This window comes from Streptomyces sp. NPDC043685 (assembly GCF_056436585.1).
This window is the reverse complement of record NZ_JBWKCH010000002.1, coordinates 170,008-225,460: the sequence shown is the minus strand read 5'-3', so window position 1 is coordinate 225,460 and position 55,453 is coordinate 170,008. Positions and strand designations below refer to the sequence as shown.

52 protein-coding genes and 3 tRNA genes (1 of these 55 cut by a window edge) are annotated in these 55,453 nt (G+C 71.8%); 28 read left to right on the top strand and 27 right to left on the bottom strand.

All coding sequences use genetic code 11. From position 1 onward, the window contains the following. On the top strand, window positions 1–632 hold the 3' portion of the coding sequence (locus tag AC0665_RS05770) for a carbohydrate ABC transporter permease (protein WP_478704488.1). It extends 277 nt beyond the left edge of the window; 632 of the gene's 909 nt are visible here — the last part of the coding sequence; its start codon lies off the left edge, out of view; the stop codon is at window positions 630–632. 99 nt (window positions 633–731) lie between these two features. Then, the gene (locus AC0665_RS05765; RefSeq protein ID WP_468409458.1) at window positions 732–2,168 is read left to right on the top strand and encodes a GH1 family beta-glucosidase; all 1,437 of its coding nucleotides are present in this window, start codon (window positions 732–734) and stop codon (window positions 2,166–2,168) included. 61 nt (window positions 2,169–2,229) lie between these two features. Here the strand turns inward: AC0665_RS05765 and AC0665_RS05760 are convergent, their stop codons facing one another. The 5 genes from AC0665_RS05760 to AC0665_RS05740 form a co-directional block, all read right to left on the bottom strand. Further along, window positions 2,230–3,171: a carbohydrate ABC transporter permease gene (locus AC0665_RS05760; RefSeq protein ID WP_478602043.1), complete on the bottom strand. Its 942-nt coding sequence runs from the start codon at window positions 3,169–3,171 to the stop codon at window positions 2,230–2,232. Next, complete coding sequence (locus AC0665_RS05755; RefSeq protein WP_468409462.1) at window positions 3,168–4,151, bottom strand: carbohydrate ABC transporter permease; 984 nt, start codon at window positions 4,149–4,151, stop codon at window positions 3,168–3,170. The genes AC0665_RS05760 and AC0665_RS05755 overlap by 4 nt, the downstream gene beginning before the upstream one ends. A gap of 33 nt (window positions 4,152–4,184) precedes the next feature. Next, window positions 4,185–5,498, bottom strand: a complete 1,314-nt coding sequence (locus tag AC0665_RS05750) for an ABC transporter substrate-binding protein (protein WP_468409464.1) — start codon at window positions 5,496–5,498, stop codon at window positions 4,185–4,187. Window positions 5,499–5,681: 183 nt separating this feature from the next. Further along, window positions 5,682–7,079, bottom strand: a complete 1,398-nt coding sequence (locus tag AC0665_RS05745; RefSeq protein WP_468409466.1) for a sensor histidine kinase — start codon at window positions 7,077–7,079, stop codon at window positions 5,682–5,684. Further along, the gene (locus tag AC0665_RS05740) at window positions 7,076–7,780 is read right to left on the bottom strand and encodes a response regulator transcription factor (RefSeq protein WP_478602037.1); all 705 of its coding nucleotides are present in this window, start codon (window positions 7,778–7,780) and stop codon (window positions 7,076–7,078) included. The genes AC0665_RS05745 and AC0665_RS05740 overlap by 4 nt, the downstream gene beginning before the upstream one ends. Before the next feature lie 131 nt (window positions 7,781–7,911). Between AC0665_RS05740 and AC0665_RS05735 the strand changes: the two genes are divergently transcribed. After that, window positions 7,912–8,442, top strand: coding sequence for a hypothetical protein (locus AC0665_RS05735; RefSeq protein WP_478602035.1), 531 nt, complete (start codon window positions 7,912–7,914; stop codon window positions 8,440–8,442). A gap of 52 nt (window positions 8,443–8,494) precedes the next feature. Here AC0665_RS05735 and AC0665_RS05730 read toward each other — a convergent pair whose 3' ends face one another. Next, complete coding sequence (locus AC0665_RS05730) at window positions 8,495–9,364, bottom strand: spermidine synthase (protein WP_468409472.1); 870 nt, start codon at window positions 9,362–9,364, stop codon at window positions 8,495–8,497. Between the two features lie 401 nt (window positions 9,365–9,765). Beyond that, window positions 9,766–10,170 carry a hypothetical protein gene (locus tag AC0665_RS05725; protein WP_468633407.1) on the bottom strand — a complete coding sequence of 135 codons (405 nt, stop codon included), beginning with the start codon at window positions 10,168–10,170 and terminating at the stop codon, window positions 9,766–9,768. Between the two features lie 299 nt (window positions 10,171–10,469). On the opposite strand from AC0665_RS05725, the gene AC0665_RS05720 reads away from it, so the two are divergent. Beyond that, window positions 10,470–11,921 (top strand): hypothetical protein, encoded by a 1,452-nt coding sequence (locus tag AC0665_RS05720; protein ID WP_478602033.1) that lies wholly within the window; start codon window positions 10,470–10,472, stop codon window positions 11,919–11,921. A 19-nt stretch (window positions 11,922–11,940) separates the two neighbouring features. Here the strand turns inward: AC0665_RS05720 and AC0665_RS05715 are convergent, their stop codons facing one another. Beyond that, on the bottom strand, window positions 11,941–12,534 hold the full coding sequence (locus tag AC0665_RS05715) for a histidine phosphatase family protein (protein ID WP_363122080.1): 594 nt from the start codon (window positions 12,532–12,534) through the stop codon (window positions 11,941–11,943). 186 nt (window positions 12,535–12,720) lie between these two features. On the opposite strand from AC0665_RS05715, the gene AC0665_RS05710 reads away from it, so the two are divergent. The 7 genes from AC0665_RS05710 (at window position 12,721) to AC0665_RS05680 (ending at window position 18,979) form a co-directional block, all read left to right on the top strand. After that, window positions 12,721–13,674, top strand: a complete 954-nt coding sequence (locus AC0665_RS05710; RefSeq protein WP_468633403.1) for a phosphatase PAP2 family protein — start codon at window positions 12,721–12,723, stop codon at window positions 13,672–13,674. Continuing rightward, complete coding sequence (locus tag AC0665_RS05705) at window positions 13,625–14,746, top strand: hypothetical protein (protein ID WP_478602030.1); 1,122 nt, start codon at window positions 13,625–13,627, stop codon at window positions 14,744–14,746. Before AC0665_RS05710 ends, AC0665_RS05705 begins: the two co-directional genes overlap by 50 nt. After that, window positions 14,737–16,329 (top strand): hypothetical protein, encoded by a 1,593-nt coding sequence (locus AC0665_RS05700; protein ID WP_478602028.1) that lies wholly within the window; start codon window positions 14,737–14,739, stop codon window positions 16,327–16,329. Before AC0665_RS05705 ends, AC0665_RS05700 begins: the two co-directional genes overlap by 10 nt. Then, entirely contained in the window at window positions 16,326–17,660 is a 1,335-nt protein-coding gene (locus AC0665_RS05695; protein ID WP_478602027.1) for an AAA domain-containing protein, read from the top strand. Before AC0665_RS05700 ends, AC0665_RS05695 begins: the two co-directional genes overlap by 4 nt. A 156-nt stretch (window positions 17,661–17,816) precedes the next feature. Beyond that, entirely contained in the window at window positions 17,817–18,185 is a 369-nt protein-coding gene (locus AC0665_RS05690) for a hypothetical protein (protein ID WP_363122075.1), read from the top strand. 133 nt (window positions 18,186–18,318) lie between these two features. Next, entirely contained in the window at window positions 18,319–18,915 is a 597-nt protein-coding gene (locus tag AC0665_RS05685) for a bifunctional DNA primase/polymerase (protein ID WP_478602025.1), read from the top strand. Then, window positions 18,906–18,979: transfer RNA gene (locus AC0665_RS05680), tRNA-Lys, on the top strand. Before AC0665_RS05685 ends, AC0665_RS05680 begins: the two co-directional genes overlap by 10 nt. A 61-nt stretch (window positions 18,980–19,040) precedes the next feature. Here AC0665_RS05680 and AC0665_RS05675 read toward each other — a convergent pair. Then, on the bottom strand, window positions 19,041–20,306 hold the full coding sequence (locus tag AC0665_RS05675) for a M6 family metalloprotease domain-containing protein (protein WP_478602023.1): 1,266 nt from the start codon (window positions 20,304–20,306) through the stop codon (window positions 19,041–19,043). Window positions 20,307–20,613: 307 nt separating this feature from the next. On the opposite strand from AC0665_RS05675, the gene AC0665_RS05670 reads away from it, so the two are divergent. Continuing rightward, window positions 20,614–22,479 carry a putative bifunctional diguanylate cyclase/phosphodiesterase gene (locus tag AC0665_RS05670; protein WP_478508038.1) on the top strand — a complete coding sequence of 622 codons (1,866 nt, stop codon included), beginning with the start codon at window positions 20,614–20,616 and terminating at the stop codon, window positions 22,477–22,479. Here the strand turns inward: AC0665_RS05670 and AC0665_RS05665 are convergent. The 4 genes from AC0665_RS05665 to AC0665_RS05650 form a co-directional block, all read right to left on the bottom strand. Beyond that, a complete protein-coding gene (locus AC0665_RS05665) occupies window positions 22,449–23,546 on the bottom strand; it encodes an LLM class flavin-dependent oxidoreductase (protein WP_478704487.1) in 1,098 nt (365 codons plus the stop codon). The genes AC0665_RS05670 and AC0665_RS05665 overlap by 31 nt on opposite strands. Window positions 23,547–23,638: 92 nt before the next feature. Continuing rightward, window positions 23,639–23,908: a hypothetical protein gene (locus AC0665_RS05660; protein ID WP_478704486.1), complete on the bottom strand. Its 270-nt coding sequence runs from the start codon at window positions 23,906–23,908 to the stop codon at window positions 23,639–23,641. A gap of 375 nt (window positions 23,909–24,283) precedes the next feature. After that, window positions 24,284–25,015, bottom strand: a complete 732-nt coding sequence (locus AC0665_RS05655; RefSeq protein ID WP_366052024.1) for an aspartate racemase/maleate isomerase family protein — start codon at window positions 25,013–25,015, stop codon at window positions 24,284–24,286. Beyond that, window positions 25,012–25,827, bottom strand: coding sequence for a maleate cis-trans isomerase family protein (locus tag AC0665_RS05650; RefSeq protein ID WP_468409501.1), 816 nt, complete (start codon window positions 25,825–25,827; stop codon window positions 25,012–25,014). Before AC0665_RS05650 ends, AC0665_RS05655 begins: the two co-directional genes overlap by 4 nt. A gap of 166 nt (window positions 25,828–25,993) precedes the next feature. On the opposite strand from AC0665_RS05650, the gene AC0665_RS05645 reads away from it, so the two are divergent. Together AC0665_RS05645 and AC0665_RS05640 are read left to right on the top strand one after the other, a co-directional pair. Beyond that, complete coding sequence (locus AC0665_RS05645) at window positions 25,994–26,941, top strand: D-2-hydroxyacid dehydrogenase (RefSeq protein WP_478704485.1); 948 nt, start codon at window positions 25,994–25,996, stop codon at window positions 26,939–26,941. 17 nt (window positions 26,942–26,958) lie between these two features. Further along, window positions 26,959–28,371: an amidase gene (locus AC0665_RS05640; protein ID WP_478704484.1), complete on the top strand. Its 1,413-nt coding sequence runs from the start codon at window positions 26,959–26,961 to the stop codon at window positions 28,369–28,371. On the opposite strand, the gene AC0665_RS05635 is transcribed toward AC0665_RS05640, so the two are convergent. Continuing rightward, entirely contained in the window at window positions 28,352–28,846 is a 495-nt protein-coding gene (locus AC0665_RS05635; RefSeq protein ID WP_363122063.1) for a DUF3830 family protein, read from the bottom strand. The genes AC0665_RS05640 and AC0665_RS05635 overlap by 20 nt on opposite strands. 107 nt (window positions 28,847–28,953) lie before the next feature. On the opposite strand from AC0665_RS05635, the gene ehuB reads away from it, so the two are divergent. The 6 genes from ehuB (at window position 28,954) to AC0665_RS05605 (ending at window position 33,168) form a co-directional block, all read left to right on the top strand. Beyond that, window positions 28,954–29,895, top strand: coding sequence for an ectoine/hydroxyectoine ABC transporter substrate-binding protein EhuB (ehuB, locus tag AC0665_RS05630; protein ID WP_478704483.1), 942 nt, complete (start codon window positions 28,954–28,956; stop codon window positions 29,893–29,895). Further along, window positions 29,892–30,608 (top strand): ectoine/hydroxyectoine ABC transporter permease subunit EhuC, encoded by a 717-nt coding sequence (gene ehuC / locus AC0665_RS05625; RefSeq protein ID WP_478508046.1) that lies wholly within the window; start codon window positions 29,892–29,894, stop codon window positions 30,606–30,608. The genes ehuB and ehuC overlap by 4 nt, the downstream gene beginning before the upstream one ends. Beyond that, window positions 30,605–31,255, top strand: a complete 651-nt coding sequence (ehuD, locus tag AC0665_RS05620; protein ID WP_468633380.1) for an ectoine/hydroxyectoine ABC transporter permease subunit EhuD — start codon at window positions 30,605–30,607, stop codon at window positions 31,253–31,255. The genes ehuC and ehuD overlap by 4 nt, the downstream gene beginning before the upstream one ends. Next, window positions 31,245–32,042 (top strand): ectoine/hydroxyectoine ABC transporter ATP-binding protein EhuA, encoded by a 798-nt coding sequence (gene ehuA, locus AC0665_RS05615; RefSeq protein ID WP_468409513.1) that lies wholly within the window; start codon window positions 31,245–31,247, stop codon window positions 32,040–32,042. Before ehuD ends, ehuA begins: the two co-directional genes overlap by 11 nt. A 197-nt stretch (window positions 32,043–32,239) precedes the next feature. Beyond that, window positions 32,240–32,998: an IclR family transcriptional regulator gene (locus AC0665_RS05610; protein WP_478602011.1), complete on the top strand. Its 759-nt coding sequence runs from the start codon at window positions 32,240–32,242 to the stop codon at window positions 32,996–32,998. 96 nt (window positions 32,999–33,094) lie between these two features. Then, window positions 33,095–33,168: transfer RNA gene (locus tag AC0665_RS05605), tRNA-Lys, on the top strand. 61 nt (window positions 33,169–33,229) lie between these two features. Here AC0665_RS05605 and AC0665_RS05600 read toward each other — a convergent pair. The 4 genes from AC0665_RS05600 to AC0665_RS05585 form a co-directional block, all read right to left on the bottom strand. Continuing rightward, window positions 33,230–33,694, bottom strand: coding sequence for a hypothetical protein (locus AC0665_RS05600; protein WP_478704482.1), 465 nt, complete (start codon window positions 33,692–33,694; stop codon window positions 33,230–33,232). Between the two features lie 99 nt (window positions 33,695–33,793). Beyond that, a complete protein-coding gene (locus tag AC0665_RS05595) occupies window positions 33,794–34,399 on the bottom strand; it encodes a lytic polysaccharide monooxygenase auxiliary activity family 9 protein (RefSeq protein ID WP_468409518.1) in 606 nt (201 codons plus the stop codon). A 101-nt stretch (window positions 34,400–34,500) separates the two neighbouring features. Then, window positions 34,501–35,622 carry an SPFH domain-containing protein gene (locus AC0665_RS05590; RefSeq protein ID WP_478704481.1) on the bottom strand — a complete coding sequence of 374 codons (1,122 nt, stop codon included), beginning with the start codon at window positions 35,620–35,622 and terminating at the stop codon, window positions 34,501–34,503. 114 nt (window positions 35,623–35,736) lie between these two features. Beyond that, window positions 35,737–37,050 (bottom strand): peptidoglycan-binding protein, encoded by a 1,314-nt coding sequence (locus AC0665_RS05585; RefSeq protein WP_478704480.1) that lies wholly within the window; start codon window positions 37,048–37,050, stop codon window positions 35,737–35,739. Window positions 37,051–37,250: 200 nt separating this feature from the next. On the opposite strand from AC0665_RS05585, the gene AC0665_RS05580 reads away from it, so the two are divergent. The 4 genes from AC0665_RS05580 to glxA all read left to right on the top strand — a co-directional run bounded on the left by AC0665_RS05580 (window position 37,251) and on the right by glxA (window position 42,414). Continuing rightward, window positions 37,251–37,324, top strand: a tRNA-Lys gene (locus AC0665_RS05580). Window positions 37,325–37,440: 116 nt separating this feature from the next. Further along, complete coding sequence (locus tag AC0665_RS05575; protein WP_468409524.1) at window positions 37,441–38,160, top strand: FadR/GntR family transcriptional regulator; 720 nt, start codon at window positions 37,441–37,443, stop codon at window positions 38,158–38,160. Between the two features lie 316 nt (window positions 38,161–38,476). Continuing rightward, the gene (locus AC0665_RS05570) at window positions 38,477–40,477 is read left to right on the top strand and encodes a glycosyltransferase family 2 protein (protein ID WP_468409526.1); all 2,001 of its coding nucleotides are present in this window, start codon (window positions 38,477–38,479) and stop codon (window positions 40,475–40,477) included. Continuing rightward, on the top strand, window positions 40,474–42,414 hold the full coding sequence (gene glxA / locus AC0665_RS05565; RefSeq protein ID WP_468633367.1) for a radical copper oxidase GlxA: 1,941 nt from the start codon (window positions 40,474–40,476) through the stop codon (window positions 42,412–42,414). Before AC0665_RS05570 ends, glxA begins: the two co-directional genes overlap by 4 nt. Before the next feature lie 61 nt (window positions 42,415–42,475). Here glxA and AC0665_RS05560 read toward each other — a convergent pair whose 3' ends face one another. From AC0665_RS05560 to AC0665_RS05535, 6 genes are all read right to left on the bottom strand, one after another. Then, on the bottom strand, window positions 42,476–43,507 hold the full coding sequence (locus tag AC0665_RS05560; protein WP_478704479.1) for a glycoside hydrolase family 6 protein: 1,032 nt from the start codon (window positions 43,505–43,507) through the stop codon (window positions 42,476–42,478). Between the two features lie 337 nt (window positions 43,508–43,844). Continuing rightward, window positions 43,845–44,474, bottom strand: a complete 630-nt coding sequence (locus tag AC0665_RS05555) for a class F sortase (protein ID WP_363122084.1) — start codon at window positions 44,472–44,474, stop codon at window positions 43,845–43,847. A 95-nt stretch (window positions 44,475–44,569) separates the two neighbouring features. After that, entirely contained in the window at window positions 44,570–45,379 is an 810-nt protein-coding gene (locus AC0665_RS05550) for a hypothetical protein (RefSeq protein ID WP_478602001.1), read from the bottom strand. 123 nt (window positions 45,380–45,502) lie between these two features. After that, on the bottom strand, window positions 45,503–46,282 hold the full coding sequence (locus AC0665_RS05545; RefSeq protein WP_468409533.1) for an HAD-IIA family hydrolase: 780 nt from the start codon (window positions 46,280–46,282) through the stop codon (window positions 45,503–45,505). A gap of 107 nt (window positions 46,283–46,389) precedes the next feature. Further along, a complete protein-coding gene (locus AC0665_RS05540) occupies window positions 46,390–47,190 on the bottom strand; it encodes an LPXTG cell wall anchor domain-containing protein (RefSeq protein ID WP_478704478.1) in 801 nt (266 codons plus the stop codon). A 166-nt stretch (window positions 47,191–47,356) separates the two neighbouring features. Beyond that, entirely contained in the window at window positions 47,357–48,469 is a 1,113-nt protein-coding gene (locus AC0665_RS05535; RefSeq protein ID WP_478704709.1) for an ROK family transcriptional regulator, read from the bottom strand. Between the two features lie 104 nt (window positions 48,470–48,573). On the opposite strand from AC0665_RS05535, the gene AC0665_RS05530 reads away from it, so the two are divergent. The 4 genes from AC0665_RS05530 to AC0665_RS05515 all read left to right on the top strand — a co-directional run bounded on the left by AC0665_RS05530 (window position 48,574) and on the right by AC0665_RS05515 (window position 52,790). Beyond that, the gene (locus AC0665_RS05530; protein ID WP_478704477.1) at window positions 48,574–49,665 is read left to right on the top strand and encodes a Gfo/Idh/MocA family protein; all 1,092 of its coding nucleotides are present in this window, start codon (window positions 48,574–48,576) and stop codon (window positions 49,663–49,665) included. Next, entirely contained in the window at window positions 49,662–50,183 is a 522-nt protein-coding gene (locus tag AC0665_RS05525) for a heme-degrading domain-containing protein (protein WP_468409539.1), read from the top strand. The genes AC0665_RS05530 and AC0665_RS05525 overlap by 4 nt, the downstream gene beginning before the upstream one ends. Before the next feature lie 89 nt (window positions 50,184–50,272). Further along, the gene (locus AC0665_RS05520; RefSeq protein ID WP_478601994.1) at window positions 50,273–51,139 is read left to right on the top strand and encodes an LLM class F420-dependent oxidoreductase; all 867 of its coding nucleotides are present in this window, start codon (window positions 50,273–50,275) and stop codon (window positions 51,137–51,139) included. A gap of 304 nt (window positions 51,140–51,443) precedes the next feature. Then, window positions 51,444–52,790: an FG-GAP and VCBS repeat-containing protein gene (locus AC0665_RS05515; protein WP_478601992.1), complete on the top strand. Its 1,347-nt coding sequence runs from the start codon at window positions 51,444–51,446 to the stop codon at window positions 52,788–52,790. 351 nt (window positions 52,791–53,141) lie between these two features. Here the strand turns inward: AC0665_RS05515 and AC0665_RS05510 are convergent, their stop codons facing one another. The 3 genes from AC0665_RS05510 to AC0665_RS05500 form a co-directional block, all read right to left on the bottom strand. After that, on the bottom strand, window positions 53,142–53,999 hold the full coding sequence (locus AC0665_RS05510; RefSeq protein WP_363122042.1) for a fumarylacetoacetate hydrolase family protein: 858 nt from the start codon (window positions 53,997–53,999) through the stop codon (window positions 53,142–53,144). Between the two features lie 143 nt (window positions 54,000–54,142). Further along, complete coding sequence (locus tag AC0665_RS05505) at window positions 54,143–54,853, bottom strand: YidC/Oxa1 family membrane protein insertase (RefSeq protein ID WP_478704476.1); 711 nt, start codon at window positions 54,851–54,853, stop codon at window positions 54,143–54,145. An 86-nt stretch (window positions 54,854–54,939) separates the two neighbouring features. Next, window positions 54,940–55,251 (bottom strand): DUF6412 domain-containing protein, encoded by a 312-nt coding sequence (locus AC0665_RS05500; RefSeq protein WP_468409547.1) that lies wholly within the window; start codon window positions 55,249–55,251, stop codon window positions 54,940–54,942. Between the last annotated feature and the right edge of the window lie 202 nt (window positions 55,252–55,453).

The following is a 55,453-nucleotide window of genomic DNA, read 5'->3' as shown; positions in this document are numbered from 1 at the left end:
TGGGCGAGGCGTTCCTCAACACCACGCTGGTGGCCGGCATCTCGTCGTTCACCATCGTGTTCCTGTCGACGATCGCCGGCTTCGCCTTCGCCAAGCTGCGCTTCAAGGGCCGCGGCGCGGCGATGCTGATCGTGATCGGCACGATGATGGTGCCGCCGCAGCTCAGCATCATCCCGCTGTACATGATGGTCGCCAAGCTCGACTGGACGGATCAGCTCCAGGCGGTGATCTTCCCGTCGCTGGTGAGCGCGTTCGGTGTGTTCTTCATGCGCCAGTACCTGATCCAGGCGCTGCCGGACGAGATCATCGAGGCGGCCCGCGTGGACGGCGCGAGCAGCTGGCGCGTGGTGTGGCACGTGGTGTTCCCGACCGCGCGGCCCGCGATGGCCGTCCTGGGCATGCTGATGTTCGTGCAGACCTGGAACGACTTCCTGTGGCCCTTCCTGGTCCTGACCCAGACCGGCAATCCGACCGTGCAGGTGGCCGTGGCGGGCCTGGGACGCGGCTATACGCCCGACCAGTCCCTGATCATGGCCGGCGCGCTGCTGGGTACGCTGCCGCTGCTGATCGTCTTCGCGATCTTCGGCAAGCAGATCGTCGGCGGCATCATGCAGGGCGCCGTGAAGGGCTGAGTCCTGCTTCCCGGGGGTCGAGCCATTGCCGCCTCGGCCCCTTTTCCTCCTCCCCCCATCCGCTCGTCGGTCCACAAGACCCCCTTTGGGAGCGCTTCCATGCCTGACTCCGAGAACCCGGCCACTCCCGTGACCTTCCCGCCCGCCTTCCTGTGGGGCGCGGCGACGTCCGCGTACCAGATCGAGGGCGCGGTGCGGGAGGACGGCCGTACGCCGTCGATCTGGGACACCTTCAGCCATACGCCGGGCAAGACCGCCGGTGGTGAGACCGGTGACATCGCTGTCGACCACTACCACCGCTACCGCGAGGACGTGGCGCTGATGGCGGAGCTGGGCCTGGGGGCCTACCGCTTCTCCGTCTCCTGGTCGCGGGTGCAGCCGACCGGCCGGGGCCCGGCCGTGCAGAAGGGTCTGGACTTCTACCGCCGGCTGGTGGACGAGCTGCTGTCCAAGGGCATCAAGCCGGCCGTCACGCTCTACCACTGGGACCTGCCGCAGGAGCTGGAGGACGCGGGCGGCTGGCCGGAGCGTGACACGGCGTACCGGTTCGCGGAGTACGCGCAGATCGTCGGCGAGGCGCTGGGCGACCGGGTGGAGCAGTGGATCACGCTCAACGAGCCGTGGTGCAGCGCCTTCCTGGGCTATGCCTCCGGGGTGCACGCCCCGGGCCGTACCGACCCGGCGGCCTCGCTGCGGGCCGCGCACCATCTGAACCTGGCGCACGGGCTGGGCGCGTCCGCGCTGCGGTCGGTGATGCCGGCCCGCAACTCGGTCGCGATCAGCCTCAACTCCTCGGTGGTGCGGCCGCTTTCGCAGGACCCGGCGGACCTGGCGGCGGCCCGCAGGATCGACGACCTGGCCAACGGCGTGTTCCACGGCCCGATGCTGCACGGCGCCTACCCGGAGTCGCTGTACGTGGCGACGGCGAGCCTGACGGACTGGGACCACGTGCTGGACGGCGACCTGGAGCTGATCAACCAGCCGCTGGACGCGCTGGGCCTCAACTACTACACGCCCGCGCTGGTCTCGGCCGCGGACGCGTCGGCGAAGGCGCCGCGCGCCGACGGGCACGGGGCGAGCGACCACTCGCCTTGGCCGGCCGCCGACGACGTCGCCTTCCACCAGACACCCGGCGACCGTACGGAGATGGGCTGGACGATCGACCCGACCGGTCTGCACGAGCTGATCATGCGCTACACCCGGGAGGCGCCGGGCCTGCCGCTGTACATCACGGAGAACGGCGCGGCCTACGACGACAAGGTCGACTCCGACGGCCGGGTGCACGACCCGGAGCGGGTCGCCTACCTGCACGGGCATCTGTCGGCGGTCCGCCGGGCGATCGCCGACGGCGCGGACGTCCGCGGCTACTACCTGTGGTCCCTGCTGGACAACTTCGAGTGGTCGTACGGCTACGGCAAGCGCTTCGGCGCGGTCTACGTGGACTACGCGACGCTGGAGCGCACGCCGAAGACGAGCGCCCAGTGGTACGGCCGGGCGGCGCGGACCGGCTCGCTGCCCGAGGTGGAGGCCTTCTGACCGACGGGGAAGGGGGCGCGGCACGCAGGGGAGTGCCGCGCCCCTCTCCGTCCGGGACGGCTCAGCCCTTGTTGGCGCCGAGGGTGAGGCCGCTGACGAACTGGCGCTGGAGCGCGAAGTAGACGATCAGGGTGGGGATCGCGGTGAGGAGGGCTCCGGCGGCGACGAGGTTGGGGTCGGTGAAGTACTGGCCGGAAAGGTTGTTCAGCGCCGAGGTGATGGGCATGTTCTCGCCGGTGGAGATGAGCACGATGGCCCAGAAGAAGTCGTTGTAGATCCAGATCGAGAGCAGGGTGGCCAGGGCGGCCATGGCCGGCTTGCACAGGGGAAGCACGATCTGCCAGTACAGCCGCCACACGGAGGCGCCGTCGACGAGGGCGGCCTCGGTCAGCTCATGGGGCAGGGAGCGCATGTAGTTGCTGAGCACGAAGGCGCAGAAGCCGGACTGGAAGGCGACGTGGATGAGGACCAGGCCGAGGGCGGAGTCGTAGAGCTTGCCGCTCATGGTGATGCCGGGCAGGTCGATCAGCAGGTAGAGCCGGTACAGCGGGGTGATGATGACCTGCTGGGGCAGCAGGTTGCCGGCGGTGAAGACCAGTAGCAGGAACAGGTTGAGGCGGAAGTCGAAGCGGCTGACGTAGAAGGCGACCATCGACGACAGCAGCAGCGTCAGCAGCACGGCCGGGACCGCGATCAGCAGCGTGTTGCCGAAGTAGTGCAGCATGTCCGACTGCTGGAAGGCGCCTGTGAAGTTGTCGAAAGTGAGCTTGTCGGGCCAGGAGACGTAGCCCTTGGTGCTGGTCTCCGCGTACGGCCGCATCGCCGCGAGCAGGGCCCACAGCAGCGGGGCGAGCCAGGCCAGCGCGGTGACGACGAGGAAGGTGTGCAGCAGGATCCGGGCGGGGCGGATCGGGGTGCGCTGCGTGCGCGGGGCGCCAGAGTTCAAAGGGGCGGCGCGAGGCGCCACGTTCAGGGTGGTGGTGGGCGACGGGTGGGAGCTCATGCGCGCCGCTCCTTCCGGAAGGTGGCGATCAGGTAGGGGATGATCACCGCGAGGGAGATCACCAGCAGGACCACGGCGATCGCGGAGCCGTAGCCGATGCGGCTGGACTCGCCGATGATGTTGTTGGTGACCAGGATCGACAGCAGCTCGGTGCCCTGGGCGCCCTTGTTGAACACGAAGACCAGGTCGAAGGCGCGCAGTGCCTCGATGATGGTGACGACCAGGACGACGGTGTTGGTGGGGCGCAGGGTCGGGAAGATGACGTTCTTGAACGTCTGCCACTCACTCGCGCCGTCCAGGGCGGACGCCTCGCGCAGGGCCGGGTCGACGCTCTTGAGGCCGGCGAGGTAGAGGATCATCATGTAGCCGGCGTGCCGCCAGGACGCGGCGACGAGGATCGCCCAGAGGTTGAGGTCGGGGTCGCCGATCCAGTCGATGTAGTGGCCGGGCTTGTTGGCGCCGATGACGCTGTTGATCAGGCCGGTGTCGGGGTTGTAGATGAGCTGCCAGACGAAGCCGATGACCGCCAGCGACATGACGACCGGCAGGAAGAACGCGGTCTGGTAGACGCGGCTGAAGCGGATCTTCTTGTCCAGTTGCACGGCCAGGAACAGGCCGAAGGGGGTGGGCAGCAGGATGAGCACCACGAACCAGACGACGTTGTGCTCGACGGCGGGCCAGAACTGCGGGTTGCTGGTGAACAGTTCCCGGAAGTTCTGCAGGCCGACCCACCTGATGGAGTCGAAGCCGATGCCGTCCCAGGTGGTGAAGGCCAGCGCGATCGAGGCCAGCGCGGTCAGCCACACCAGGGCCACGTGCAGGATCGTCGGCACCCCGGCCATCAGGCCGAGCGTGATCCGGTCGCGGCGGGTCAGCAGCCGCCGGTGTCCGTGCGGCGTCTTGGCGGTTCGGGACGTGGGGGCGGGCCCCGGAGCCGGCGGGGTGGCCGACTCCGGAGCCTTCGCGGGGGTGGCAGTCATGTCAGATCCGAGTCGTCGAGTCTCCGTTTCCGGTCAGGAGGAGGCGAAGATCGTCTTCTTCTGTCGTTCGATCGACGAGAGGATGCTGTCGATGTTCTTCGGGTTGCGCACGAAGTTCTGCAGCGCGGGCTGCATCACCGTGGAGGTGAAGTCCGGGCGGGAGTCGCGGTCCATGAACTGCGTCAGGCTCTTCGCGCCCGAGATCATCTCGTAGGACTTCTTCTGCAGCGCCGTGTACGAGGAGGTGTCGGCCTTGGTGGAGGCGGCCACCACGCTGGAGTCGGCCTTGAGGTAGATCTGCTCGGCCTCGGGCGTGCCCAGGTACTCCAGGAGCTTGACGGCGCCGTCGCGGTTCTTCGGGGCCTTGGAGAGCATGAAGCCGTCGGTCGGGGCCTCGACGGTGTCCTGCCCGAACTGCGGGTCGATCTCCGGGAAGGCGAAGAAGTCCAGGTCGTCGAGGTCGGCCTTGTTGGTGAACTGCTGCCCGACGAAGGTGCCCAGGAGGTACATGCCGGCCTTCTTGGCCACCAGCGTCTGCGCCGCGTCCTGCCAGGTGCGGCCGACCGCGCCGTCCTGGTGGTAGGGCAGGATCTCCGTCCAGTGGTCGAAGACCTTGCGCACCTTGGGGTCGGTCCAGGAGGCCTTGCCGGCCATCAGCTCGACGTGGAAGTCGTAGCCGTTGGTGCGGAAGTTGATCTGGTCGAAGGTGCCCATCGCGGGCCAGGCGTCCTTGTCGCCGAAGGCGATCGGGACCAGCCCGTCCTTCTTCATCCGCTTGCACAGGGCGACGAAGTCGTCCCAGGTGGTGGGGACCTTGTAGCCGTGCTGGGCGAAGACGCTCTTGCGGTAGAACATCGCCCACGGGTACGTGTACAGCGGCACGAAGTAGTACTTGCCGTCCTCGCCCTTGCTGAGCTTCTTCATGGCCTCGGGGAAGTTGCCACCGATCTTCTGCCACACGTCGTCGATCGGCGTGGCCAGCTTCTTCGAGGCGAAGAACTGCATGCGGTAGCCGGCGAACCAGGTGAACACGTCGTCCGGGGTGCCCTGGAGGTAGGAGTTGATCTGCTCCTGGAACGTGTTGTGGTCCTTGGTGTTCACGTCGACCTTGATGCCGGACTTCTTCGTGAAGGCGGCGTAGATCTCGGCGAACGCCTTCTTCGGCACGGCGTCGGAGGAGTTCGAGCCGAGACTGACCGTCTTCGGGTCGGCGGACGAGCCGCTGCCGCCGCAGGCGCTCAGCAGGGGTATCCCCGCGCCGAGCAGGGCCGCGCCGCCCACACCGCGCAGCAGGGTGCGGCGGCTGGGAGCGGTGAGGGAGAAACCGGAGGGAGAGAGGTCGTGCATGGACGGCTCCTGAAGGCAGGGTTCGGCCACGAGGGTGTGGCGTGATTCCCGTCTTAATCGACCAGAAATCAACTTGACCGAACACGGTGGCGCAATGACAGCCCCATGTCCGGTCATGCGTCAAGAGCCGTCCCCTTCATTTGTCGAAACGTGACCGACACGTGAAGGCACTCACGAGAGCGGTCAGTGGGTCCGGGAGCGGTTGTATACGGCAGCCAGTCCGCGGGGGCGGCGGCGCCGTAGCTGGCGGTGCCCTCCGCGCGCGGGGACGCGGCCGTCCAGCTGGAGCCGGATGCGCACCTCGGTGCCGCCGAGCACCGAGGAGCCGATCCGCACGTCCCCGCCGGTGGACTCCGCGAGCCGGCGCACGATGTCCAGGCCGAGCCCGGTCGAGCCGTCGCTGCCGGAACCGCGGCCCCGCGCCATCGCCGCCTCGGGGTCGGCGATGCCGGGGCCCGCGTCGGAGACGAGGACGATCACCGCGTCCTCGCCGTTGTGCACGTCGACCGCGAAGGCGGTGCCCTCGCGGGTGTGCCGGAAGACGTTGCCGAGCAGCGCGTCGAGCGCGGCGGCCAGGTCGCCGCGGGCCACGGGTATGCGCACCGGCCGGTCTGCCCCGGCCACCCGCCAGGTGCGGCCCTCGTCCTCCGCGAGCGCGGACCAGAACGCCATCCGCTCCCGGACCACCTCGGCCGCGTCACACCCCGCGCCCGGACCGGCCGCGGCCGTCTGGGGCTTGGCCTCGCGCGCCGTGCGGATGATGGTGTCGACCTCGCGCTCCAGCTGCTCCACCGCGCTCCGGGTCTGGTCGGCGGCCGGTCCCCGCCCCAGCGAGGCGGTGTTCAGCCGCAGCACGGTCAGGGGTGTCCGCAGCCGGTGGGAGAGGTCGGCCGCCAGCTCCCGCTCGTTCGCCAGGAGCTGGACGACCTGGTCGGCCATCGAGTTGAACGCGACCGCCGCGAGCCGCAGTTCGGGCGGTCCCTCCTCCGGCACCCGGGCGCCCAGGCGGCCCTCCCCCAGGTCGTGCGCCCCTTCGGCCAGGCGTTGCGCGGGCCGGACCATGCGGACGCCCAGCCGGTCGGCGACCGCCACCGAGCCGAGGATCAGCGCGACCCCGACCGCGCCGAGCACCGCCCAGGCCGTGCCGACGCCGTTGGTGACGTCGGACTCCGGCACGTACACCTCGACGACCGCGATCCTGCCGGTGCTGAGCGCGACCGGCTGGAGCAGGGCCGAGCCGCCGGGGACGGCGGCGGTGGAGGCGCGGCCCAGCTTCCGCACGGCCTCGACGTCCTGATCGGCGGCGCGTGCCCGCCCCAGCCGCAGGGCGTCCCGGCCGTCGCCCGCGGGGAGGTGCACGGCCATCCCGGCGTCGGAGCCGGCGGATGCGACGACGCGCTCCAGCTGGTCGCGGTCGGTGGTGATGGACAGAGCGGGGGCGACGGCCGCGGCCTCCCGCTCGGCGCCCGAGAAGGCACGGTCGCGGGCCATCTCGCGGATGACGAGCCCGAGCGGCACGGCGAAGGCGACCACGACCATGGTGGTCACCGCCAGCGCCACCTTGACCAGGGCCCACCTCATCGCGGCGCCCCCGCCCCCGGTGGTTCGAGCTTCACACCGACGCCCCGCAGGGTGTGCAGATAGCGCGGGTTGGCCGCCGTCTCGCCCAGTTTCCTGCGCAGCCAGGACAGATGGACGTCGATGGTCTGGTCGTCGCCGTAGGACTGCTGCCACACCTCGGCGAGCAGCTCCTTGCGCGGGACGACGACGCCGGGGCGGCGGGCCAGGAAGGCGAGCAGGTCGAACTCACGGCGGGTGAGGTCCAGGCGCGTGCCGTCCAGCTCCGCCCGGCGGCGCAGCGGGTCGACCGTCAGGCCGCCGACCTGGAGGGCGGGGGCCGGTTCCCCCTCCGCGCCGCCGGAGCGGGCGCGGCGCAGCACGGCCGCCATACGGGCCGACAGGTGCTCGACCGAGAACGGCTTGGTGAGGTAGTCGTCCGCTCCGGCGTTCAGCAGCCGGACGATCTCCGTCTCGTCGTCCCGGGCCGTGGCGACGATCACCGGGACGTCGGTGATCCCGCGCAGCATCTTCAGGGCCTCGGACCCGTCGAGATCGGGCAGTCCGAGATCCAGGATCACCACGTCGAAGCGGACATGGGCGACCTCGCGCAGCGCCTCCAGCGCCGTCCCGACGCTGCGCACGGTGTGGGCGGCGTCGGTCAGGTGCCGGATCAGCGCCGAGCGCACGAACGGGTCGTCCTCGACCACGAGCACACTTGCCATGCGCCGCACCGTACGCCATCTCGAACAGCCGGGTGCTGGCCTGTGGACAACTCCCCGGCCGGCGGCAACCGGGCCTCGGAGGAACCCGATTGTGGACAACGCCCGGGACGCGTGAGGCAGTATGGCCGGCGATGCGCAGAGGACTCGTCCACACACTGGCCTGGCTGCTCGCCACGGGCGCGGCGGTCACGCTGTCGTGGTGGGGTGTCCACACGGTGATGGCGGGCACGGCCTACGACCCGCCGCGCGCCCTGCCCGTCAAGGCCGTCGGCACGTCGTCCCCGCGGAAGCCGAAGGCGCCCGCCCCACCGCCGGAACGGACACGTCCGCCGAAGCCGCGCGAGGCGGGCACGCCTGCGGCGTCCGCGTCCGCGAGACCGGGCCCCTCCTCCACGCCCTCCCCGACGCCCTCTCCCCGCACCGCCCCGGCCGCCGTCCCCGGCCGGGTCAAGGGCTATGACACCGAAGGCGGCCGGGCCGTTTTCGACCTGGGGAAGACCTCCGCCTCCCTCGTCTCGGCGACGCCCGGGGCGGGCTGGTCGATGCAGGTGTGGAAGACGGAGTCGTGGATCCGCGTGGAGTTCGCCTCGGGCGCGGACCGGGTGTCGGTGTTCTGCACCTGGCACGACGGACCGCCCCGCGTGCAGATCGGGACCTACTGAGTGCCGTACGCGCTCAGCGGTGCCCGTCGGCGCCTGTCCGTGCCGTCGGCGGTCATCCGAACACCGACGGCGGCGGGGCGGGTGACGCCACCGCCGCGAGGTCCGTGACGGGTGCGGCCCCGCCGGTGAAGTCCCTGAGCGCCCTGCCGTGTTCGACGCGGGCGGGATGCGGGTCGGAGGCGGCGAGGCGGGTCAGCTCGGCGACGGGCAGCGGGTGGTCGCAGGCGACCAGCACGGCGTTGCCGAAGCGTTTGCCGCGCAGCACCGCCGGGTCCGCGACCAGTGCGAGCTGCTCGAAGCGGGCCGCGGCGGTGGCGACCTGGCCGCGCAGGTGGGCGAGCGGCGGCCCGTCGGCGAGGTTGGCGGCGTAGACACCGCCGGGCTTGAGGGCCCTGCGCACGTCGTCGAGGAACTCGGTCGAGGTCAGGTGCGCCGGTGTCCGGGCCCCGCTGAACACATCGGTGATGACGAGGTCGGCCCAGCCGTCCGGCACCTTGGCGAGGCCCTCGCGGGCGTCGGCGGACCGCACCCGGATGCGCGCCTGGGGATCCAGCGGCAGTTCCCGGCGGACCAGCTGGACGAGGGGGCCGTCCCGTTCGACGACCTGCTGGGTGGAGCGGGGCCTGGTGGCGGCGATGTAACGGGCCAGGGTGAGGGCCCCGCCGCCGAGGTGCACCGCGTGGACGGGCCGGCCGGGCGGGGCGGCGAGGTCGATGACGTGCCCGAGGCGGCGCTGGTACTCGAAGGACAGGTGGGACGGGTCGTCCAGGTCGACGTGCGACTGCGGGGCCCCGTCGATCACCAGGCTCCAGGCCCGGGCCCGCTCGCGGTCGGGTATCAGCTCGGCGAGCCCGCCGTCGACGCTCTCGACGACGGCCTCCGCACCGGCCTGCCGGCGCCGGCCGCCCCTGGACTTTCCCATGGGGCCATTATCGGGGTGGGCGGCTGAGCGGAAGGCACCCGCCGACGGCTGTGGACGCGCGGGTGGCCTCGGACGTGCCATCGCCCTCGGACGTGCCGGTGGCCTCGGACGCGTCAGCGACCCTGAACGCGCCATCGCCTCGGACGCGTCAGCGACCCTGGACGCGTTAGCGACCTCACCCGCGCCCGGCCCGGGAGACTCCGCCGACCCGGGACACTCCACCCGCCCCGAACAGTCCACCGGCCCGGGACACTCCACCCGCCCCGAACACTCCGCCGGCCCGGGACACTTCACCACCCCGAACCCTCCGCCAGCCCGGGACACTTCACCGCCCCAGACACTCCCCCGACCCCGGACACTCCCCCGGCCCGGCATCGCGGGCGTCGCCCGCGGAGGCGCCCTCAGCGGCAGCTGTCCGCCGCTTGGATCATCCGGGCGGCCTCCCCCAGGGCCTCGCGCAGCACCGCGGGGTCGGTCGCGAGGTCCGCCTCGCCGGGCGGCAGCAGCCAGTCCGAACCCTCCACGGGAGGCTCGGGCGCCCGCGCCGGTCCACGCCCCTCGGTCCGCGTGCACGTGCTCCCCGGCATGTCCCACGCGGCGGCCGTCCCCGGAGGCACCAGGAAGCCGAGGGTGTCACCGCCGTCGTGCAGCACGGGCCCCACCGCGTCGGCCGGTCCGCGCCGCAGGATGTCGACCGCCTCCAGCCCCTGCCGGGCGGGCACCGTCACCACATCGCAGCCGCCGGCCGGTGCGCCCGGCGGTCTGCACAACTGGTCACGAAAATCGTTGATCCGGCTGGTCTCCATCCCGGCCTCCACCACGAAAACCCCTGCTTGGACGAGCGGTCGGGAGTCGGGGGCCTCCCGGTCCGCACAGTTCAACGCGGCAGATCGTCAACGGCTACGGCCGATGTCAGCCGCAAAGGATGGCACTTCATGGCAGATCACGGATGAGATATCCGGTTTGTAGCAAAACCCAGCGTGGTGGCTTCATCACAGCAGGTACGTTCTTGCCCGCCGGACACGGGGCGCACGCCGTGGACGAACTCGCGTCGAGTCCCCTCGAATCCGGCATGGTTCGACGGTTCGCACGAGAGGACCCGGCCATGGCGTCGTCACCGCTGACCTCGTCCCGACCCGACCGGCCGGCACGGCCGAACCTCGTCTTTCGGGGACTGCGCGGACAGCGCTCACCGGCCGAGTTCGCCGCGGCGGTCCGCCGGGCCGGACTCGAGATCGGCGAACAGGTCAGCTGTGACGCGCGCTACATCGGCCGGGTCGAGGCGGGCGAGATCCGCTGCCCCAACTACGCATACGAACGGGTGTTCCTGCACATGTTCCCAGGCCGCACGCTCACCGATCTCGGGTTCGCGCCCCGCTCATCGGTACGCGGACGCCGGGCGCGCGACACCGAGAACGCGCCCCTGCCGCGCACCGCGAACCCGGCGAACACCACGAGTGAGACCAGCGGAGCGTGTGAGCCGTATGAAACGCAGTACCCGTACGACCCGCACCACCCGCACGACACCTACGAGGAGAGCGACGTGCTACGTCGCGCGTTCATGACCGGCGGAGGGGCCACCGTGGCCGCCGCCTCACTGGGGCCTGTCGGCCTCGCCCTCGACGCCGCGGCGGCTCAGCGCCCCGTGCGCCGCGCCGGGACGAGCGACGCGGGTGCCCTGGAAGAAGCCGTCCGCCGGATCCGGCTGCTGGACGACCGGCACGGGGCCGACGGCCTCTACCGTCGCGCCGCCGCCCCGCTGCGCGCCGCCTACGCCCTGCTGGACGCCGGCACGACCCGGCAGACGACGGCGGACCGGCTCTACTCGGGCGCCGGGGAACTGGCCATCTCCGTGGGCTGGCTGGCCCACGACTCGGGGCGCTTCGACGACGCCCGCTCCCACTACGCCGAGGCGCTGGCGACCGCCCGGATGACCGGCGACCCCGGCCTGGAGGCGCACGCCTTCTGCAACACGGCGTTCCTCGCGCGGGACGCGGGCCGCCCGCGCGAGGCGGTCCGGGCCGCCCAGGCCGCGCAGCGCGTCGCCCGGCCCGTGGGGTCGGCCCGGCTGATGTCGCTGCTGGCGCTGCGCGAGGCGGGCGGCTGGGCGGGGCTCGCCGACCGGGTGAGCTGCGAGCGGGCCCTGGCCCGGGCGCAGGCCTTCTTCGAACGGGGCCCCGCGGACGCCGACCCCGAGTGGATGAGCTTCTACGGCGAGGCCGAACTGGAGGGTCTGGAGGCGCAGTGCTGGTCCACGCTCGGCGACTGGCCCCGGGCGGCCCGGCACGCCCGGCGGGCGGCCGAGCTCCAGGACCCGCACTTCACCCGGAACATCGCCCTGTACACGGCGGAACTGGCCGACGACCTCGCGCGCGGCGGCCGGCCGGACGAGGCGGCGGTGGCGGGGATGCGGGTGCTGGACCTGCTGGAGGAGGTCCAGTCGTCGCGCGTCCAGACCATGCTGGCGGCCACGGCCCGGGTCCTGCTGCCGCACCGCAGGGCGTCCGGGGTCTCGGCGTTCCTGGAGCGGCACGCCTCGTCCCCGCGGATGGCCTAGATCCCGGCGCGGGCCCGCTTCAGGCGAGGTGCCCTATGTCGTTCCAGCTCTCGATCGCCGGCTCCCCGTAGGCCCAGCCGAGGACGGACAGCGACGTCGGGTTCAGCCGTATGCGGGCCGCGAAGTCGATCGGGAGGCCCAGCCACCGCGCGCCGATGGAGCGCAGGATGTGCCCGTGCGCGAAGACCAGGACGTCACGGTCCTCGGAGCGGGCCCAGGAGACCACCTCGTCGGCCCGGGCCGTCACCTCGGCGAGGGACTCACCGGCCGGGACGCCGTCGCGCCAGATCAGCCAGCCGGGCCGGACGGCCTGGATGTCCGCGGGGGTCATGCCCTCGTAGCTCCCGTAGTCCCACTCCAGCAGCGCGTCCCAGGTCCGGGCTCGGTCGCCGAAGCCGGCCAGCTCGCAGGTCTCCCGCGCGCGGGACAGCGGACTGGTGCGCACCTCGACGCCCTCAAGACCCTCGTACGGCGGCCGGTGCAGGCGCTCGCCGAGCAGCTTGGCGCCGCGCCGGCCCTCCTCCAGGAGCGGCACGTCGGTCCTGCCCGTGTGCTTGCCGGACAGGGACCACTCGGTCTGTCCGTGGCGGGCCAGCAGGATGCGCGCGGCCATGAGGCACCTTTCCGGAAGAGAAACGCAAGGGGAACTCCTCCATCATCGCGCACGCCCGGTACGGGCAACCCGGGGGGCGATCTCTGCGTCTTTGAGGGCCGGAGGCGCCCCCCGGTGCGGGCGCACACACCGTAAAGTGGCACGGCCGACCGGGCTACGCGTGAGACGAAGGGGGAGGGCGATCGGATGCCGCACACCGAGACACCGGGCACCGAGGCGGCTCCCGCACCGAGGTTGCGCTGGTGGACGGAGCTGCCGCTCCTCCTGCTGGTCTACGCGTGCTACACGGCGGGCCGGCTCCTCGCCCGGGGTGACGTCTCGACGGCCGTCGACCACGGTCTGGCGATCCTGCGGATCGAGAAGGCGGTGTACCTCAACGCCGAGCACCCGCTGAACCGCCTGTTCACGCGCGAGCCGTGGATAGGCATACCCGCCGACTTCTGGTACGCGTCGCTGCACTACGTGGTCACGCCGGCCGTGCTGGTCTGGCTCTTCCGCTCGCACGCGGTGCGCTACCGCGCCGCACGCACCTGGCTGATGACGTCGACCCTCATCGGCCTGATCGGCTTCACACTGCTGCCGACCTGCCCGCCCCGGCTGCTCGACGCGAGCCACGGCTTCGTCGACACCATGGCCCAGTACAGCTCCTACGGCTGGTGGGGCGGCGCGGCGAGCGCGCCGCGCGGCATGGGCGGCATGACCAACCAGTACGCGGCGATGCCGAGTCTGCACGTGGGCTGGGCCCTGTGGTGCGGGATCATGCTGTGGCGCTTCGGCGGTACGCGCCTGATGAAGGCGGCCGGCGTCGCCTATCCGCTGATCACCACGATCGTGGTCATGGGCACCGCGAACCACTACTTCCTGGACGCGGCCGCGGGCGCGCTCGTCATGGGCGCCGGTCTGCTCCTGGCGCCGGCCGTGATGCGCACCGCCGACCGCGTGAAGGCCTCGTTCGCCCCGGCCGCCGCAGCGGTCCCGGCGGACTCTTCCGCCGCTGGTTCCCCGATTGTCAGTGCCGGATGCCAGACTTCCGCGGGTGAGCGAATTCCACGGCAGCGCGAGTCGCGGCTCGCAGCGGGAGCCGAGCCGAGTGCCTCCCCCAAGGACGCGGGGGACGGCGCTCCGGCACCGGCTCGCTGAACTGCGCGGCCCCGACGTCCCCGCGAAGGCACTGGACGCGCGCGCTCTGGCGGCGCTGGCCGCCAACCCGGGCTGTGCGCGGCGCGCGATCCTGGACGGGGCGGGGGTGAACAAGGCGGCGCTGGCGAGCGCGCTCGGCTCGCCGTCGGCCTTCGGGCAGTCGCAGTTCGCGCTCACGCGGGGCAACGCCTTCGAGGCGAAGGTCAAGGCCGACGGCGGCGCGGAGCTGCTGCGGCTGGTGCACGAGAAGCTGGACCACTCCGCCGAACCCCCTGCCCGGGCGCGCGTGCCCGACCTGACGGCGACCGGCCCCCAGGGGCGCACGGCGCGTACGGCGCTGGAACTGCGGGAGGCCGCCGCGCACCCGGGCGCGTGGACACTGCTGGACCACCCGATGCTCGCGCTGGACGTCGCGGGCTCCCCGGCGTACCTGGAGCCGGACGCGGTCGTGGTGCACCCGGACGGCAGTTGGACGGTCGTGGAGATCAAGTCGTTTCCGCTGCTGGACGGTTCGGCGGACCCGGCGAAGGTCGGGGCCGCGGCGCGGCAGGCGGCGGTGTACGTGCTGGCGCTGGAGGAGGTCGCCGCGCGTCTGGACCCGGCCCCGCGCGTGCGGCACCGGATCCTGCTGGTCTGTCCCCGGGACTTCTCCAACCAGCCCGCCGCGTCCGCCGTCGACATCCGTAAACAGCGGGCGGTGACGGCGCGCCAGCTGGCCCGGCTGACCCGTGTCGAGGACATCGCCGACGCTCTGCCCGAGGGCACGTGCTTCTCGCCCGAGCTGCCCGCCGAACAGCTGTCGGCGGCCGTGGAGTCGGTCCCGGCGACCTACGCGCCCGAGTGCCTGTCCGCGTGCGAGCTGGCCTTCCACTGCCGGTCCCGGTCCCGCCAGGAGGGCGCGGTGACCACGCTGGGGCGGCCGGTCCGGGCGGAGCTGGGCGCTCTGACGACCGTGGAGGACGTCCTCGCGGCCGCGCGCGGCGAGGCGGGCGATCCCGACGACCCGGCCGTGGCGGCCCTGCGGCGGGCGGCGGCCCTGCGCGCCGAGGCGCTGGAGGCGGCGTGTCGCTGATCTCCACCCTGGCCCGCCTCGAAGCTGTCAGCACCGGCCGCGCGCAGCCCGCCGCCACCGTCCGGCACCGGCATCTCGGCGAGCGTCCGCTGGTGTTCGTGCCGCTGACCACCGCGGGTGAGGCCGGGGCCCCGCTCGGCGCGCTGGTCGGCACCGACCGGGACGCGCCGCGTCTGCTGGCCGTCCCGCAGCCGCGCGACCGTGACCTCAGGTTCGCGTTCCTGGCCGAGCTGGCCGACATCGTGCTGCCGTACGTCGACTCCTTCGCCGAGACCGTGGAGGCCGCCGAGCGCACCGAGACCGACCCGGAGACCGGCAAGCGCGTCAAGGTCGAGGTCGACCTGTGCGCGGACGCGCCGCAGCTGATCGTGCCGAGCCGGGCGGGCATCGAGCTGGTGCGGCTCCTCGGGCGTTCCATGCGGTTCAGGCGCACGGCCGAGCAGGATCCGGAGGCCCCCTTCCCGGCGCCGCCGCGGGTGCCGCTGCTCGGGCGGTGGCTGACGCACTTCGGGGAGCGGGCCCGGGTGCCCGGTTCCTCGCTGCTGCTGGCGATGACCGAGGTGCTGGGCCGGCACTGGGCGACCGGGCAGTCCTCCCTCGAGGACCAGCACCTGGGGGCGCTGCTCGCCTGGATCGACCCGCCGGAGGGCGTCACCGGCGCCGAGGCCGCGCTGCGGGCCGAGCTGGAGCGGGACGCGCAGGGCCAGCTGACATGCCCGCCGGCCGGTCCGGCCACCGACCCGGCGTTCGACAACAAGCTGCTCGCCCCGGCCATCGAGCGCTACGACCGTGCCCGTACCGCCCTCGCCGCCGCCGAGGACGGTCTGGAGGCCGACGACCGGCTCGGGGCGCTAACCGCCGCCGAGCGGGAGATCCGCCATCTGGTGCTCAGCCGCACCCGGCCCACCTGGGACGCGGTCTGGCGGGGCCTGGACCTGCTGCGGGAGCTGCCCGAAGGGACGCGGGTCGAGGAGCGGTGGACCCGCGACCGCTGGTCGTTCACCGGCCACCGCGACCGGGTCCTGGCCGGCGAGCCCCCGCAGCCGCGCCGCGACGACGCGGTCACCGCGGCGAACAAGCTCGCCACACGCGAGCGCGAACAGGCCCGGCTGGAGGCCCAGGAGGCCCTGGACGACCCGCTGGTGATGGCGGGCCGCCGGCTGGCCGGGGAGGCGTTCGCGGGTGAGGTCACCGACGTCGTGATGGCGTACAGCGAGGGCAAGCGGCCCAGCCCGCGCCCCCTGGTCACGGTGCGCACGGACGACCGGCCGCATCTCGGCGAGCGGACGAAGGTGTACCGGTCGCTGGGCGGCAAGCCGCAGTCGGCGGAGTTCGTCACGGCCGAGGAGGACGGCGCGTACGTCGTGCTGCGGATCCTCGACAAGATGGGCCGCGGCAAGGAGCCCGAGCCCGGGTCGGTGCCGGAGAAGGGCGACCGGCTCTGCTTCACCCTGTTCGAGCACGAGCAGCGGGGCGGGGCGAAGCTGCCCGACCCGGAGGAGACACCGTGGACGCACGGCGGGCCGCCCGGTGAGGCGACCCTGGAGCCCGCCGACCCGGTGACCGAGGAGGACGTGCTGTGACCACGGTGTTCGATCCTTCGGCCGCGGCGGCGCAGGCGACCGACGCGATCCTCCACGACACGCTGCGCGGCACCGCGCGCGGTGTCGTCGTGGACTCCCCGCCGGGCGCGGGCAAGTCCACGCTGGTGGTCCGCGCGGCCCTGGAACTGGCCGAGGCGGGCCACCCGCTGATGGTGGTCGCGCAGACCAACGCCCAGGTCGACGACCTGGTGCTGCGGCTCGCCGAGAAGAACCCGGAACTGCCCGTGGGCCGGTTGCACAGCAGCGACTCCGACCCGTACGACAAGGCGCTCGACGGGCTGGAGAACGTACGCAAGTCGGCCAAGGCGGCCGACCTCGCCGGGCTGGCCGTGGTGATCTCGACGGCGGCGAAGTGGGCGCACGTCAAGGTCGACGAGCCGTGGCGGCACGCCATCGTCGACGAGGCGTACCAGATGCGGTCCGACGCGCTGCTCGCGGTGGCCGGGCTGTTCGAGCGGGCGCTGTTCGTGGGCGACCCGGGGCAGCTCGACCCGTTCGCGATCGTCGGCAGCGAGCAGTGGGCGGGCCTGGCGTACGACCCGTCGGCCTCGGCGGTGACGACCCTGCTCGCGCACAACCCCGATCTGCCCCAGCACCGGCTGCCGGTCTCCTGGCGGCTCCCGGCCTCCGCGGCGCCCCTGGTCTCGGACGCGTTCTACCCGTACACGCCGTTCCGCAGCGGCACCGGTCACGGTGACCGGACCCTGGCCTTCGGCGTGCCGTCGGACGGCTCGGGTCCCGACCGGGTGATCGACGAGGCGGCCGAGTCGGGCTGGGGCCTGCTCGAGCTGCCCGCCCGGCACACTCCGCGCACGGACCCGGAGGCGGTCCGGGCCGTGACACAGGTCGTCCGCCGCCTGCTGGACCGCGGCGGCGCGGCGATCTCGGAGCGCTCGCCCGAGCCCTCGCCCCTCACCGCGGACCGGATCGCCGTCGGCACGGCCCACCGGGACCAGGCGGCGGCGGTGCGGGCGGCCCTGGCCGTCCTCGGCGTCACCGACGTGATCGTGGACACCGCCAACCGGCTGCAAGGTCGTGAGTACGACGTCACAGTCGTCCTCCATCCCCTGTCCGGCCGCCCCGACGCCACGGCCTTCCACCTGGAGACCGGCCGCCTCTGCGTCCTGGCCTCCCGCCATCGGCACGCCTGCATCGTGGTCTGCCGAGCGGGGGTGGGCGACCTGCTGGACGACTATCCCTCGACGGAGCCGGTCCAGCTGGGCACGGTGGTGAAGTTCCCGGACGGCTGGGAGGCCAACCACGCGGTGCTGGCGCACCTGGCGGAGCACCGGGTGGCGTGGCGGGGGTGATCCGGCCGGAACACGACGCATCCCGGGCGGCGTGACGGACGCCGGTGGTGCGGCGGCCGTATCCGCTACGGCGATGCCCACTTGCGCGCCCGCGAGACAATGGACGGTGGCCCGCTCCACCGGGAGGGTCAGCGCGATGTACGAGGAGGAGACACCATGGCGGAGCCCACGCCGCGTCGGAACGAACCGCGGCTACGCCCCGCGCCCCTGCTCTTCGAGCCCGCGGAGGCGGCCTCCGACCCCGAGCACTTCTTCGATCTGGAGTCGATCGACGACCCCCGGGCGCTGCTGTCCCGGGCGACGGAGCTGACGCTGGCGTTCCGGGCCGCGGCGGACCGGGCGGTGGAGTTCCAGGCGATGGCGGCGGCGCAGCTGGCCGATCCGCGCAGGTTCGACCGGCTGACGACCGCGGACATCGCCGAGCGGGCCGAGTGGACCGAGGACTACGCCAAGAAGATGGTCGAGTTCGGTCGGGGGCTGATGCGGGGCGACGCCGAGGGCCGCAGGCCCGGCGACACCGCCTGACCGCGCGGACACGGGCTCTCCCCGCTCCCATGGCATATGCCAGGCGGGCAAGATACCCCTCCCCACCCCGCCCTGTCCCGATTTCCCGCAACCCATGGGAACCGGGCGCTCACGGCGGGTAGACCTGGTTGCCATGAGCAGCGCATGGAACGCCTCCGATGTCACCCCGGACGGGGCCGCCTGGCTCGCCTCGGCAGGAACGTATCCGCGAAGCACGCTCGCCCTCTGGGAGGAGCGCCCGGACGCACCGGTCGTGCTGCCGTGCGGGTCGGTCTTCGACGTGGTGAGCGCGCCGGCGATGTTCGGCCGGCGGATGCTGGACCGGCTGTGGGACGACGGCCCCGGCTCGGGCCCGGTCGCCCAGTTCCGGGGGCGGATGCTGCTGTTCGCCGCCCCGGGGACGGCTCAGCGGCTCCCCGCGCTGCTGGAGTGGGAGGAGTGGGGCGCGCGGGACGGCCGGGACACCCGCCGTACGGACGCCGTACCGCCGCTGCTGTGCCACGGCACCGGTGACGCGGTGACCGTTCCGGCGCCGTCCGGCCCGGCCGAGGCCGAGCCCCGGTGCACCTCCCGCTGGCTCGTCGCTCCCGACACCCGTCAGCCCTGGCTTCCCGGCCCCGAGGTACTGCTCTGGGCGGCCGTCCGGGCGGCCCGCTCGGCGGTGCGGATTTCGATTTTTCCTCCCGCCGACCAGGGTGCTAAGGTCTACGACGTCAGCAGGCGCCGCTAGCTCAGTTGGTTAGAGCAGCTGACTCTTAATCAGCGGGTCCGGGGTTCGAGTCCCTGGCGGCGCACAGACGGTGAAAGGCCTCTCGCGAAAGCGAGGGGCCTTTCGCGTGCCGCCGAAGAGGTCCGTCAGTAGCCCACCGCGATCTTCACCGTCCAGGCCCCCGAAGCCGTCCGCCCCTCCACCTTCACCCGCACCCCCTCCCCCGGCACCGTGAAGCTCTCCCCGATGCCGATCGGCGCGTCCGCGAGGGGCGGGTAGACGGAGTCCTCCCAGCAGGCCTCGGTGCGCGGATGGGCGTCGATCACCTCGATGGGGCCGCTCCCGGACCGCGCCCCGCCCCGCACCCGGTACACGAGCACCCCCTGCCGGCACGCGCCCTCGTCGTTGCCCACCGGTCCCCGCGCCTCGAGGGCGAGCACACTCTCGGGCCCCGTCCGCACCACGGCGAGCTTGGTGCCCCACCCGAGTCCGAAGGGCTGCGAGCCCGCGGTCCCGGTCGCCGGTCCTCCGGGCCCCGCCGCCAGCGGTTCCAGGGTGAGCCGGGCGGGCCCCGCGTCCTGCACGCACCGCACCTGCCGGGGATCGAGCCAGCCCAGCTTCCACTTGTGCCAGGCGAAGAGGTCGGGGGCGAGTCCGAACTGGCTGCCCATCAGGTCCCAGTCGCCGACGTGCGTGTCCCAGTCGCCCTTGCCGTCCACGGGCCGGTGGTACAGATCGGGCAGGTCGAACACGTGCCCGGTCTCGTGGGCGAGGACCAGCCGGTCCGGCGGGTGCTGCTCGAACACGGTGACGATCCGGCGCAGGTCGGTGCCGTCGGCCCGCAGCGGGCTCGTCAGGTTCACCACCTTGGTGGCGTCGGAGTCCACGCCGGGCGCGTCCGGGTCGGCGACGAAGTACACGACGTCGTAGCGCGAGAAGTCCACCTGCGGGTCGGTCACGGAGAGGGCGTCCTGCAGGTACGCGGCCCGGTGCTCGGGGCTCCAGTCACGCCGTATGTCGTACGCGGTGGACGGCTTCGGCATCCGGATCCAGTGCGGCAGCGCGTGCGGGCGCAGAGTGAAGCGACCGTAGGACGCGCGTTCGAAGAAGTGGGTGGTGGAAGGGAAGTGGTCGGCGGTCAGCTCCTGCGGGGTGGTCAGCGGGTGGGCGTCCGGGAAGGACAGGAAGACCATGACCGCGTCCAGGGCCCGGACCGGGCGCGGATACGCGGCGTTCCAGGTGTCCAGACCCTCCGAGTGGTGGGCGTCGGTCCGCGTCAGCGCGCAGGGCGCGGCCGAGTCGGACCCCGCCGATGAGGGGCCGATACCCAGGGAGGTGGCGGCGAGCGCGGACATGGTGGTGAACACGGCCGCGGTGCTGCGCAGTCGGGCGCGCGGAAACGGACGCGGCACAGGTACCTCCGGGTGCGGTTCGCGGGACACCGCACCCAGCCTGTGGTGATTTGTCGTACCGCGCCCTGTTTGCCTGCACCGGTCGGGTGAAGGGGCCGAAAAAACCCGGAAGCCGACACCCCCGAAGCACTCACAGAACGTCACAACTGGTCGGGGGCCTGAAGAAGCCGTCCAGGCGCGTGCAGAAACGATCTGGCAGAAGGGCCGGTTGGCCGGGAAGGCCGGACACCGGCTGGAAGGCCCCGGGGCCAGCCTCTATGATCGGCACACTTTCCTGACCTTTCCTGCACGGACAGAGATCGAATACATGCGGGAGCGAGCGGTGAGCGGAACCTTCGAAGGGCCGGCGCCCGCGGCAGACCCGGACCGGCCGGTCGTCACAGAGAGTGAGATCCATACGTCTCCCCGTACCGAGCCCCCCTCCCGGCAGCCCTACCGGTCCGTCTTCGCGGCCGCCCCGCTCGCCATGGCCGTCGTGGACCGCGAGGGCTCGGTCGTCAGCGCCAACGCCGCGCTCGCCGCGCTGCTCGGCGGCAGCCCGGAGGAGCTCGCCGGGTCCGTCGCCGCCGACCTGGTCGATCTGACCTCCGACGCCCGCACCTGGCACGCCTACCGGGAGGTGCTGCGCGGCCGGCAGTCACGGCTGCGCTGCACGCGCCGGCTCAAGCACCCCGACGGGCACTCCTTGTGGGTGCAGGTGACGGTCGCTCCGCTGCCCGCCGAGGACGGCGCCGTGCTGCTGTCCGTCGCCGACATCAGCGCCCGCCGGGAACTCCAGGCCCGGCTGCGGCACTTGCAGATGCACGACCCGGTGACGCGGCTGCCCAACCGCACGCTGTTCTTCGAGCGGCTGTCGGCGGCGCTGGAGGCGGAGTCGTACGAGCAGAGCGGCACCGGCCGGATCGGGCTGTGCTACCTGGACCTGGACGGCTTCAAGGCCATCAACGACACCCTCGGCCACCGGGTCGGGGACCGGCTGCTGGCCGCCGTCGCCGAGCGTCTGACGCGTTGCGCGGACGAGGCCGGTCACGCCCGGACCAGCATCCCGCTGGTGGCCCGGCTCGGTGGTGACGAGTTCGCGCTGCTGGTGGAGGACTCCACCGGCACCGAACAGCTGGCCGAGCTGGCCGAGTCGGCGCTGCGCGCGGTCCAGGACCCGTTCGACATCTCCGGCCAGCGGCTGTCGGTCTCGGCGTCCATCGGGGTCGTGGAGCGGCACGCGGCGGGCACCACCCCCACCGCGCTGATGCAGGCGGCGGACACCACGCTCTACTGGGCGAAGGCCGACGGCAAGGCCCGCTGGACCCTGTTCGACCCGGAGCGCAACGCCCACCGGATGACCCGCCAGGCCCTCGCCTCCACGCTCCGCCCGGCCATCGACCGGGGCGAGTTCCAGCTGGAGTACCAGCCGCTGGTGGGCATGGAGGACGACCGGCTGCACGGGGTCGAGGCGCTCATCCGCTGGAATCATCCTCAGTTCGGCGTACTGACGCCGAATCGGTTCATCGGACTTGCCGAGGAGGACGGTTCCATCGTCCCGCTGGGCCGCTGGGTGCTGCGCACGGCCTGCGAGCAGGCCCGCCGGTGGCAGCTGGACCACCCCGACGAGCCGCCGATCTTCGTCAGCGTGAACGTGGCGGTGCGGCAGGTCTGGGACTCGGACCTGGTGGCCGACGTCGCCGAGACCCTGGCCGAGACGGGCCTCGCGCCGCATCTGCTCCAGCTGGAGCTGACCGAGTCGGCGGTGATGGGCTCGGCGGGCCGGCCGTTGCAGACGCTGAAGGCCCTGAGCGACATGGGGGTCCGCATCGCCATCGACGACTTCGGCACCGGCTACTCGAACCTCGCCTATCTGAGCCGGCTGCCGGTGTCGGTGCTGAAGCTGGACGGGTCGTTCGTGCGCGGCTTCCAGTACGACGACCGGGAGGCCGCCGCCCGGGCGAACCCGGCCGACGAGGTCGTCGTGGAGGCGATGATCCAGCTCGCGCACCGGCTCGGACTGACCGTCACGGCCGAGTGCGTGGAGACCTCGGCCCAGGCGACCCGGCTGCGCAGCATCGGCTGCGACACCGGACAGGGCTGGCTCTACTCCCGTCCGGTGCCGCCGGACCGCATCTCCGAGCTGCTGGGCACGCCGGACGTTCAGGCGGAGGCGGGCGTCGCCAACCCGTAGGCGTCGGCGATGAGTTCGTAGGAGCGGACGCGGACGTCCCCGCCGTGCGCGTTGGCCGTGATCATCAGCTCGTCGGCGCCGGTGCGCTTGGCGAGGTCGTCCAGGCCCACGCGGACCTCGTCCGGGGTGCCGTGGATGACGTTGGCGTTCCAGGAGTCGACGAACTCGCGCTCCATGGGGCTGAAGGTGTAGGTCTCGGCCTCCTCCGGGCTGGGCACCAGACCGGGGCGGCCGGTGCGCAGCCGGACCATGCTGAGGGCTGCGGCCAGCACCTGGCGGCGGGCCTCGCGCTCCTCGTCGGCGGCGAGTGCGGAGACGCCGATCAGAGCGTACGGCGCGTCGAGCACCGCGGACGGCTGGAAGGACTCGCGGTACAGGTCGAGCGCCGGGATCGTGTTCCGCGCCGAGAAGTGGTGCGCGAAGGCGAAGGGCAGGCCCAGGGCGCCGGCCAGACGGGCGCTGAATCCGGACGAGCCGAGCAGCCAGACCGGCGGGCGGTGCGGGGACTGGACGCCGCCGGGGGACGTGGCCTGCACCGGGCCGGGGACGGCGTGGACACGGCGGTACGGGTGGCCGTCGGGGAAGTCGTCGTCGAGGAAGCGGATCAGTTCGGCGAGCTGCTGCGGGAAGTCGTCGGCGCCCTCGTCCAGCCGGTCCGTGCGGCGCAGGGCGGCGGCGGTGGCGCCGTCCGTGCCCGGGGCGCGGCCGAGACCGAGGTCGATCCGGCCCGGGGCCATGGCCTCCAGCGTCCCGAACTGCTCGGCGATCACGAGCGGGGCGTGGTTGGGCAGCATCACACCGCCCGAGCCGAGCCGGATCCGCTCGGTGTGCGCTGCGAGGTGGGCCAGGATCACGGCCGGGGACGAGGAGGCCACGCCGGGCATGGAGTGGTGCTCGGCGACCCAGTACCGGTGGAAGCCGCGCCCCTCCGCGAGGCGGGCCAGCTCGACGCTGGTGCGCAGGGCGTCGGAGGCGGTGCGCCCGGCCCCGACGGTGACCAGGTCCAGTACGGAGAGGGGGACGGGGGCGCTGCCCTGCGCTGCGCCGCGTATCTCGTCTGCCGCCACGGTGGGGTGCCTCCTGCTGTGGGCCGTGTGCTGTCGTTCCGGCTGTAACAGGGGACTGTCTCCGGTTATTCCGGGTCAGGGCGCCGGGAGCTTCAGGCGGCCCGCTCCCAGTCGCTGTGCACATTCTCGTGCGGGGGCGGGCGGTCGGCCTTCTCCCGGGCCCGCAGGACGCTCCACGCGAGGGCGCTCGCGCCGGTGAGCCACCAGGGCAGAAGCCACGCGACGCCCCACCAGGAGACCTGGGGATCGAGGAGGGCGTCCACGGCGGCGGAGGCCATGGCCGCGGCCAGGCTCCAGCACAGCAGACGCCCGGCCAGCTGGACAGCGCTTGCAGAGGATCTGAACGGGCCCTTTTCGGCCATCGGGGAGTCCTTCACGGCACGACTGGCTGCGGATGTGGCCAGTGTGCCCGGGATGGACGACAGAAGGGGAACGCGCTTTCGGTCAACCCAAGAGCTGTTCGAGGTGGCGGAGTTGAGCATTCCTCAGCTATCAACTGAGGGTTGGTGCGGTTATGCCCCGTACTGCCCCCAAGAAGGGGTGGGACCGATTCCGGCCCGTACGCAGGGAGCGTTCGAGGGCACGGCCCTCTTTTCTCGACCGCTGCGGCTGCATGAGCGGGAGCGGGGCCGGACTGCGCACCCGTCTGCGCGGCGCGGCCTACAAGGGTGGGGAGGGGGGCCCGACTGGGTGCCGTCCGCAGCAGGCGCGGGCGGCACCGGTCGGGCCCGTCGGCCTCAGGCCTGGACGAGTGGCTCCCTCGTGAAGAGGGCTCCCAGTTCCGGTGCGTTCACCCGGCGGTCCGCCAGACGCAGGGCCTCCCAGACCGTGACCTGGTTGGCGGTGAGGACCGGCTTGCCGAGCTCCTTCTCCAGGGCCGGGATGTGCGCCGCCGTATGCAGGGCCGTGTCGGGCAGGAGGAGGGCCTCGGCGTCGGGGTGGTCGGAGTTCCGGGCCAGGGCGAGGAGCTCGCTCTCGCCCCACGTGCCGACCTCGGCGGCCGTGATGATGCCCGAGCTGTTCACCGACACGACCTCCACGCCGGCCACGTCCAGGAAAGCGGTGAAGAGGCGCGCCACGTCCTCCGGATACGTGGCCCCGACGGCGACCCGCCGCACCCCCAGCTCCCGCACCGCGTGCGCGAACGCGAAGGACGTGGACGAGGCGGGCATGCCGGCCGTCTGCGCCAGCGTGCGGACCTGCTCCTGGGCACCCTCCCAGCCGTAGACGAAGCTGCCGCTGGTGCAGGCCCACACCACCGCGTCCGCACCGGCGTGCCGCAGTTCCTCGACGCCCGCCGCCAGCCGGCCCGCGGAACCCATCTCGAGCAGCGCGTCCACGCGGTGCGCGTCCTCACCGATGTCGGTGTGCACCAGGTCCACCCGGATGTCGCTGCCCAGCAACTGCTCGATGCGCGGATAGTCGTCCTCGGCGGAGTGGCCCGGGTAGAGAAATCCCAGTGCTGTCATGTCCAGCCTTCCTGCTGCTGCTCTTCTTCCGGCAGTACGGGACCGGGGTCCGCCCCCGGCGCTGCGGGACCGGAACGCGCCGCCGGATTGATCAGCGCCTGGTACGGCCCCACCGCACGGGTACCCAGTCGGCGCAGTGCCGCCCACATCGTCACTTGGTTGGCCGAGATCACGGGGATGCGCAGCTCGGCCTCCAGTTGGGGGATCACGTCGTACGTGGGCAGGTTGGTGCAGCTGATGAACAGCGCGTCGGCGTCGTCGCGTACGGCCTGCCGGGCCATGTCCACGACTTCCCGGTAGGGGACCTTCCAGATGTGCCGGGTCAGTCCCATGAAGGCGCAGCCGGCCACCGCGACGCCGGCCTGGGCGACGTAGGCCTCCAGCGACCGGGTGACCGAGACGGTGTACGGCGTCACGAGTGCCACCCGCCGTACGTCCAGCTCGACCAGGGCCTCCAGCAGCGCGCCGGAGGTGGTGACCGACGGTACGGCTCCGGCCCTGCTCATCGCCTCGCACATCGCCCGCTCGCCCATCGTGCCGCCGACGAAACTGCCCGACGTGCAGGCGTAGGCGACCACCTCGGGGGCGATCGCGGTCAGGGTGCGGACCGCCTCGCTCAGCGTCTCGTGCTCGCTGACCAGGCGGGCCAGGTCCAGACTCACCTCGACCGGCACGTACGGGGTGCGGGTCACGTGGAGCGAGACCTCGTCCGGCACCCAGCGCCACAGCTCGCGGTCGAGGGCGAAGTCGAAGGGGGCGACGACGCCGACCCCACGCTGCGGGGCGGGCCCGCCGAGAAATGAGACGTCCATGGCAGGCACCGGCCTCACGCTGGGCAACGAGTGTGCAACGGATCGTGGGAACGCCCGTGTTGACGACGGTAGGTTCGGGTGCGAGCGTGGTCAATCCGCCCGGATCGCTCCTCGGCCGAGACCGGGCCGACCCGTCGTCACCGACCGGCCGGAGGAACGGCTGCTCATGCCCATCCCCACCCTCCTCGTCCTGGACGCCGAACCCCTCCCCCGCCTCGGGCGCCTCACCGGTCACGCCCGTGTCGAGCACACCGACGCGGCCGGGCTCGCCGAGCGCCTGCCGCGTGCGGATGTCCTCCTGGTGTGGGACTTCACCTCGCACGCCGTGCGGGACGCCTGGCCGGGAGACGGCCCCCGGCCGCGCTGGGTGCATACGGCGAGCGCCGGTGTGGACCATCTGATGTGTCCGGAACTCGCCGCTTCCGACACGGTGGTGACGAACGCGCGCGGCGTCTTCGACCAGCCGATCGCGGAGTACGTCGCCGCGCTCGTCCTGGCGATGGCCAAGGACCTGCCGCGGACGCTGGAGCTCCAGCGGGAGCGGACCTGGCGCCACCGCGAGGCTCACAAGATCGCCGGGACCCGGGCCGTCGCGGTCGGTTCGGGGCCGATCGGCCGGGCGATCGCGCGCACCCTGGGAGCGCTGGGCATCAAGACCGCGCTCGTGGGCCGCACCGCACGCCCAGGCGTGCACGGCCCGCAGGACACGGACCGGTTGCTGGCCCGCGCCGACTGGGTGATCGCGGCGGCACCGCTCACGGACGAGACGCGCGGGATGTTCGACGCCCGCCGCTTCGGCCTGATGCAGCCCTCCGCCCGGTTCATCAACATCGGCCGCGGTCGGCTGGTCGTCGAGGACGCGCTCGCCGAGGCCCTGGCCAAACGCTGGATCGCGGGGGCAGCCCTGGACGTCTTCGAGACCGAACCCCTCCCGGCCGAGCACCCGTTGTGGCGGGCCCCGGGCCTGATCGTGTCCCCGCACATGAGCGGCGACACCGTCGGCTGGCGTGACGAACTCGGCGCGCAGTTCGTGGAGTTGTACGAACGGTGGGCTGCCGGGAAGCCGCTGGAGAACGTGGTCGACAAGCAGCGTGGGTATGTACCCGGACACTGACGTTCCCGGGAGGGTGGATGACCGAGCTCACCGAGCTGACCGCCGTACGGCTCCTCGAGGGGTACCGCAAGGGCGAGTGGGGTCCCGTGGAGGCGACCAGAGCGGCGCTGGAGCGGGCCGAGGCGATCCAGCCGGAGGTGAACGCCTTCGTCCGGCTGACCGCCGAGGACGCGCTGGAGCGGGCCCGGGAGTCTCAGGAGCGATGGCGGCGCGGTGAGCCGCGGGGGCTGCTCGACGGGGTGCCGGTCACCGTCAAGGACATCCTGCTGCTGCGCGGGGCGCCGACCCTGCGGGGCTCGAAGGCCGTGGACCCGGCGGCCGGGCGGTGGGACGAGGACGCCCCCTCCGTGGCCCGGCTGCGGGAGCACGGGGCGGTGTTCCTCGGCAAGACGACGACCCCCGAGTTCGGCTGGAAGGGCGTGACGGACTCGCCGCTCAGCGGGATCACCCGCAACCCGTGCGACCCCTCGCGCACCGCGGGCGGTTCGAGCGGCGGCAGCGCGGCGGCCGTGGCGCTCGGCGCGGGACCGCTGTCGCTGGGCACGGACGGCGGCGGCAGCGTCCGCATCCCGGCGTCGTTCTGCGGGATCTTCGCGCTGAAGCCGACGTACGGGCGCGTGCCGCTCTACCCGGCCAGCGCGTTCGGCACGCTGGCGCACGTCGGGCCGATGACCCGGGACGCGGCGGACGCGGCGCTGCTGATGGACGTCATCGGCCACCCGGACGCACGCGACTGGTCGGCGCTGGCCGCCCCGGCCGGTCCGTACACGGACGCCCTGGCGGGCGGGGTGCGCGGACTGCGGGTGGCGTACTCCCCGTCCCTGGGCGGGCAGGTGGCGGTGCGGCCGGCCGTCGCACGGGCGGTGCGGCGGGCGGTGGAGCGGCTGGCGGAGCTCGGCGCGTACGTCACGGAGACCGACCCGGACCTCACCGACCCGGTGGAGGCCTTCCACACCCTGTGGTTCAGCGGGGCGGCCCGGGTGACCCAGCATCTCGGCCCGCACCAGCGGGAGTCGCTCGACCCGGGCCTGCGGGAGATCTGCGCGCGGGGCGCCCGGTACTCGGCGCTGGACTATCTGGCCGCGGTGGACGTGCGGATGGACCTGGGCCGCCGGATGGGTCGCTTCCACGAGACCTACGACCTGCTCGTCACGCCGACCGTGCCGATCACCGCGTTCGAGGCGGGCGCCGAGGTGCCGAAGGGGTCCGGCCTCCGGCGGTGGACGGGCTGGACCCCGTTCACCTACCCGTTCAACATGACGCAGCAGCCCGCCGCGAGCGTGCCGGTCGGCGCGGACGGGGACGGCCTGCCGGTCGGACTCCAGCTCGTGGCCGCCCGGCACCGGGACGATCTGGTGCTGCGGGCGGCCCACGCGCTGTACGAGGCGGGGGCGGCCTGCGCCGGCCCGTCTACGCCCTCCGGAAGCTGAGCGTCTCCCCCGCAGCTCCCGACCTCCACAGGTCGTTGCACGCCTCGGCCATGGTCTCCAGGCCGTCGACGACCTGACCCCAGACGATGCCGGGGACCCAGCCGACGTCGCCGTTCAGCAGCAGGTTGTTGCGCTCGTAGAACAGGGCCAGGTCGACGAGCGTGGTCCCGGCGCGGACCTCGCGGTCGTAGCCGTAGGCCTTGGTCCCCAACTCCGCCCCGGCGAAGGTGAAATAGCACAGATCGCCGGGGATGGGGGTGATGGTCGGGTTCTCCAGGGGTGGCTCGGCTCGGGCGAAGGGCGGGAAAAGGGCGTAGATCTCGTTGCGTGCGTACTTCGCGTGGTAGACGTCGCCGGCCAGCGGAAGGGAATCCCAGACGGCCGCGCAGGTGATCGGCGCGCGGTCGTCCAGCAGCCTGGCCGTGCAGGTGACGTCGCGCTTGACCAGCGAGACTTCGATGTAGCGATCAGCCATGCCCTCCATGGGAGTGCCCACCGCCGCCGCGGTCAAGGGCGCGCGGGACGAGTGCGGGGCTTGAAAAGGTCGGCATAACCCGGATGCGGTCGGGTAGCCGCGCGCCCATGGCTCCACCACTGAGAAGCCCGTACAGAAGCACACTGCGAAGTCCCGAACCCATATCCGGGCCCGCCTTCGGGCCCACACGCCGGTCGCTGCTCGCGGGGGTGGCGGCGCTCGGCGCGCTGGGTGCCGCCGGTTGCAGCAGGGTCGCCACCGCCTCGGACGTCGAGGGCGGTGATCTGCTGGACCGGCTCCGGGCGGCGGGCGTCGTCCGTCTCGGCATCGCAGGCGAGATCCCGTTCGGCTTCATCGACAGGAACGGCGAACTGACCGGTGAGGCACCGGAACTGGCCAAGGTGATCTTCAAGCGGCTCGGCGTCGACCGGGTGCAGCCGGTGCCCACCGAGTTCGGCTCGCTCATCCCGGGCCTGAACAGCCAGCAGTTCGACGTCGTGGCCGCCGGGATGTACGTCAACCCCGAGCGCTGCGAGCAGGTCGTCTTCGCCGACCCCGACTACCAGATGCTCGACTCGTTCATCGTGCGCAAGGGCAACCCGAAGGGGCTGCACAACTACCAGGACGTCGTCGAGAAGAAGGCCACGTTCGCCACCGGGACCGGGTACGCCGAGATCCAGTACGCCGTCGAGGCGGGGTACGAGGAGAGCGAGATCCTGATCGTCCCGGACCAGGTCGCGGGCCTGAACGCGGTCGAGGCGGGACGCGTGGACGTGTTCGCCGGCACGGCGCTGACGACCCGTGAGGTGGTGAAGAAGTCCTCCAAGGCGGAGGCGACCAGGCCGTTCGCGCCGCTCGTGGACGGCAAGCCGCACGTCGACGGAGGTGCCTTCGCGTTCCGGCCGACGGAGACCAACCTGCGGGACGCCTTCAACGTGGAGCTGCGCAAGCTCAAGAAGAGCGGTGAACTCTTCCGCATCCTGCGGCCCTTCGGTTTCACGAAGGCCGAGATGACGGATCTGACCGCGAAGGAGCTCTGCGGCGGATGACCTCCGGGCTCTGGGAACTCGTGCTCAAGGGCGTCTGGGTCACGATCCAGCTGCTCGTGTGCAGCGCCCTGCTGGGCGCCGTGGTGTCCTTCGTCGTCGGCGTGGCGCGCACCCACCGGCTGTGGATCGTCCGCTTCCTCGCGGGCGTCTACACCGAGGTGTTCCGCGGCACGTCGGCGCTGGTGATGATCTTCTGGGTGTACTTCGTGCTGCCCATCGCCTTCGGCTGGCAGCTGGTGCCGCTGTGGGCGGGCACCCTCGCGCTCGGCCTGACCTACGGGGCGTACGGCTCCGAGATCGTGCGCGGCGCGCTGAACGCGGTCGACCCCGCGCAGAAGGAGGGCGGGATCGCGCTCAGCTTCACGCCCTGGCAGCGGCTGCGGCTGATCCTGCTGCCGCAGGCGGTGCCGGAGATGATCCCGCCCTTCTCCAACCTGCTGGTCGAACTGCTCAAGGGCACCGCCCTGGTGTCGATCATGGGCATGGGCGACCTGGCGTTCAGCGGCAACCTGGTGCGCCTGGCGCTCCAGGAGAGCGCGGAGATCTACACGATCGTGCTGCTGATCTACTTCGTGATCGCCTTCGTCCTGACCCGCGGGATGCGCGGCCTGGAGCGCAGGCTCAAGTCCGGCACGGGCAAGCCGGTCGGGAGCACGCCCGACCAGGAGCTGGACCGCCCGCAGACCACCGGTGTGGGAGGTGCTGTCGCATGAAGTGGGACTGGAGCGCTGTCGGCGGCTTCCTGCCGCACCTGTGGGACGGTCTGCTGGTCACCCTGCAGATCCTGGCCCTCGGTTCGCTGATCTCGTTCGCGCTGGGCCTGGTGTGGGCCCTGCTGATGCGGACGCCCTCGCGCTGGGTGACCTGGCCCGTCGGCGTGGTCACTGAGTTCGTCCGCAACACCCCGCTGCTGGTGCAGCTGTTCTTCCTCTTCTACGTGCTGCCCGAGTGGGGTCTGACCTTCTCGGCGCTGACCACCGGTGTCTTCGCGATCGGGCTGCACTACTCGACGTACACGATGCAGGTCTACCGGGCCGGCATCGAGGCCGTGCCGGTCGGCCAGTGGGAGGCGGCGACGGCGCTGAACCTGCCGCTGCGCCGGACGTGGACCGCGGTGATCCTGCCGCAGGCGGTGCGCCGGGTCGTGCCCGCGCTCGGCAACTACGTCATCTCCATGCTCAAGGACACGCCGATGGTCATGGCGATCACCGTGCTGGAGATGCTCGGCCAGGCGCGCCTGTACTCGCAGGAGCACTTCCAGTTCACCGAGCCGCTGACGGTGATCGGCGTGGCCTTCATCGTCATTTCCTACCTGGCCTCCCTTGCCCTGCGAGCCCTGGAGCGACGCCTTGCCCACTGACACCCTCCCCACCCCCGGGACCGGCCCTGAGAAAGACCCCGCCCGGAGCGGCGGCGAGCTGATCCGGCTGGAGCGGGTCACCAAGCGGTTCGGCGACAACACCGTCCTGGACCACCTGGACTTCTCGGTCGACGCCGGCAGGCACGTCACCCTGATCGGGCCGTCCGGCTCCGGCAAGACCACGATCCTGCGGCTGCTGATGACCCTGCTCAAGCCCGACGAGGGCACCATCACGGTCGACGGGCAGCAGCTGTTCCCGGCCTCCGACAAGCAGGTCCGCGAGGTCCGCAAGAAGATCGGGATGGTCTTCCAGCAGTTCAACCTGTTCCCGAACATGACGGTGCTGCGCAACATCACCGAGGCGCCGGTCACCGTCCTCGGCCTGTCGAAGGACGAGGCGGTGGAGCGCGCCAAGGGCCTGCTCGACATGGTGGGCCTGGCCGACAAGTGCGACGCCCACCCGGCCCAGCTCTCCGGCGGCCAGCAGCAGCGGGTGGCGATCGCCCGGGCCCTGGCGATGCGCCCGCAGGTGCTGCTCCTGGACGAGGTGACCTCCGCGCTCGACCCGGAGCTGGTCGCCGGTGTGCTCGACGTCCTCAGGGACATCGCCCGCTCCACGGACATCACCATGCTCTGCGTGACCCACGAGATGAACTTCGCCCGGGACATCTCCGACCAGGTACTGATGTTCGACTCGGGCCGGATCATCGAGTCGGGCCCGCCGGAGAAGATCTTCGGCGACCCGGAGCTGGACCGGACACGGGAGTTCCTCAGCGCAGTGCTGTGACTACCCTCCGCGACCAAGCGGAACCCTGAACCCTCCGGCTGGGGCATGCTTCTGGAATATGCCAGAGTGTCATTGCCCCAGCCCGGGGCCCCGCGAATCTTGTCAACCCCCGCTCCGCGCAAGCCCATTGCCGGTTAACCTGGAACAGGTTCACTGACCGGATTACGGCCCTACAGCAAGCGCAGGGGGAGACCACCGTGGCGCTGAAGCACGAGCCGACCACCCCGTACCACTCGACCCAGGAGGCCCTGCGCGTCCTGGAGACGGTGGCGCGCGGTTCCAGCGGTGTCACCGACACCGAGATCGCCCGGCACACCGGCATCGCCCCGGAGCGGTTGACCGCGCTCCTGCGGATGCTGCGCCGCGAGGGCTATGTCGAGCAGATCGCCGACGGCGCGTACGTCACGGGCGAGACCCTGATCCGCCTGGGCTCCGCCCACCACCGCGAGCAGGCCCTGCGCGAGCGGCTCCAGCGCGCGCTCGACCGGCTGCGCGACGCGGTCGGCGCCGCCGTCTACATGAGCCGTTACGTCGACGGCGAGATCAGCATCACCCAGTACGCCGACAGCCCGGCCACGCCCAAGGTCAACGAATGGGTCGACTTCCGCTCCTCGGCCCACGCCACCGCCATCGGCAAGAGCCTGCTCACTCAGCTCGACCACGCCGGACGCCGCGACCACCTCGCCCGGCACAAGATGGCCCGTCTCACCTCGCGCACCATCACCAGCGACCGGCTCCTGCTCTCCCGCCTGGCGGCCCAGCCGCCCACGGTGCCCGTCCTGGACCTCCAGGAGTACGCGATCGGCACGGTCTGCGCGGCCGTCCCGATCACGGCCGGTTCCTCCGTCGGCTGCCTGGCCCTGTCCCTGCCGGTCGAGCACGCCCACCGCCTGCGCCAGGCCGCCGACGCTCTCAACCGCCAGGCGGCACCGGTCCTGCTCTCCATGGCGATCTGACCCTCGCCCGGGTGGTCCGGAGCACCCCTCGGCATTGGGTATTATTTTCTCCGTCGCCCGCCGCGGAACACGGTTCCAGCGGCAGGCGGGAGTCATGCGCCGCTAGCTCAGTTGGTTAGAGCAGCTGACTCTTAATCAGCGGGTCCGGGGTTCGAGTCCCTGGCGGCGCACAGATGAGGGGCCTCTCGTGGGAGCGAGGGGCCCCTCGGCGTTGGTCGGGATTCCCGCTGTTCAGAATCCGGCGGCATCCGACGCGATCGACGACATCTCGGTGTACACCACCATGAAGCCGACGCAGAACACGGCGATCACGCCGAGGAACGCCAGGATGCCGAACGTGGCCGCCGCGTGCTTGGTCCGGCTCGGCGCGTGGGCCGTGGCCCGGACCTGGGGGCCGTCGGTGTAGTAGACGGTGACGAGGTCGCCCTCGATGATCGTCCCCCGCCCGTTCTCCTCCTCGAACCGGATCACACGGCCGTCGCGCGCGGAGAACTCGTAGACATGGTGCAGCGTGGTGCTGACAGAGGTGTCGCCCCCGCCATGGGTGGTCGTGTAGGTCCGCAGGCAGCGCGCCTGAGCCGTCAGACCGCTGTCCCAGGCGCTGCGGATCTGGAGCCAGCGACGCAGCACGCAGAACGCCATGACGAGCACGCCGGCCATGATCAGGCCGGGTATGCCGTAGAACAACACGTCCATCGCGGATCCCCCGAGGTCGATGCGCAGGACCCGAGCGGCCGGCGTGAGGGGAACCTACCCACGCCGGCCGCCCCGGTGACTCAAGGGAACCTCAAGGTTTCAGAAGGTCACGTCCGAGCAGGCGTAGAACGCGTTGGCCGTGTCGGCGATCGTCCACACGGCCACGATGACGTGATGGCCGCTCAGCCCCGACGGCAGCCTGCCGCTGTGGGAGAGCGTGGACGGCGGGCGCTGCCCGTTGTACGGCACCGTGAAGAACGGTGTCAGGTTGAGGTCGGACCGGGCCAGGTTGTGGTCCTGATTCCAGCCCGGCTTGGTGATGTAGTACTTGAAGTCGGTCGTGGCGTGCATGGCCGTGAACTGCCAGCGGAACGTGTAGCTCTGACCGCCCGACACACGGGTGGTCGGCCAGGCGGCGCCGGACGGGGTCCGCGGTGCGCTGAGCTGGCTGAAGTGGCCGAGGCCGGCGTTGCATATCTGCCCGTCGGCCGGGCCGGAGCCGGGGAAGCCCTTCGGGCCCTCGACGCTCTGCGGCTCCCACTGGATCGAGCCGCAGCCCGTCACGGTGCCGTTCTGGCAGAGCTTCTGCCGGCTGATGGGGAGGTCGGTGTAGCCGTGGCCGCTGGCGCCGCCGGAGGAGAGCACGAGGGCTCCGGTCGTGGCCAGTCCCACCGCGGCCGCGGACAACTTGGTCCTTGTACGCATGCTGCCGCTCCTGGAGAACGTGGGGGAAGTTCGGTGAGCCGTGCGTGTAGGTCTAGACCAAGTTCGAGATTATGGGCGCTAGTTGAACATGTCCATACCAATCACGGGGTCGTTTCTCCGCGCCCGGCGCAGAACGCCACCGTCAGGTCCTTCACCAGCGCCTTCCGCTCGTAGTCGTCGAGTTCGACCAGGCCCCGCACGGTCAGCCGGGTCACGGTGTCCTCCACCGAGTCCACGACCGACGTCAGCACGGTCGCCCGGTGCTGGGCGTCCAGCGCGGCGATCCGGCGGCGGTGCATCGCGGCGGCCACCTCCGGGGCGTACTCCACGCGCACCGGCTGTACGGAGAACACCTCCAGACCCACCGGTGCCGCGTCCGCCGCCACCAGCCGGGTCAGCGCCTCGCCCGCCGCGTCCCCGGCCACCTTCGCCCCGCCCGGCATCTCCACCGGCACCCGCGCCAGAGCCGCCTCGACGCACTCGCGCAGATACGTCTCGTGGTCGTCCACGGCCAGCGTGGCCCGGGCGGTGTCCCGCACCCGCCACACCACCAGGACGACCACCCGCAGCGCGACCCCGCTCCCGTCGGCCGCCGGCACCGGCTCGCTGCGCCAGTGCCGCAGCCGTACGTCCACCCGGCGGCGCAGCAGCAGCGGGTTGACCCACAGCAGGCCCGAGCGCCGCACGGTCCCCCGGTAGCGGCCGAAGAGGCCCAGCACCCAGGCGCCCCCGGTGCGGCCCCGGGCCAGCCCGCCGAGTCCGAACAGCCCGAGCGCCCCGGCCCCGGCGTAGGCCGCCCACTGCGCGGGACCGAGTCCGGCCCCGGCGTACGCGGGCAACCGCAGCGCCTCCAGGGCGAGCGGCGGCAGCACACCGGCCCACCAGGAGGTGGCCACGCCCCCGGCCGCACCGCAGGCCCCGGCCAGTACGCCCGCGGCGCCGGGCAGCACCCGCGCGGGCCGCTCCACCAGTTCCGGGTCGACCTGCGGCACCGGGCGCTTCGGGGCGGGAGCCGGGCGCCGCAGGCGCGGCTGCTCCCCCGTGCCCTGCCTGCGGGCGACGACCGCCGGTTTCAGCGGGACCGGCGCCGGATGGGGGTCGTCACGGAACAGCAGGTGGACGGGGATCTCGGTGGTGGACTCGTTCTGGATGAGCCGGGCCGGCCGGGCCGGGCCGTCGGCCGGCCCGTCGGGCTCGGACGTGTGGGACGTGGTCGTACTCATGCGTGCCTCCAGCCTCCGCGCCAGATGCGTCACAACGGTGGTTCCCGGGGCGGCCCCAGGAGGGCGACCGGGATGCGGGGCCCGCCCGAAGGGGGCCGAGGGGGCCCGGGGGCCCTACGAGAAGAGGCGCCGCCAGGTCTCCGGGCCCGGGTAGCCGTCCGCCGCACCGCCCCGCCAGCCCTGGGTGCGCTGGAAGGCCTCGACGGCGCGCCGGTCCGCCTCGCCCCAGCGCGGTCCCGGCCCGACCCGGTAGAACCTGCCGAACCCCTTGCGGACGAGCTGCCGGCCCAGCTGGGTGACGTAGGTGTTGTGCGCGCCGGGGCGGAACATCGCCCGCCCCGGATAGCCGGGCACGCCGTGCGAGGCGGGCGGTGGGCCGACCGCCCCGCCCTTCACGTCCTCGCCCTTGCCGGTGACCAGCAGTTCCCAGGTGTGCGGGCCGGGCAGCCCGTCGGCCTCCGCACCGGTCCAGCCCTGCGCGAGCTGGAACGCCCGGGTCGCCCGCCGGTCGGCGTCGGTCCAGCGCGGACTCGGGCCCGAGGCGTAGGAGCCGCCGGCCCCGCGCGCGACGAGGAGGCGGCCGAGCTGTGTGACGTACTTGTTGTTCGCGCCGGGGCCGAAATACGCCGCTCCCGGGTACGGCGTGGCGGCCGGGGCGCCCGGCCGGCCGCCGTCCTTCCCGGGGACCGGCTCCTCGGGGGTGACGCCCTTGTAGCGGTAGGGGACGTACCGGTCGGAGTTGTTCCAGTAGGCGTACGGGGTCGCCTGCCGGCGGGTGTGCGGACGGGTCTGTTCATAGGCGGTGTAGGTGGTGTGGGAGGCGTCCGTCCAGCCGCCGAAGATGGTGACGTGCGAGCCCTGCTCGGGGTCGGCCGCATTGTGGAACAGCAGAATGTCGCCCGGCTGGAGTTCCTCCTTGGAAATCCTCTCCCCGTACTGGGCGAGGCTGCCCGTCCATTCGTTTCCGGGCAGCTTCCAGGCCATCGAGACATAACCGGAGCAGTCCTGGCGGTAACCGTCGGACCAGTAGGCGGTCATGCTGTACGGCACCTTCGCGGCGACCCAGGTCCTGGCGCGGTCGATGATCTCCGTGCGCGTGATGGAGGTCGGCTTCGGGGCGACCTCGGGCTTGGCCGGACGGCCGCCGGGGCCGTGCAGCGGTGCCCTGTCCCCTTGAGGGGTGTCGGGCTCGTCACCAGCGGGAACGCCCGGCCGGTGAGGAGCGTGCGGAGCGGCTGCGGCGGGTACGGCATGGCTCGCGCCGAGGGCGGCGGAGGCCACGGCCGCCAGGGCGAGAGCCCGGTGGGCGGCCGGATGGGCACCGGTCCGGCCGGCCCAGGAATGCGGCAGGACGCGGCGCCAGTGGACACAGCCGGGGCAGTCGCAATCGCTCGCGGGGTCGATTTCCTCGAATACCGGAGACTCCATGCGATTCCCCTCACACTTCCGGCGGAAATTGCGGCGCCCGTGCACCTCGGGGCGCGCGTCGTCAGTTTCGCAACTGTCTTCCGCACGCGCATGCTGACGGTCCGAATGATGTACGCGGGCGCCTGTCCGGGTCCCCTCCCGGGCCCGGGCGGGTGGTCCGGAGCACCTGCGGACGTCCTGTAGAGTTACGACGTCAGCAGGCGCCGCTAGCTCAGTTGGTTAGAGCAGCTGACTCTTAATCAGCGGGTCCGGGGTTCGAGTCCCTGGCGGCGCACCGACCGGAAGGCCCCTCGCGGAAGCGGGGGGCCTTTCGCATGCCCGTGGGCCGGGCGCCGTCCCGGAATCTCCTTTCGCGGCCCCCCTCCGGGCTTGGCCGGATACCCTCTCGCCATGGCAGCGCGAGACCTACAGGAGCGGATCAAGAAGCTCATCATCGACCGCCGGCTGGCCTCCGGGGCCCCGCTGCCGACCGAGCCCGAGCTGATGGAGTACCTCGGCGCGAGCCGGAACTCGGTACGGGAGGCGCTGAAGGCGCTCCAGGCGATGGGCATCGTGGAGATCCGGCACGGCTTCGGCACCTACGTCGGTCCGATGTCCCTGGCCCCGATGATCGAGGGTCTCGCCTTCCGCACGGTCGCCGGGCACTACCGGGGCGAGGACTCCCTGCTCCAGCTGCTGGAGCTGAGGGAGGCGGTGGAGACCGGGCTCGTGTCCCGGCTCGCCGGCCGGCTGCCCGAGGCGGACCTCGTTGAACTGGACGCGCTCGTGGACCGTATGGATGAGCGGGCCGCGCGGGGAGCCGGCCTCGCCGAGACCGACCGGGCCTTTCACGCCACCCTCTACCGGGGGCTGGACAACGTGCTGCTGTGCGAGGTCTTGGAGGCGTTCTGGGACGCCTTCCACCGGGTGCGCACGGATCTCGGGGGCGAGCCGCAGGACCCGAAGGTCACCTGCCGGCAGCACCGGGACATCCTCGACGCGGTGCGGTCCGGCGACTCGATGCGGGCGGAGGAGGCCATAAGGGAACACTTCGGCAACATCCGCGCCCGCCTGTCCACCACGGCCCCACAGGGCCTCCCGCACGCCACAATGAACGCGTTTGACCGGTAAATACCGCTTTCGCATCTTGCGATCATGATGGACGCCGTAGAACCCTGGTGTTCTGCTTGACAAGATGCTGCGGGTTCGCGGCAGTTGGGGGGATTCGGGACCGGTTGCGGACTGCGCGGGGGTAGGGGCCCCCGTTCATGGACCGATGCCGTGGGGGGCATCATGCAACCGGAAGGTCGCGTTGCCGTGTCTATAAGGTGTGGATGACGTGGTGACCGCGATCCACCACTGATACGTCTGTGAAGGTCGAGGGGGACCTGAGCAGACGGTACGAAGCTACGAAACACGCGGCTGGCCGCGTGTGGGGGGATGACTCATGACGTCGAGGCCCACGGGTGCCCGGCAGGAAAACGACCCGTCCCAGACCACCCAGCTCAGGGTGCCGTCGCACCGGATGAGCACCACGGGGACGTTCCGGCGGATCAAGAAGACGCTGCCGAGATACGACTACGAGCACTACAGCCGGCTCGCGGGTCCCCTCACCCAGCCGGATCCGAGCAAGCCGTACAAGGTGCAGTACCGCTCACTCATCTCGCAGGAGCCGCACCGCATCCGGGTGGCCCTGATGCTGGCCGCGGCCCCGGTGCTGTCCCTGGTGCTGCTGTTCTGGCTGCTCCAGCCCGAGCACTGGACCGAGCGGGACTACCCGGCCTTCGACTGGCTGCCCGCGCTCGACATGGTGATGCTCGTCTCGATCGGCCTGATCGAGTTCTTCCGCTGCATGAACGTGCTGTCCAACGCGCACGCCACGCTGGTGGCCCGCGACCCGATCCCGGTGGTGCCCGAGACCGGCACCCGAGTGGCCTTCCTCACCTCCTTCGTGCCCGGCAAGGAGCCGCTGGAGATGGTGACGAAGACCCTGGAGGCGGCCGTCAGGATCCGCCACCGGGGCCTGATGCACGTGTGGCTGCTCGACGAGGGCGACGACCCCGAGGTGAAGGCCGTCTGCGAGCGCCTCGGCGTGCACCACTTCTCCCGCAAGGGCGTCGCGAAGTGGAACCAGGCCAAGGGCCCGCACCGCGCCAAGACCAAGCACGGCAACTACAACGCCTGGCTGGAAGCGCACGGCGACGACTACGACTTCTTCGCCTCGGTCGACACCGACCACGTGCCGCTGCCCAACTACCTGGAGCGGATGCTCGGCTTCTTCCGCGACCCGGACGTCGGCTTCGTCATCGGCCCGCAGGTCTACGGCAACTACGACAACCCCATCACCAAGGCCGCCGAGTCGCAGCAGTTCCTCTTCCACGCGCTGATCCAGCGCGCCGGCAACCGCTACGGCTCCCCGATGTTCGTCGGCACGTCCAACGCGGTGCGCATCAAGGCGCTGAAGCAGATCGGCGGTCTGTACGACTCGATCACCGAGGACATGGCGACCGGCTTCGAGATGCACCGCCACAAGAACCCGGCCACGGGCCGCAAGTGGCGCTCGGTGTACACCCCGGACGTGCTCGCGGTCGGTGAGGGCCCGAGCGCCTGGACGGACTTCTTCACCCAGCAGATGCGCTGGTCGCGAGGGACGTACGAGACGATCATCGGGCAGTACTGGAAGGGCTGGTACTCGCTGCCGCCGAGCAAGCTCTTCAACTACACGATGATGATCATCTTCTACCCGATGTCGGCCCTCAACTGGATCCTGGCGGCGCTGAGCTGCTGCCTGTTCCTGGGCCTCGGCGCCTCGGGTGTGAACATCGACCCGGCCGTGTGGCTGATGCTCTACGGCAACGCCTCCGCCCTGCAGATCGGCCTGTACGTCTGGAACCGCCGGCACAACGTCTCGCCGCACGAGCCGGAGGGCTCCGGCGGTGTGGCCGGCATGGTGATGTCCGCGCTGTCTGCGCCGCTGTACGCCAAGGCGCTCGTCGACTCCGTGCTGCGACGCAAGAGCAAGTTCGTGGTCACGCCCAAGGGCGACTCGGCCAGCCCGGACCGCTGGTTCGGCACGTTCCGCTACCACTGGTACTTCGTCGCGATCTTCGGTGGGTCGATCACGGCCGGCTTCGTCTTCGGCCACTCCCACCCCGCGATGATCATCTGGGCGACGTTCGCGCTGCTGATCACCGCCTCGCCGGTGTTCGCCTGGCGCTGGCAGCTGCGGCAGGACGCGAAGAAGCCCTCCGGTCCTGCCGCGGGAGAGCCGCAGGACCCCGCGGGGACGCCCCGTACCCAGCCGCTGCCCATCCCGCAGCAGCCGTCGGGCCACACCCCGCAGCACAAGCCCACGTGGGCCGCGACCCCGGGCGCACACGGGGAGGTCGGGGGATCCGACCAGACCATGCAGATCGCCCTTGGTGGACTTGGGGGACGTAAGGAATGAACGACCGTGCAGGCCGCCGCCGGGCCCGTCGACTCGCGATCGGCACGGCGGTGGTACTCGCGCTGGCCGGGATGAACGGGCCGTGGCTCTACCGCTTCAGCACCGAGAAATACCACCAGTACACAATCAACAAGCCGGAGTACAAGGCCGCCAACGGCAAGTGGGAGATAGTCGATTTCCCCGAGGAATACCGGCAGAACACCATCCACGCGGCGCTGCTGCGCACCGGCAAGGTGCTGCTCGTCGCGGGGTCGGGCAACAACCAGGACAACTTCGACGCGAAGAAGTTCGACACCCGGATCTGGGATCCGGTCAAGGGCACCGTCAAGAAGGTGCCCACGCCCGCCGACCTGTTCTGCACCGGCCACACCCAGCTCGCCAACGGCAACCTGCTGATCGCGGGCGGCACCAAGCGCTACGAGAAGCTCCAGGGTGACGTCACCAAGGCCGGCGGCCTGATGATCGTCCACAACGAGAACCCGGACGCACCGATCACCCTGCCCGCGGGCACCACGTTCACCGGCAAGAAGAACGGCAAGACCTTCGTCTCAAAGGACCCGGTGCTCGTCCCGCGCGCCAAGAAGGTCTTCGACAAGGCGACCGGCAGGTTCCTGCGCAACGACCCCGGTCTCGGCCGGATCTACGTCGAGGCGCAGAAGCGGGGCAAGAAGTACGAGACGGGCACGCAGGACAACTACCGCGTGCACGGCCTGAAGGGCGCCGAGGCCAAGAACACCTACGGCATCGCGCAGAAACTCGCCCTGGACAAGAAGGACTTCCAGGGCATCCGGGACGCCTTCGAGTTCGATCCCGTAGCCGAGAAGTACATCAAGGTCGACCCGATGAAGGAGGCCCGCTGGTACCCGACGCTCACCACCCTGAGCGACGGGAAGATCCTCAGCGTCTCCGGGCTCGACGACATCGGTCAGCTGGTCCCGGGCAAGAACGAGGTCTTCGACCCGAAGACCAAGAAGTGGGCCTACACCGGCAAGGTCCGGCAGTTCCCGACGTACCCGGCGCTGTTCCTCATGCAGAACGGCAAGGTCTTCTACTCGGGGTCCAACGCGGGCTACGGGCCGGACAACGTGGGCCGTGAGCCGGGCGTGTGGGACGTGGACACCAACAAGTTCTCGAAGATCCCGGGCCTGAGCGACCCCACGCTGATGGAGACCTCCGGCACGGTACTGCTGCCTCCGGCGCAGGACGAGAAGTACATGGTGGTCGGCGGCGGCGGCGTCGGCGAGTCCGAGAAGTCCAGCGAGAAGACGCGGATCGTCGACCTGAAGAAGCCCGACCCGCGCTTCGTGGACGGCCCGTCCCTGGACAAGGGCACGCGCTACCCGAACGCCTCGATCCTGCCCGACGACAGCGTGCTGATCTCGGGCGGTTCGCAGGACTACCGGGGCCGCGGCGACTCCAACATCTTCGAGGCGCGGCTCTACGACACCGAGAAGAACGAACTCAGGCGTGTCGCCGACCCGCTGGTGGGCCGCAACTACCACTCCGGGTCGATCCTGCTGCCCGACGGCCGGGTGATGTTCTTCGGCTCCGACTCGCTCTACGCCGACGCCGCCAACACCAAGCCGGGCGAGTTCGAGCAGCGCATCGAGATCTACACGCCGCCGTACCTGTACGGCGACGCGGACCGGCCCTCGCTGGCGGGCGGTCCGCAGACCATCGAGCGCGGCGGGACGGGCACGTTCACCTCGTCGGACGCGGCGAAGGTCAAGAAGGTCCGGCTGATCCGGCCGAGCGCCGCCACGCACGTCACGGATGTCGACCAGCGGTCGATCGCCCTGGACTTCAAGGCCTCCGGTGACAAGCTCACGGTCACCGTGCCGGAGAACCGGAACCTGGTCCAGGCGGGCTGGTACATGATGTTCGTGACGGACGCCGACGGCACGCCGAGCAAGGCGCAGTGGGTCAAGGTGCCCTGAGAACCGGACGCAAAGGGGCGCCCTCCCGCCGGGAGGGCGCCCTTTTTCCGTGCCGGTGCCGTCAGCCGGTGGCCTTCGCCAGCTTCAGCGCGTAGTCCGCCCACCACTGGCCCGCCTTGGGGCCGCCCTTGCACTCGCCGTCCGACTCGCCCGGCCGCTTCACCCACAGGTACGCGTCGACCAGCGGGTCGGCCGTTTTGGTCGTCGGGGTCTCACCGAGCGAGCGGCCCGGCGGGTTGCACCAGCGCTCGTCGGGACTGCCCGCGGTGTAGGGGCCCTTGCCGTTGCGGCTGGTGTCGATGACGAAGTGCTTGCCGCCGACCTTGGCGGAGAGCTGCTTGCCGTAGGCGATGGAGTCCTCGGTGGAGTAGAAGTTGGAGACGTTGACCGAGAAGCCGTCGGCCTGTGCGATGCCCGCCCGGGTGAGGGGCTCGAAGATCTGGTCGGGGTTCTGCCAGCCGGCGTTGCCCGCGTCCAGATAGACCTTGGTGTTCTTCAGGGACTTCAGCTTGGTGACGGCGCCCTTGAGGAGGTCGTAGCGCTCCTCGTGGAACTGCTCGGGGGTGCAGCCGTCGACGAGGTGCAGCAGGGCGTCCGGTTCCAGGATGACCATGGCGGACCGGTCGCCGATGCCCGCCGCGACGCCGTCGAGCCACTCCCGGTAGGCGTTGCCGTCGGCGGCGCCGCCCTGCGAGTACTGGCCGCAGTCGCGGTGCGGGATGTTGTAGAGGACGAGCAGGGCGGTACGGCCGGCCTTGTCGGCGGCCTCGGTGAAGCCCCGGGTCTGCCCCTGCGGGTCGTCCGGGCCGACCCATTCGGCGACCGGCTGCTCGGCGATCTTGCGGATCTGCTCGGCGTCCTGCTTCTTGCCGGACTTCTCCAGGGCGACGACCTGCCGGGCCGCGGTCCCGTCCGGATTGACCCAGAAGGGGGCCTTGTCCTTGGGCTGCTGGGTGATCCCCGCGTCGGCACCCTCGTCCGATCCGTCTCCCCCGTCGGAGGAGGAACACCCCGTGATCAGCAGTGCCGCCCCCAGCACCACCGCGGACATCCGCCTCCCGGCGAACGCCCCGACCCCCCTGCTGCCGTACATGCAACTCCCCCTTGGTGCAGCGTTCCAAGTCTCAATCCTGACATACGCCCCTCGGCGCTCCCGGGGGCGAACCCCACCTGCGCGGATGACGCAGCGCCACCGTATCGGGACTTGGCGTCATCCCACCTCTGGGCCGGGGTGACCCTTTGGTTTCCAGAGTCTTCTCAGCACGTGCCCGGCCTTCGGCCAGAGATTCACCCACCGTGACTCCCGTGGCCTCCGGCGCAGTTCGCCGGGTCACTCCCGCGGCCCGTGCGCGCGGTCGAGGACCGGCCCGGTCGGCGGCCTCAGGGGGAGCGGGTCGTCGTCCGGGTCGGGGGGCCGCACGCGTCGGACCTCACAGGCCGGTCCCCGTCAGATACGCCGAGACGACCACGTTCGCCGTGTAGCTGCGGGTCGTACGGTCGAAGCTGCCGCCGCAGGTGACCAGGCGCAGCTCGGCCCGGCCCGACTCGCGGGGGCCGTAGGCCTGGTGGGCGTCGAAGCGGTCCCGGGTGAGCACCTGGACGGACTCGACGGTGAACTCGGCGACCTTGGTGTCGGCCCGGATCACCCGGATCGTCTGGCCCGGCCGCATGGCGCTGACCTTGTAGAAGACGGCGGGCCTGGTGTCGGTGTCGACGTGCCCGACCATGAGCGCGGTGCCGGGCGCCCCGGGCGCGACCCCGTCGGCGTACCAGCCGACCACGCCCGGCTGGTCGTACGGCGGCGGATCGAGCGCCCCGCGTTCGTCGAGGCCGCGTGCGATCACGGGGGCCTGGACGCCGAGCCCGGGGATGTCGACGCGCTGCGGCAGCGCGTCGCCCAGCGGGCGGTGCTCGGGCGGCAGCTTGATGTCCGGGGGGCGTCCGGCCGCCGCCATGTCGCCCGTGGTGGGGGCGGAGATGCCGTGCCGCATCTCGGTGACCTCACGGCCCCACAGCCACAGCCCGAGCAGCAGCACCACCCAGGCCAGGCCGGTCAGCATCCGGCCGGTGCCCGAGAAACGCCCGTGCCCGCGCCCGCCGTTCCTGTCGTGTTCCAGCCCGGGGTCCTGATGCCACATGTCCTGATGCCACATGGTCATTCCGTTCCACGGCGACGGCGGACGGCGCGCAGGGCGACGACCACCGCGGCCACGCCCGCGAGCACCAGTCCGGTCACCCCTTGCGCCGTACCGGGACCGGCCCCGCGGTCCTCGGCGGCGAGGGAATCGGCGGCACCGCCACCGCCCGCCTGGACGGGGGCGACGGGTGAGGCCGGTGCGCCGGGCCGGCGGGAGGGGGCCGCCGCCTCCTCGTCGACGCCGGGGGCGGACGGCTGCCCGCCCTTCCCGGGAGCGGGCGGCTGCCCGGCGGCCCCGGGCACGGTCTCGGTCTCGGTCTCGGTCTCGGTCTCGGGGGCATCGGGCGCCGCGTCCGGGGCTTCCGGCCCGTCATGGGAGCCATCGGGTGCGTCCTCGGCGCCTTCCGGTCCGCCCTCGGGCGCGTCCGGCCCGCCCTCGGGGGCTCCCGGCCCGGCTTCGGGGGCTTCGCGCACCGCCTGGGAGCGAGGCTGTCCGCCGTCTCTGACGGTGAGGGTGCCAGTGCGCCGTGTGCCACCGCAGGTGACCCGCACGGCGTACGCGCCCGCCGGGAGCGTGGAGCGGACACGGCCATCGCCGGTGAGCTCATGCGCGCCGGTGACGGTCAGCCGCGCGTCCGCGACGAGCGCCGGGGAGGCGGCCACGGCCGTTCTCTGCGCGCAGCCCGCCACCCGGAGGGTGACGTCACTGCCGGGGGCGGGGGCCGCCGGGGTCACCGACACGCTCCCTCCGTCCGCCGCGTACGCCGCCGGGGCGAGGGCGACGACCGCCAGGACGCTCGTACAGACAGTGACTCTCAGGCAACCCATCGTGAACCTCCAGATGTCTGGAGCCTCCCCCGCGCGGTGGGCCGCCGCATCCTCAGGGACGCGGCGGCTGCTCCGTACGGGTGACGACGGGTTTGAGCACGCCCGGGTGCCGCCGCCCGGGGGTCAGATCCGCTCGACGAGGTCCGCGATCGAGTCCACGACCTGGGAGGGCCGGTAGGGGAAGTCCTCGACCTGCTCGGGCCGGGTCAGGCCGGTGAGGACCAGGAACGTCTGCATCCCGGCCTCCATGCCGGCCAGCACGTCGGTGTCCATCCGGTCGCCGATCATCGCGCTGGTCTCGGAGTGCGCCCCGATGGCGTTCAGCCCGGTCCGCATCATCAACGGGTTGGGCTTGCCCGCGAAGTACGGCTTCTTGCCGGTCGCCTGGGTGATCAGCGCGGCCACCGCGCCGGTCGCGGGCAGCGGGCCCTCGGTGGAGGGACCCGTCTCGTCGGGATTGGTGCAGATGAAGCGGGCCCCGCCGAGGATGAGCCGCACCGCCTTCGTCATGGCCTCGAAGGAGTACGTGCGGGTCTCGCCGAGGACGACGTAGTCCGGCTCGTGGTCGGTCAGGATGTAGCCGATGTCGTGCAGCGCGGTGGTGAGCCCGGCCTCGCCGATGACGTACGCCGAGCCGCCCGGCCGCTGGTCGTCCAGGAACTGGGCGGTGGCCAGGGCGGAGGTCCAGATGGACTCGATCGGCACCTCCAGGCCCATGCGGCGCAGCCGGGCGTGCAGGTCGCGCGGGGTGTACATCGAGTTGTTGGTGAGGACCAGGAAGGGCCTGCCGGACTCGCGCAGCTTCTTCAGGAAGGCGTCGGCGCCGGGGATCGGTACGCCCTCGTGGATGAGCACACCGTCCATGTCGGTGAGCCACGACTCGATGGGCTTGCGGTCTGCCATGTGCGGGTCTCCTGCCGTACGCGGTCCAGCGTGCGGTCCAGCCTAAACAGTGGCGGGATCTTGCGGAACGGCCCGTGTGCGGCGTCCCGACTGGCGGGACGGCCTGCTCAGCGGCGGCGGCGTACGACGAGCAGCGCCCCGCCCCCGGCGAGCAGCAGAGCCGCGGCGGCCGCGGCGACCTGGATGCCGGTTCCCGTGCGGGCCAGTTCCTCGGCGAAGGGGAACCGGTCCTCGCGGGGCGGGACGGAGGCGTCGGAGTCGGGGCGGGGCTCGGTGCCGGTGTCCGGGGCCGTGCTTGTGTCCGGGTCGGTGCCGGTATCGGTGTCGGTACGCCCGCCGCCGTCGATGCCGAACCGGTAGTCGTTGGACTGGCCGACCCAGTCGCCGTCGTCGTCGTGCCGCTGCACCACGGCGGCGTTGGCCGTGACGTGGTTGGGCACGGCGTCCGAGGTGAGGGTGAGCCGCACCTTCACGGTGACGGTCCTGCCCGGTCCGACGGTGAACCCGGCGAAACGATCGTCCTCGTCGGCGAACGCCCCGACGAGTTCGTCCTCGCCGGTCTTCTCGACCCGTACGGGGTGGGCCCGCTCCCCCTCGAAGAACTCCAGGCGCGACTGGGACGGTTCCAGGGCCCGCTTGTCGTCGACGAGCACAACGACGGGGTGGATCCCGGTACAGGTGCGGTCGGTGGTGTTGGTCAGGTCGACGTACCAGGTGCCGAACCCGCCCCCGGCCGTGTAGGTGTCCGGGCCGCCGTGGATGCGGGTGGTGAGCGGGAAGGTGTGGTCGTCGGGCGCGGCACAGGCGGGTGCCGGGGCCTCGGCGTGCGCCGGATGAACCCCGGGGAGCAGGACGGCGGCCGCAGCTGCCGCCGCCAGGCAGAGATGAGCGGGCGTGCAGAGTCGCATGATGATGTGACATTCCGACCGACGGAGACCATGAGACGCCCCGGCCGCGAACCGGCCCCGAACGGCGGCGCGGATCCGCCCGGTCGGCGGACACCGGGCCCTGACCGCGACACCGGCCGCCCCACCCCACCACCCGGCGTCTCAACCCGCCCCACCACCCGGGGTCTCAACCCGCCCCGAGCCCGAACACCGGTCCCAGCACCAGGTGAGCCGCCCCCACCGCCACGGCCCCGGCGCCCCCTGGTGCGACGCGTACCGGAACCGTGTCCTGGCCGGTTCGTCGCGCGTGGGCCTCCAGTACCGCCGCGACCCCGGTCGTGAAGGCCTCCGGAGCCGCGGCCACCGTGCGTCCGCCCAGCAGGACGACGTCGATGTCGAGCAGACCGGCGAGGTTCGCCGCCCCGGCGCCCAGCACCCGCGCGGCCTCCTCCAGGTCGCCGCGTGCCACCGCGCCGAGGCACAGGGCTTCGACGCAGCCCCGGTTCCCGCATGTGCACGGCGGCCCGTCGAGCTGGATCACCTGGTGGCCGAACTCCCCCGCCCCGGTCCTGGCGCCGCGGTGCACGGTGCCGCCGATCACCAGCCCGGCCCCGAGACCCGTACCCAGGTGCAGGTAGGCGAAGGAGCCGCCCTCGCCCCTGGCGGCCAGGCCCAGGGCCGCCGCGTTGGTGTCCTTGTCGACCACGACCGGCACCCCGAGCCGTTGCGCCAGGGCATCGCGCAGCGGGAAGCCGTCCCACTCGGGGAACCCGGTCACCCGTTGCAGCACACCCCGGGCGTGGTCGAGCGGCCCGGGCAGTGCGACGCCCGCCCCCAGCAGGGCGCCGCCGAGTCCGGCGACCGACTCCCGCACCGCCCCCGCGACCGCGGCCAGCACGTCCTGCGCCCCCGCTCCCAGATCCAGCGCGGCCCGCCGCTCCCCCACCACGCCGCCGCGCAGATCCACGAGCACGGCCCGCACCTCGTCCCGGTCCAGATGCACCCCGACCGCGTGTCCGGCCTCCGGCACCAGCCGCAGCACCGTGCGCGGCTTGCCCCCGGTCGACGCCCGGCGGCCGGCCTCCGCCGCGAGGCCCTCCTCCCGCAGCCGGCCCGTGATCTTGCTGACGGCCTGCGGGGTGAGCCCCGTCCGCTCGGCGAGTTCCAGGCGGCTGATGCCCTCGTCCCCGGCGGTCCGCAACAGGTCGAGCACCAGCGCGGTGTTGTGGCTGCGCAAGGCGAGCAGATTCACTCCACCACCCCCCGCCCCAGCCGTCCCGGCCCCTCCCGGCCCGCGCATGCCGCCCACTCCGCCCACGCCGCCCCTACGGTCGTCCGCCCTGTTCACGCCCCCATTGTCCCCGGCGCTTGCACTTTGGCAACAGCGTTGCGAAAGTGGGTGGCATGACTGGCACACCCCTCGGCACAGCCCCCGGCTCGCCCCTCCGCGTCGGCCTCGTCGGCTACGGCCTCGCCGGCTCCGTCTTCCACGCCCCGCTGATCGCCGCCACGCAGGGCCTGGCCCTCGACACGGTGGTCACCTCGAACCCGGAACGGCAGCGGCAGGCCCGGGCCGAGTTCCCGGACGTCCGCCTCGCCGCCACACCGGACGAGCTGTTCGACCGGGCCGACGAGCTGGATCTCATCGTCGTGGCGTCCCCGAACAAGACGCATGTGCCGCTCGCGACGACCGCGCTCAAGGCCGGCCTGCCCGTCGTGGTCGACAAGCCCGTCGCGGGCACCGCGGCCGAGGCCCGCCAGCTCGCCGCCCTCGCCGAGGAGCGCGAGCTGCTCCTCTCCGTCTTCCAGAACCGCCGCTGGGACAACGACTTCCTCACCCTGCGCAAGCTGCTGGACGAGGGCGAGTTGGGCGACGTGTGGCGCTTTGAATCCCGCTTCGAGCGCTGGCGTCCGAAGCCCAAGGGCGGCTGGCGGGAGTCCGGAGACCCCGCAGAGATCGGAGGTCTGCTCTACGACCTCGGCAGCCATGTCGTCGACCAGGCCCTGGTCCTCTTCGGCCCGGTGGCCTCCGTCTACGCGGAGACGGACATCCGCCGTCCGGGCGCCGAGACGGACGACGACACCTTCATCGGGCTCACCCACACCAACGGTGTCCGCTCCCACCTGTACGTCTCCGCGACGACCGCCCAACTCGGCCCCCGCTTCCGGGTCCTGGGCTCCACCGCCGGCTACGTCAAGTACGGCCTCGACCCGCAGGAGGCGGCGCTCCGGGACGGACTGCGCCCCGGTCCGGACTGGGGCGTGGAACCCGAGTCGCTGTGGGGCCGCGTCGGCTCCGGCGAGTCCCCGGTGACCGGCGGCGGACGCGCCGAGCCGACCCTCCCGGGCGACTACCCCGCCTACTATGCGGCCGTGGCGAAGGCCCTGCTGGAGGGCGCCCCCAACCCGGTGACCGCACGGGAGGCCGCCGCCGCCCTGGACGTACTGGAGGCCGCCCGTCGTTCGGCCCGCGAGAAGGTGACGGTGGCGCTGTGACCCACAAGAGCAACCCCTCCCAGAGCCAGGGGCTCACCCCGAAGTTCCACCCGGAGATCACCCCGAGCCTGGAGGAGCTGGAGAAGCAGGAACGCCTCCTGGTGTTCCGCCGGTTCACCCACGACGACGCCTGGGCGCTCGGCTCGCTCCTGGTCGAACTGGCCCGGGAGCGGCAGGCCCCGGTCGCCATCGACATCCACCGCTCCGGCCAGCAGCTCTTCCACGCCGCGCTGCCCGGCTCCACCCCGGACAACGACGCCTGGATCGCCCGCAAGCGCCGGGTGGTCGAGCGCTACGGCTCCGCCTCCTACCTGGTCGGCGCCCGTTTCCGCGCCAAGGGCAGCACCTTCGAGGAGTCCTCCCGCCTCGACCCCGACACCTACGCGGCCCACGGCGGCTCCTTCCCGATCACCGTCGAGGGCGTGGGCGTGATCGGCGCGGTGACGGTGTCCGGGCTACCCCAACTCCAGGACCACCGGCTCGTGGTGGAGGCACTGGAGCGGTTCCTGAATCAGTAGGCCACGCCGGAATCATCACCGGTCCCCTCCGGTTGGCACCTGCGTACGCGTGATCAAGCGCGGCGCCCCGACCGGAGGGAATCCCACCGATGACCACCCCCCTGAAAGAGTCCGTCGGCCGGTACGGCATCTGGAGCGTGGGCCTGCGCTCGGAGGACCCGGACCGGCGCGGCGAACTCGACGAGGCCGCAGCCGAACTGGAGGAGCTCGGCTACGGCGCGGTCTGGCTGGGCGGCAACAGCTCCGCCGCCAACGCCGCCCCGCTGATCGAGGCGACCTCGAAGCTCACCGTCGGCACCAGCATCCAGAGCATCTGGCAGCACGAACCGGACGCCGCCGCCTCGGCCTTCGCGGACCTGGAGTCGGCCCACCCCGGACGGTTCCTGCTGGGCCTCGGGGTGAGCCACGCCAAGCGGGTGGAGCAGTACGCCCGCCCGTACTCGGCCCTGGTCGAGCACCTGGACGGACTGGACGCCGCCGGGGTGCCGCAGGAGCGCCGCCTCCTGGCCGCCCTGGGCCCGAAGTCGCTCCGGCTGGCCCGGGACCGGGCGGCGGGCTCGATCCCGTACCTGGTCACCCCGGAGCACACGGCGCACGCCCGCGAGATCCTGGGCGACGCCCCGCTGCTGGCCCCGGAGCTGGGCGTCATCCCGGAGACGGACCCGGACCGCGCCCGCGCCCTGGCCCGGGAGTTCCTGGAGATCTATCTCCCCCTGCCGAACTACACCAACAACTTCCTCCGGCACGGCTTCACCGAGGACGACCTCGCGGACGGCGGCAGCGACCGTCTGGTCGACGCCCTGTTCGCCTGGGGCGACGACACGGCGATCCGCACGAAGATCGACACGTTCTTCGAGGCGGGCGCGGACCACCTAGCCCTCCAGGTCCTGGACGGCGAACCGCGCGACGGCCTCCCGAGAAAGGCATGGCGCAACCTCGCCCCCGTACTGGCCTGAGCTCGACCGACCTAGGGAGAGTTCTGAGTTGAGATCACGGGATCGGTCATTCCCGCTCCAGGAGGGTGCTGGCTGCGGTAGACCGGTCGCGTGTCTCCTGGTGATCTGACCGCTGCCGAGTGGAGTTGATCGAGCCGCACCTGCCGCTGGGGCGTTCGGACCGATCCCTGACCTGCGTAGCTATCCGCCTGCAACCTTTTCCCCCGTCCGACTGTCTCCTGATCATCAACCGCTCCTGTCTCTGTGGTCCCTGAGAAATCAATGGGCACAGGAGCGGTCGCACAGAATCATCAGGAGACACTCCATGCGCATTCGCCCCGCAGCCTGCGCGGCACTCCTCGTGGCGTCCCTCGCCCCCGTCCTCACGGCACCTCCCGCCGGCGCGGCGGCGGCCAGGTACGCGGACGACTTCAACGGCGACGGCTACCGCGACTACGCCAGCTACACCTACGAGCAGTACAGCAAGGGCGGCGGCGTCCGGATCACCTTCGGTACCGCCTCCGGACCCGGCACCCAGACACAGTTGATCACCCAGGACAGCCCCGGTGTCCCCGGCGCCGACGAGACGGAGGACCAGTTCGGCGACGTCCGGGTGCCCGCCGACTTCAACGCCGACGGATACGGGGACCTCGCCGTGTCGGTGTCGCGCGAGGACGTCGACGGACGCACGGACGAGGGCGGCGTCGTCATCCTGTGGGGAAGCGCGACCGGCCTCTCGGGTGGCACCGCGATCCCCAACGCCGGCGCCAAGGTGTCGAACGCCCGCTTCGGCCGCGACCTCGCCGCCGGGGATTTCAACGGGGACGGCAAGAAGGACCTGGCCGCGATCAGCGGGAGCAAGGCCTACGTCTACCGCAGCATCACGCGCACCGGTGTGGCAGGCTCGGTCACCAGCCACGACAAGACGACGAGATTCGCGCCCACGTCCCTGGTCTCGGGCAACATGAACGGGGACTCCAAGACGGATCTGGTGATCATCGGAATCACCGACGAGCCCGACAACTTCGGCACGGACGCGTGGTTCATCAAGGGCGGCTCCCCGCTCAGCGCGGGCAAGACCCTGCGCCTCGTCACGAACTACGGCGACCCCAGCGAGGCGGTGATCGCCGACTTCAACAAGGACGGCTACGGGGACCTCGCGGCGGGCAGCCAGATGTACAACAACTACCAGGGCCGGGTGTCCATCTGGTACGGCTCCTCCACCGGCCCCGCCACCGCCGCCCGTATCACGCAGGCCACCACCAACGTCGCCGGCACCCCAGAGTCCGGCGACTCGTTCGGCTCCTCCGTCTCGGCCGCCGACATCAACGGCGACGGCTACAAGGACCTCGCGATCGGTGTCTACGGAGAGAAGATCAGCCAGGAGACGACCGAGGGCGGCGTCCACGTCCTGCGCGGCAGCGCGAGCGGGATCACCGGCACGAACTCCCAGTGGCTCGCCCGCGACACCGCCGGCGTCCCCGGCGACGTCGCATGGAACGACTGCTTCGGCGACGCGGTCCGCCTCCGCGACACCAACCGCGACGGCAAGGCCGACCTCTACGTCGGCGCCATCAACGGCTCGCTGCGCTTCCCCGGCACGTCGTCCGGCGTCACCACGACCGGTGTGACCGACGCCGACACCGAACTCATCTGGGGCATGCTCCAGTAGGCCCGGCCTCCCGCCCAGCCGCCTGGGGTTCGCCTTGTTCGTACGAATGCGCCCGCGTCGTCGCCGCTCGCGCGGTTCCCCGCACCTTCCCGCTCCAGGAGGGTGCCGGCTGCGGTAGACCGGTCGCGTGACTCGTGGTGACCTGACCGATGCCGCAGCCACAAACCGCCCGCAGCCGACCGGTCACCGCGGCCCCCCGCCCCTCCCATCGACCCGCCGGGGAAGGCGTAGCCCGACCTCACCCCCGCACTGGCGTGAACTGGACCAGGGGCCCGGGGAACCGCGCGACCAGCCACAAACCGCCCGCAGCCGGAAACAAACCGCAGTCCCCGGCCCCACCCAGCGGAGCGCCTACGCGTTCTTGAACTCCTGCCGCTGCCGCCCCAGCCCCTCGATCTCCAACTCCACGACATCCCCGGCGCGCAGGAACGGCTTCGGCTCGGGCGCCCCGAGCGCCACCCCCGCCGGCGTCCCCGTGTTGATCACATCGCCCGGGTACAGGGTCATGAACTGACTGAGGTACCGCACGACCTCCCCGACCGGGAAGATCTGCTCGGCCGTCGTCCCGTCCTGTTTCAACTCCCCGTTGACCCACAGCTTCAGGGACAGGTCCTGCGGATCGCGCACCTCGTCCGCCGTCACCAGCCACGGCCCCAGCGGATTGAACGTCTCGCAGTTCTTGCCCTTGTCCCAGGTCCCGCCCCGTTCGATCTGGAACTCCCGCTCCGACACGTCGTGCGCCACGGCGTACCCGGCGACATGCGCCAGCCCCTCCTCCGCGGACCCGAGATACCTGGCCGTACGCCCGATGACGACGGCCAGTTCGACCTCCCAGTCGGTCTTGAGGGACCGCCGCGGCACGAGGACCGTGTCGTACGGCCCGACCACGGTGTCCGGCGCCTTCATGAAGACGACCGGCTCGGCGGGCGGCTCCGCGCCGGTCTCGCGTGCGTGGTCGTGGTAGTTCAGCCCGATGCAGACGATCTTGCCGATCCGCCCGAGCGGCGGCCCGACGCGCAGCCCGGTGGCGTCCCGTACGGGCAGCTCACCCGCGTCGGCGGCGGCCCGGACCCGGCCGAGGGCCTCCTCGTCGGCGAGCAGCGTGCCGTCGATGTCCGCGACGAGGCCCGACAGGTCCCGCAGGGTCCCGTCGGCGTCGAGCAGCGCGGGCCGCTCCGCCCCCGCCGTACCGACTCGCAGCAGCTTCATGATCAATCTCCCTCGATCGCGGGCGCCCGGCCGATGGGCGCGACCCGGATGCGGCGGGGCAGCCATCGGAGGACTGGTCGATCCTCCAAGCTGGGGGACCACTCCGCAATACCCCGTTCACGTACTGGACCCCGGCCGCCTGCTCACCGGTACAGCACGGCCCGCTCGACGGCGCTCCACGTCGTACTGGTCACCACGTACAGCGCGGCGGCCAACGGCACGACGGCCACGGTGACGAGCGTGAAGAACGACATGAACGGCATCACCTTGGTCACCGCTCCGAGCCCGGGCAGCTGCTCCCCGCCACCAGCCTGGGCGGCCGGATCGGCGGCCATCATGCGCTTGCTGAGCCGGTAGCCGAACGCCGCGACGCACCCGACGACCACGAACAGCCCGGCGTAGACGAGCCCGGCGCCGCTCAGGACACCGCCCTGGAGCGCGTCCACAAACCTCTCCCCCAGCGGCGCGGCGAACAGCCGGTGGCCGAGCAGGCCGTTGGCCTCGCCGCCGATCGTGTCGCTGGAGAACAGGTGGTAGAGCAGGAAGAACGCGGGCGCCTGGAGCAGCCCGGGCAGGCAGCCGGCCAGCGGCGACACCTTCTCCTCGGCGTGCAGCTCCAGCACGGCCTTCTGGAGCTTCTCGGGGTTCTTCCCGTGCTTCCTCCGCAGCTCGGCGATCTTCGGCTGGAGCGCGGTCCGGGCCTTCTGGCCGCGCGCGGCGGCCCGGGACAGGGGGTGGACGAGAAGGCGTACGAGCGCGGTGAACAGGACGATCGACGCGGCGGCGGCCGAGGCGCCGAACAGCGGCTGGAGCAGGTCGGCAAGGTGCTCGACCAAGGTGGCGAAGACGGACATGGGTGAGCCCTCCGGGGGTCTCGTCGTGCCGGAACAGGTCATGGCGGCAGGACGACCCGCGCGGGGTCAGCTCAGGAAGGAGGCCCCTACGCGACGGTCGCCGGGAGGGCGTGACCGGGTGCCCGGGGGCGGGTGCGGCCCCGGGCGTCCGGGTCGCGTTGGGGCAGGAAGGCCGTACGAAGGTCCCGGTCGCGGATGGCCGTGCGCACCCGGGTCCGCGGCACGGTGGGCGCGCAGCGCGAGGCGACGACGGCGCAGAGCGCGAGGGCGGCCGAGGCCGCGGTGGTCGCGGCGAGGGCCACGGTGGCGGAGAGGCTGCCCGTGTCGAGCAGCGCCACTTCGACGAGCAGGAAGAGCAGCGCGAGGGCGGGACGCAGCGTGGCCCAGCTCCGGGTCATCGGCCGCCCCTCCCCTCGTACGTGTGTATGCCTGCCGTCCGTTATACAGGACCGTCCTCCCGCCCGGGCCTCATACAGGGCCGTCCTCCCGCCGGGCCCGCCACTTCGTACACGGGTTTGAGAAAGGTTCGTCAGAACTCTCGACAACCCACCCGCCACACCCGATGCTTCTCGTCACCCGACAACGGGACACCCCTGCGAC

Excerpts from the sequence above, each read along its gene's own strand:
- AC0665_RS05645 (WP_478704485.1), top strand. The coding sequence starts at position 25,994 with ATGCCCATCCCCACCCTCCTCGTCCTGGACGCCGAACCCCTCCCCCGC.
- AC0665_RS05765 (WP_468409458.1), top strand. The coding sequence starts at position 732 with ATGCCTGACTCCGAGAACCCGGCCACTCCCGTGACCTTCCCGCCCGCC.
- AC0665_RS05530 (WP_478704477.1), top strand. The coding sequence starts at position 48,574 with ATGACTGGCACACCCCTCGGCACAGCCCCCGGCTCGCCCCTCCGCGTC.
- AC0665_RS05685 (WP_478602025.1), top strand. The coding sequence starts at position 18,319 with ATGAGCAGCGCATGGAACGCCTCCGATGTCACCCCGGACGGGGCCGCC.
- AC0665_RS05550 (WP_478602001.1), bottom strand. The coding sequence starts at position 45,379 with ATGGGTTGCCTGAGAGTCACTGTCTGTACGAGCGTCCTGGCGGTCGTC.
- ehuB (WP_478704483.1), top strand. The coding sequence starts at position 28,954 with ATGGCTCCACCACTGAGAAGCCCGTACAGAAGCACACTGCGAAGTCCC.
- AC0665_RS05650 (WP_468409501.1), bottom strand. The coding sequence starts at position 25,827 with ATGGACGTCTCATTTCTCGGCGGGCCCGCCCCGCAGCGTGGGGTCGGC.
- AC0665_RS05740 (WP_478602037.1), bottom strand. The coding sequence starts at position 7,780 with ATGGCAAGTGTGCTCGTGGTCGAGGACGACCCGTTCGTGCGCTCGGCG.
- AC0665_RS05510 (WP_363122042.1), bottom strand. The coding sequence starts at position 53,999 with ATGAAGCTGCTGCGAGTCGGTACGGCGGGGGCGGAGCGGCCCGCGCTG.
- AC0665_RS05655 (WP_366052024.1), bottom strand. The coding sequence starts at position 25,015 with ATGACAGCACTGGGATTTCTCTACCCGGGCCACTCCGCCGAGGACGAC.
- AC0665_RS05585 (WP_478704480.1), bottom strand. The coding sequence starts at position 37,050 with ATGGAGTCTCCGGTATTCGAGGAAATCGACCCCGCGAGCGATTGCGAC.
- AC0665_RS05545 (WP_468409533.1), bottom strand. The coding sequence starts at position 46,282 with ATGGCAGACCGCAAGCCCATCGAGTCGTGGCTCACCGACATGGACGGT.
- AC0665_RS05640 (WP_478704484.1), top strand. The coding sequence starts at position 26,959 with ATGACCGAGCTCACCGAGCTGACCGCCGTACGGCTCCTCGAGGGGTAC.
- AC0665_RS05500 (WP_468409547.1), bottom strand. The coding sequence starts at position 55,251 with ATGACCCGGAGCTGGGCCACGCTGCGTCCCGCCCTCGCGCTGCTCTTC.
- AC0665_RS05520 (WP_478601994.1), top strand. The coding sequence starts at position 50,273 with ATGACCACCCCCCTGAAAGAGTCCGTCGGCCGGTACGGCATCTGGAGC.
- AC0665_RS05670 (WP_478508038.1), top strand. The coding sequence starts at position 20,614 with ATGCGGGAGCGAGCGGTGAGCGGAACCTTCGAAGGGCCGGCGCCCGCG.
- glxA (WP_468633367.1), top strand. The coding sequence starts at position 40,474 with ATGAACGACCGTGCAGGCCGCCGCCGGGCCCGTCGACTCGCGATCGGC.
- AC0665_RS05635 (WP_363122063.1), bottom strand. The coding sequence starts at position 28,846 with ATGGCTGATCGCTACATCGAAGTCTCGCTGGTCAAGCGCGACGTCACC.
- AC0665_RS05710 (WP_468633403.1), top strand. The coding sequence starts at position 12,721 with ATGCCGCACACCGAGACACCGGGCACCGAGGCGGCTCCCGCACCGAGG.
- ehuC (WP_478508046.1), top strand. The coding sequence starts at position 29,892 with ATGACCTCCGGGCTCTGGGAACTCGTGCTCAAGGGCGTCTGGGTCACG.
- AC0665_RS05540 (WP_478704478.1), bottom strand. The coding sequence starts at position 47,190 with ATGCGACTCTGCACGCCCGCTCATCTCTGCCTGGCGGCGGCAGCTGCG.
- ehuD (WP_468633380.1), top strand. The coding sequence starts at position 30,605 with ATGAAGTGGGACTGGAGCGCTGTCGGCGGCTTCCTGCCGCACCTGTGG.
- AC0665_RS05725 (WP_468633407.1), bottom strand. The coding sequence starts at position 10,170 with ATGGAGACCAGCCGGATCAACGATTTTCGTGACCAGTTGTGCAGACCG.
- AC0665_RS05760 (WP_478602043.1), bottom strand. The coding sequence starts at position 3,171 with ATGAGCTCCCACCCGTCGCCCACCACCACCCTGAACGTGGCGCCTCGC.
- AC0665_RS05515 (WP_478601992.1), top strand. The coding sequence starts at position 51,444 with ATGCGCATTCGCCCCGCAGCCTGCGCGGCACTCCTCGTGGCGTCCCTC.
- AC0665_RS05505 (WP_478704476.1), bottom strand. The coding sequence starts at position 54,853 with ATGTCCGTCTTCGCCACCTTGGTCGAGCACCTTGCCGACCTGCTCCAG.
- AC0665_RS05735 (WP_478602035.1), top strand. The coding sequence starts at position 7,912 with ATGCGCAGAGGACTCGTCCACACACTGGCCTGGCTGCTCGCCACGGGC.
- AC0665_RS05660 (WP_478704486.1), bottom strand. The coding sequence starts at position 23,908 with ATGGCCGAAAAGGGCCCGTTCAGATCCTCTGCAAGCGCTGTCCAGCTG.
- AC0665_RS05555 (WP_363122084.1), bottom strand. The coding sequence starts at position 44,474 with ATGCTGACCGGCCTGGCCTGGGTGGTGCTGCTGCTCGGGCTGTGGCTG.
- AC0665_RS05570 (WP_468409526.1), top strand. The coding sequence starts at position 38,477 with ATGACGTCGAGGCCCACGGGTGCCCGGCAGGAAAACGACCCGTCCCAG.
- AC0665_RS05590 (WP_478704481.1), bottom strand. The coding sequence starts at position 35,622 with ATGAGTACGACCACGTCCCACACGTCCGAGCCCGACGGGCCGGCCGAC.
- AC0665_RS05715 (WP_363122080.1), bottom strand. The coding sequence starts at position 12,534 with ATGGCCGCGCGCATCCTGCTGGCCCGCCACGGACAGACCGAGTGGTCC.
- AC0665_RS05730 (WP_468409472.1), bottom strand. The coding sequence starts at position 9,364 with ATGGGAAAGTCCAGGGGCGGCCGGCGCCGGCAGGCCGGTGCGGAGGCC.
- AC0665_RS05755 (WP_468409462.1), bottom strand. The coding sequence starts at position 4,151 with ATGACTGCCACCCCCGCGAAGGCTCCGGAGTCGGCCACCCCGCCGGCT.
- AC0665_RS05595 (WP_468409518.1), bottom strand. The coding sequence starts at position 34,399 with ATGCGTACAAGGACCAAGTTGTCCGCGGCCGCGGTGGGACTGGCCACG.
- AC0665_RS05575 (WP_468409524.1), top strand. The coding sequence starts at position 37,441 with ATGGCAGCGCGAGACCTACAGGAGCGGATCAAGAAGCTCATCATCGAC.
- AC0665_RS05750 (WP_468409464.1), bottom strand. The coding sequence starts at position 5,498 with ATGCACGACCTCTCTCCCTCCGGTTTCTCCCTCACCGCTCCCAGCCGC.
- AC0665_RS05600 (WP_478704482.1), bottom strand. The coding sequence starts at position 33,694 with ATGGACGTGTTGTTCTACGGCATACCCGGCCTGATCATGGCCGGCGTG.
- AC0665_RS05560 (WP_478704479.1), bottom strand. The coding sequence starts at position 43,507 with ATGTACGGCAGCAGGGGGGTCGGGGCGTTCGCCGGGAGGCGGATGTCC.
- AC0665_RS05535 (WP_478704709.1), bottom strand. The coding sequence starts at position 48,469 with ATGCGCGGGCCGGGAGGGGCCGGGACGGCTGGGGCGGGGGGTGGTGGA.
- AC0665_RS05745 (WP_468409466.1), bottom strand. The coding sequence starts at position 7,079 with ATGAGGTGGGCCCTGGTCAAGGTGGCGCTGGCGGTGACCACCATGGTC.
- AC0665_RS05690 (WP_363122075.1), top strand. The coding sequence starts at position 17,817 with ATGGCGGAGCCCACGCCGCGTCGGAACGAACCGCGGCTACGCCCCGCG.
- AC0665_RS05720 (WP_478602033.1), top strand. The coding sequence starts at position 10,470 with ATGGCGTCGTCACCGCTGACCTCGTCCCGACCCGACCGGCCGGCACGG.